Raw genomic sequence first — 57,671 nt, 5'->3', positions numbered from 1 at the left:
ATGCGTGAGCGGATCAAGCTCAAGGCCTACGAGGTCCGTGCGTGCGCTGGCTTGCTGTGGGCCTATCTCGGTCCTAAACCGGCTCCTCAGTTGCCGGATTGGGAACCGTTCCACTGGCGCAACGGCTTCGTGCAGGTTGCGTTCGCAAGCGTGCCCTGCAATTGGCTGCAAACCCAGGAAAATTCGATCGATCCGCTTCATTTCGAGTGGATGCACGCCAACTGGGGACGCCGGCAGCGCGGCGAGCGCGACTATGCGCCGGCGCATCTCAAGATGGCATTCGAGGAGTTCGAGCACGGCTTCATCTACCGGCGCGTGACCGAGGATACCGACGAGTCGCATCCACTCTGGACGGCCGGTCGTGTCTGTCTCTGGCCCAATGGCTTTTTTCTCGGGGACCATTTCGAGTGGCGGGTGCCCATCGACGACGAAAACACGCTCAATGTGACGTGGTCGTACGTACGCGTGCCCCGCGAGTCCGAGCCCTATGTCCAGGAGAGCATTCCAACCTGGCATGCACCGGTCATGGATCCGCAGAGCGGCAAATGGATCAGCTCGCATGTGATCAACCAGGACATCATCGCGTGGTGCGGACAGGGGCGGATAGCAGACCGTACCCGTGAAAACCTGGCTGCCAGCGACGCCGGCATTGTGATGATTCGCCGTCAGTACTTCCGGGACATGGAAGCCGTAGCGCAGGGGCGTGATCCGAAGGGCGTCCTGCGGGAGTCTGCCGGACCTCAGGGCATTCCGCTGCCCTGCGGCGACTGGCGGGATTTCTTCACGAACAGTCTGCCTCGCGGCGAGTATGAGCGTCATCCCAAGTGGAGCAAGCTACTGCATCATTTCCTGTTCCATCCGGGGCAGCCCCAGGCGGTTCGCGAGGCGTGCGAAGCTGCCACCGGCGTGGCCATGAAGGACGTTGGCAGCGCGGCTGTGGCTGTTTGAGGTTGGTCGCGGCTTCCGGTATGCCGGAAGTCGCGAGGCAGATTGAAACGCAACTCAGTGTTCAACGAACGTCACATTGATCGACAGGTTATCGCGATGAGGCTCACGTGAAGATCCGCGGCAATCGGGCCTATCTTTATTGCTCTGTTGCACAGACTCCAGGCCCGCATCCGTTGCTCTGATTTCCATCCCACGCGCGAGACCGCGCACGGTCCGGGTGACCGTGCGCGGCTGCCATCTCCGGCAGCGGCCGTGATGGTTGGTACATGGAGCGCTATCCTTCGGTCTGCCGTGACTCGCGATGGGGAACGCCTCACCGGATTGCACTTCGACACGAACATAGCTGAAGCGCTTGGGCGCCGTGGCTAAACCAGGTGACATGCATCTACGCTCGCGGCTCCATGGCCCAGCCATTGTTCACGAGTACGCGAGACGACTTTCCAGGCGCCGTCGTCGCAACGTGTGCTATCACGCCAGTGTTTCGAGATCGCTTATAAGTTCCGGCACGATGGTGAACAGATCGCCGACGAGGCCGTAATCCGCCACGCTGAAGATCGGCGCTTCTTCGTCCTTGTTGATCGCGACGATGACCTTCGAGTCCTTCATGCCGGCCAGATGCTGGATCGCACCCGAGATGCCGACCGCGACATACAGTTGCGGCGCGACGATCTTGCCGGTCTGGCCGACCTGGTAGTCGTTCGGCACGAAGCCCGCGTCGACCGCTGCGCGCGATGCGCCCAGCGCCGCGCCGAGCTTATCGGCCAACGGCTCGAGCACCTTCGTGTAGTTCTCGCCATTGCCCAGACCCCGGCCACCGGACACGATGATCTTCGCGCTCGTCAGTTCCGGACGATCGAGCTTCGTCACTTCGCGGCTCACGAATTGCGAGATGCCTGCGTCGGCTGCGGCTTCGATCTTTTCGACCGCTGCGCTGCCGCCTTCGGCTGCGACGGCGTCGAAACCGGTCGAGCGCACGGTGATGACCTTGATCGGGTCTTGAGACTGAACCGTTGCGATCGCGTTGCCCGCATAAATAGGACGCTCGAACGTGTCGGCGCTGTCCACCGCGGTGATGTCGCTGATCTGCGCGACGTCGAGCTTTGCGGCGATACGCGGCGCGACGTTCTTGCCGTACGCGGTAGCCGGCGCGAGGATGTGCGTGTAGTTCCTGGCCGCATCTTGCACAAGCGTCAGCACCGTCGCTTCGACGTTTTCCGCGAGACCCGCTTCGAGTTGCGGCGCGTCGGCGAGCAGTACCTTGGCGACGCCGGCGATCTTCGCTGCGGCATCGGCCGCGGCCTGCGCGTTGTGACCCGCGACCAGCACGTGAATCTCACCGCCGATCTTCTGTGCCGCGGCGATCGTGTTCAGCGTCGCGGTCTTGATCGACGCGTTATCGTGTTCTGCTACTACCAGGTTAACCAGATTCGTCATTTCTTGCGTCTCCTCACAGCACCTTGGCTTCGGTCTTCAGCTTCTCGACCAGCGTCTTCACGTCCGGCATCTTCACACCGGCGGAGCGCTTCGGAGGCTCGGCGACCTTCAGCGTCTTCAGACGCGGCGTGACATCGACGCCGAGGTCTTCGGGCTTCACCGTTTCCAGCGGCTTTTTCTTGGCCTTCATGATGTTCGGCAGCGTCACGTAGCGCGGCTCGTTCAGGCGCAGATCGGTCGTGACCACGGCCGGCAGCGTCAGCGACAGCGTTTCCGCGCCGCCATCCACTTCACGCGACACCGTCGCCTTGCCATCCGCCACGACCACCTTCGACGCGAACGTCGCCTGCGGCAGGTTCGCCAGCGCGGCGAGCATCTGGCCGGTCTGGTTCGAATCGTCGTCGATCGCCTGCTTGCCCAGAATGACGAGCGAAGGCTGCTCCTTGTCGACCAGCGCCTTGAGCAGCTTCGCGACTGCGAGCGGCTGCAAGTCTTCGTTCGATTCGATCAGGATCGCGCGATCTGCGCCGATTGCGAGCGCGGTGCGCAGCGTTTCCTGCGACTGCGTCACACCGGCCGACACGGCGATCACTTCGGTCGCGACGCCCGCTTCCTTCAGACGCACGGCTTCTTCAACCGCGATTTCGTCGAACGGATTCATCGACATTTTCACGTTGGCGATGTCGACACTCGTGTTGTCCGACTTCACGCGGACCTTCACGTTGTAATCGACGACGCGTTTCACCGACACCAAAACCTTCATTCGTTTTCCTTTCGAAATCAAATGGACAACCGAAGTTGCCCGAACGCTGGCGTCGGATCTCAGGCCATCAGGCTCAGTCATCACGATGACGGCCTCCAGAACGCAGGTAGAAACATCTGCACCCACCGTAACGGGCACCCTCCCCCAACCACAATGGCGCTACGATGCGACCGGTTCAGACCTCTCAGCCGAGCAGCGCTGAAATCAGGCGACCAGATTGACCGCCGTTGCCGTCGCGAGCAGCTTGTCGTCCTGCCAGAGTTCGCCCTCGACATTGACGACGCGCGAACCTTGACGCACGAGGCTCGCGCGGCCGGTAATCAGGCCGGCCTTGCCCGGGCGCAGAAAAGACACATTCAGGCTCAGCGTCGCGCAATGCTTGTCCTCGCGGAGCGACGCCATGCATAGCAACGCCGTGACGTCGTCGAGCATCGCCGCGAGCATTCCGCCCTGAACCTGCCCGGCAGGATTCGCGAATGCAGGCAAGCCCTGATATTCGCATTCGATGCGGCCCGCCTCGATATCGACCAGCACAATCCTGTTGCCGAGCGTGGTGCTGATCGGCGGTGCCGCCAGTTCGCCGTCCATAATCTTGCGTATGTACGGATGGATCGCCGCAATCATTGCCAGATGAACCCCGAAAAAGATCGGGCGCAACATGCGCCCTCGATAAAAATGCGTTCAGCGCCTCTCAGCCCCCCTTGAATGCGGGCGCGCGCTTTTCCTGCCAGGCCAGCGCACCCTCGCGCAGATCGTCGGAGGCATCGGCGCGGGCCAGATCCTGCGCGTAATCGACAGCATCGAAGCGACCCGCCGCGATGCGCGTCAGATGCTTCTTCATGCCGAGCAGCGCGAGCGGCGCCATGCCACCCAGTTGCGCGCCCAATGCGCCGGTCACCTCTTCCAGACGCGCGGGTTCGACCACCTCGTCGAGGAAGCCGCAATCGCGCATCTGCCCGGCATCGAAGCTCGCGCCCGTGAGCAGCAGACGCTTGGCCACGTTCACGCCAAGACGCGAAACATAGCGGTGCAGTCCGCCCTGATAGAACAGCAGACCGAGCTTCGCGGCCGGCACGAACATCTGCGAATGCGTGACGCCATAGCGAAAATCGCAGGCCAGCGCGAGATCCGTCGCGCCGCCATAGACGCCGCCGTTCACCGCAGCGATCGTCACCGGCCGCGCGGTTTCCAGCTCTCCCGCGAGGGCCTCGAAAGCTTCGCCGATATTGCCGGCGCCGACGCTGTGGATATTGAAGCCCGAGCAGAAATGCCTGCCCTCGGCGCGCAGATGCAGAACGAGCACGTGCTCCATCGCATTCACTTCGCGCAGGTAGCCGCGAATCGTCTCGAGATCGGAGAACTCAAGGCGGTTCGCGACCTGTGGACGGCGCAGCGTGATGACGGCCTCGCGGCCATTGACCACCAATTCCGGCGCCTGGCCCGGTGCCATCTCGCTCATTGCCATCTCTCCTGTATGTTCGATTCAGCGAAAGCCGTAGATCTGCATCGTGGTCTCTCCGGCCTCGATGCGCTTGCAGATTGCCGCTTCATCGATTTCGCGCTGCGCGGCCTTCGCGACCACTTCGGACGCACGGGCACGCGGTACCGCAACCACGCCGTCGCGGTCGCCGACGATCAGGTCGCCGGGCTCGACCGTCGTGTTGCCAAGCAGCACCGGCGCATTGAGCCAGCCGATCGCGCCATAGTCCTTGCCCGTGCCGCGAATCGACAGACCGCGTGAGAACACCGGGAAGCCGATCTGTTCCAGCAGGTCGGCATCGCGCACGCAGCCGTCGATGACGAGGCCCGCAAGACCACGCACCTTGGCCGCCGTGGTCATGACCTCGCCCCAGTAGCCATGATCGTACGCACCGTTCGCGTAGACGACGAGTACGTCGCCCGGCTTCGCCGCGAGGATGGCACGGTGCAGCCAAAGGTTGTCGCCGCCCGGCGAATGCACGGTGAATGCCGTGCCGCAGATCCGGAAGCCCGGCGCGACTGGCTTGATCGAAGTCGGCAGCACGCCGATCTTGCCGCCGGCCTCGTGCAATGCGGCTGCCGGCACGTTACGCGCGGCTTCGACGACCTTCGCGTCGACGCGCTCGAAATCGGTGCGGATCGTCGTCGACGAATCGTGTTCCTTGACGTTGTTCGTGGCTCTCATTACTTCCCCTTGGTCTGCAACTGGTGGTACTTGAACTGCCTGCGTGCCTCGTCGAGACGCATGCCGCCACGGCAGGCCTCGCGGATCGCTTCTTCAGCGTTGTGAATCGTTTCGGCAGCCTCGAGCACAGCGTCCTCATGCTCGCGCGGAATGACGATCACACCGTCGGCGTCGCCGCGCAGCAGGTCTCCCGCCGCGACACGCGCCTCACCGATGTTGACCGGCACGTTCACGGCTTCGACCTGCACGCGGTCCTTGCCGGTGCGCATCCAGTGGTCGCGGCTGAACACCGGGTAGCCGAGCTTCAGGCACAGTGCGACGTCGCGGCACACTCCGTTGATCACGGTGCCGGCAATGCCACGGCGGTGCGCGATCTCGGTCATGATGTCGCCCCACACGGTGGCGTCTTCACGGCCGTTGTTGTCGAGCACGACAATGCTGCCGACCGGCACGTCGTCGATGAAGTCGCCCACGGTGCCCGGCGGGTTCGAAGGCGGACCGTATTTGATCGTGTAGGCGCGGCCGGTGGTGCGAAAATCCGAGCTGCGGGGCTTGATCTTGTAGCACTGGCCCACAATGCCGAGCTTGTCGAGTGCGTCGGAAAGGGTCGCCGTGTCGAGCTTTGCTGCGCGCTCGACGTTCTTGTCCTGAGTCGTCATGGAATGGATTCCTGCGTATTTCGTGAGTTTGTCCGGATGCCGCTTACTTGAGCATATGCTCGTAGCTGCCGCCCATCACCTGCCCGACCGACGTGCCGGCCAGAATCGCCTTGGCCATCGCGGCCTCCTTGTTGACGATCATTTCGGCAACTTCCAACACGGCTTCGATGTCGGCTGCGCGAATGAAAATCGCGGCGCTGTTGTCCGCCACGACGTAGTCGCCGGCTTCCACGCGAACGTCACCGATCTGCACCGGAATATTCGTGCCCTTCTCGACCACGCGGCCGCGCGCGGTGCGAGCCGTCGTCGAGCGGCTGAACACGGGCAGCTCGTACGCCACGGCTTCGTCGATGTCGCGCACCGCGCCGTCCGCGACCACGCCGGCCACGCCGCGGACCTTCGCCGCCAGCGACAGCAGACCGCCCCAGCAACCGGCTTCCACGCCGCTACTCTGCTCAATGACGATCACGTTCTCGCCGTCGGCCTGCTCGACAGCCGTGCAACCAAGGTGCACCGGCGGCCCCGGGGGCGCTTCGCCCGTGCCAAGCTTGACGGTGATCGCGCGGCCCGCGACGCGGCCCGCACCGGCGCGTTGCGGCAAACCGCTCACCACGCCGCTCAGCTTGAGTTTGTCGAGCGCGTCCGAGACGGCGCAGCAATCGAGCCGGCGCAGGCGCTGTACGTTTTGGTCAACCATGATGTGTTGTACTTTCCTGAAAGAAACTTGAAGTGTGATGCGAGCCCCTGTCCTGAACGGACCGGACTGCCGCGTTCAGTCGAGCGTATGCCAAGCCGCGAAAGCGAGGCCCGTGCCGGTCAGGGCCGGCGTGCGGTAACCGGGCACGTAGTTGACCCATTCGAGCTCGAGTGACTTCAGTGCCTCTACGCCGATGATCCAGTTACGGATCTCCGAGCTGCCAGCCTGCAGCTTCTTCGGATCCAGCGCGGCCAGCCATTCACTGTCCTTGCGGCGGATTGCATCGATGATGCCGGTGTCCAGGTCCTCGTCCACGACGAAGTGCGACAGGCCGCCGGAAGCCAGCACCCCCACTCGCAGGTCTTCCGGATAGGCCTCGATCAGCTCGCCCAGCGCACGGCCGAGCTGGATGCAGCGGCGCGGCGTGGGCTGGTTCGGCGGATCGAACGTGTTGATGATCACCGGAATCACTGGCAGGTCGAGACCCTGCAAATAGCGGCGGTGAATGAATGAGAACGCGTGGCCCTCGTACTGGTCGCGCTCGAGACCGTCCATCGCCGCGATGTCGAAATCGCGGTCGCACAGTTCGCGGACCAGCCAGCGCGCCATGTCGGCCTTAACGGGGTAGTGCACGTCGGCATCGGGCTCCTGGCGCATCGTGCGAGCGCGCGCATACCAGTTCGCGTTCGGGCTCACCTCGCGCTTCGCGTTGCGGATCGTCTCGCCATAGTAGATCGCGAATGCGGGGTTGTTCGTCTTGCGAAACAGTTTCGGTCTGGTCGTCGCCGACCACGAGCAACACGTCGAGTTTCGCCGCGCGGATACGATCGCGCACTTCGTCCATGGCGGCTTCGGCCTGATCGTAGCGCTCGCCCATCCTCTCGGCCGACACCATCGCCTCGGAATCCGTCGGGGCGATCTTTAGCAGCGCTTCATACGTCGTGGGGTTGCCGAGGCGATCGAAGTAATGCGGATTCTTCGGATCGACCTGCTTGAAACCATGCTGCCAGTCTTCGCGCTGGCAAACCAGCATGATGCTGTGCGATGAACCGAATCCGGCGACCAGTCGTGCCATTTCGTCTCCCTCTCTTCAATACCTGCCGTGAGCGTGCGTCAGACTACGAAGGCCGAGCGCCACTGCTCTATCTGTTGATCGTTGTAGCCAAGCTCGTTCAGGATCGCCTGGGTATGCTCGCCCTGCTCTGGCGCGAGGCGCGGCGTCTGCGCGCGCGGGTAGCGCGACAGACGGAACGGCGTGCCGACGAACGACACTTCGCCCTTGCCCGGCACATCGGCCGGCCACGCGACGCCCAGATGCTTGACCTGCGGATCGTCGAATACTTCGTTGACCTTGTAGATCGGGCCGCACGGCACGCCGACCTTGATCAGCAGCTCGGTCCACTCCCGCGTGGTGCGCGTGAGGAACACATCGCCGACCGCCTTGTTGACCGCATCGCGGTTCTCCACGCGGGCAGGATCCGATTCGTAGCCAGGCTGGCCGACCAGCTGCTGCAAGCCGAGCGCCTCGCACAGGCGCCCGAACATCGCATTGCCGATCGCGGCCAGGTTCAGGAAGCCATCGCTGGTCGGGAACACGCCGGTCGGCACCGTGAGCGGATGCTCGTTGCCGACCTGCTGCGGCACCTTTTTGTCCACCAGCCACTGCGCGGCCTGGAAGTCGAGCATCGCGATCTGTGCTTCGAGCAGCGAGGTCTGCACCCACTGGCCCTCGCCCGAAGCTTCGCGCTCGAGCAACGCGGTCATGATCGCCTGCGCGCAGAAGTGCCCCGAGCACAGGTCTGCAATCGGGATGCCGACGCGCATCGGACCTTCGCCCGGCTTGCCGGTGAGGCTCATCAAGCCGCCCATGCCCTGTGCGATGGAGTCGAAGCCGGGCCACTTCGCATACGGGCCATCCTGACCGAAGCCCGAAATGCTTGCATAGACGAGGCGCGGATTGATGGCGCGCAGCGTTTCGTAGCCGATGCCGAGGCGATCCTTGACGTCGGGGCGGAAGTTCTCGATGAAGACGTCCGCACGCTTGACCAGCTCGCGAAGAATCCCGAGGCCGGCCGGGTCCTTCATGTTCAGCGTCAGGCTTTCCTTGTTGCGGTGCAGATTCTCGTAGTCGGCGCGGTTATGGTCACGCCCGCCGATCATGTCGTCGCCGCCCGGCGCGCCTCGCGGAATCTCCAGCTTGATCACGCGCGCGCCCATGTCCGCGAACACGCGCATGGCCGTGGGGCCCGCGCGTACGCGCGAGGCGTCGATGACCGTGAAACGCGACAGCGGACCTTTGTTCGGATCGTGGCGGCCGTGCTGTTCCTTGAAATCGGCTGACATGCCGTATCTCCTCTCTGGATTTCGTTCAGGCCGGCGTGAACATCGGCACTGGATATTCGCCTTCGCTCGGCTTGAAGACGAGCTTCACGCGCTGGCCAACCGAGAGCGCCGCGGGATCGCAGTCGACCAGATTGGTCAGCATCGTCACGCCTTCGTCGAGCGTCACGTAGGCGAGCGTGTAGCGCGCCTCGTCCTTGCCCATCGTACTGAACGAATAGACCGCGCCCAGCCCCTTCGTATCGAACCATTCGGTGTTCGAGCTCATGCAGTGCGGGCAGATGTCGCGCGGGTAGTAATGCGTTTCACCGCAGTCCTGGCAGCGCTTGATAAGCAGGCGCCCTTCCTTCGCGGCGACCCAGAACGGCATGGCCTCGGGTAGCACGCGCGGCGCGTGGATGCGGCGCGGGCCAGCGGGCTTCGCGGCGGGTCTGGCAGCAGGCATCGCGCCCTGTCCCGGTGTGCCGGTGGTCGATTGGGTTGTGCTCATGATTACTCCCGTTCCATGATCAGCGTGCCCGCGGTGTGACGCGACGCCAGCGCGCCGCCGATACCGTTCGCGAGCGCGATATCGCAATCTTTGACCTGCACGGCCGGATGAGCCTCGCCGCGCAGTTGGCGCACGGCCTCGATCACCTTCGTGACGCCACCGCGGTTCGCGGGATGGTTGTTGCACAGACCACCGCCATCGGTGTTGAACGGCAGCTTGCCGACGCCCGAAATCAGGTTGCCGTCCATCACGAACTTGCCGCCCTCCCCCTTCTTGCAAAAGCCGAGGTCTTCCAGCTGCATGAGCACCGTGATCGTGAAGCTGTCGTACAGCGATGCGTACTTAATGTCCTCCGGCGCGAGGCCAGCCTCGGCGAACGCAGCCGCGCCCGACCACTTCGCTGCCGACCAGGTCAGGTCGATCTTGCCGCCGGCCGCGTGCTTGGGCGCCTCGCCCGTGCCCCGCACCTTGACGAGCGGACGGTTGAGCTTCTTCGCGATCTCCGGACGCGCGACGATCAACGCACCGCCGCCGTCGCTCATCACGCAGCAGTCCAGACGATGCAGCGGATCGGACACCATCGGCGAATTGACGACGTCCTCGACGGTCACGACATTGCGCAGCATGGCGTTCGGGTTGTGCTGCGCGTGATGCGAGGCCGCCACCTTGATCCATGCGAGTTGTTCGCTCGTGGTGCCGAATTCGTACATGTGACGCTTCGCGACCATGCCGTACAGGTTTTGCGTAGCCGGCCCGAACGGCAGCTCGAACTGCACTTCCGGCGCGTCCGGGTCCGGCGCCTTCAGCGACAGCGCGGCGCCTGCTGCGCGCGGACGGCCCGCTAGCGTGATCAGCGCCACGTTGCAACGGCCGGCCTTGATCGCTTCGGCCGCGTGCGCGACGTGAAGGATCGGCGCAGAGCCGCCGCATTCGGTCGAATCGACGTGGCGAAGCTTGAGGCCGAGGTATTCGGCGACTGTCGTGGTGCCGAGGCCAGGCGCGTCACCGGCGCAGAAGTAGCCGTCAATGTCGTCCTTGGTCAGGCCTGCGTCGTCGAGCGCGCCCTTCGCCACATCGGCGTGCAGGCGCAGCACCGACAGTTCGTCGGCCTTGCGCGTCGGGTGCTCGTAAGCCCCGACGATATAAGCTGCTCCGTTCAGGCTCATGCTTCCCCCTGGGCAAGACGCTGCGACGTGAAGCGCTGCAGATGCCAGCTCGCGTCGCCATAGGTCATGTTGATCGCGAACATGCGCTTCGCGTAGTGGCCGACGCGGCACTCTTCGGTCATGCCCATGCCGCCGTGCAGCTGGATGCCCCATTCGCCCGCTGTTCGGCATGCGTCGCCGACATAGGCCTTCGCCGCCGACACGAAACGGCGGCGCCGGTCAGGATCGTTCCCATCCACGGCCATCGCGGCGGCGCAGGCCATCGACTTGCTCTGTTCGAGCGAGATCAGCATGTCGGCCACCCGGTGTTGAAGCGCCTGGAACTTCGCGAGTGGCGCGCCAAACTGTGTGCGTGTGCTCAGGTGTTCGGACGTGTGTTCGAGCAGTGCTTCGAGCACGCCGACCGACTCCGCCACCAGCGCGGCGTTCGCGCGGTCGAGGGCAGCTTCGATGAGGTCGTGGGCCGCACCGGGCGAACCGATCAGATCAGCCTTGGTCACCGACACATTGGCGAACGTGACGTGCGCGGCTTCACGTGCGTCGATTGTCTCGAAGTTGCGCAGGCTGATGCCGGGCGCCTTCGCGTCCACGAGGAACAGAGTCAGGCCTTGCCTGTCGCCGCGCTGGCCCGAGGTACGCACGGCCACCACGAAGGCACCAGCGATTGCGGCGTCGAACACAATGGTCTTCGTGCCGTTGATCTTCCAGCCGTCGCCAGTTTCGGTTGCTGGCACCGCCAGACGCGCGACGTCGTAACGCGACTCGGCCTCGCTAACGGCGAACGCCAGCACCTCTTCGCCTCTTGCCACGGCTTCGAGCCATGTGACCTTCTGTTCGTCGCTGCCGGCCGAGCCGATCAGCGTGGCAGCCGGCAGCCCGCTCGCTAACCAGCCCGCTCCGCCGAGCGCGCGGCCCAACTGCTGCGCGACCAGCATCGTTTCCACCGCACCGTAACCGCTGCCGCCGTGATCGGCGTCGATCACGAGGCCGGTCACGCCCATCTCGGCCAGCCCACGGCGACGCCTGGCGGCAAGTTCGCGGTCCTCGGCGTTGCCACGCAGATGCGCGGGATATTCGCCATCGCAGAAGCGGCGCACGGCGTCTTGCAGCGTGACGTGATCTTCAGTCAGAGAAAAATCCATGTTCGTATTCCGCCTCAAGCATTGAAGAACGCGCGGCTAATCAGATTGCGCTGCACTTCGTTGGTCCCGCCGTAGATCGACGCTTTGCGAGCGTCGAAGTAGTTCGCCGCGACCGCGATCAGTTCGTCCGGGCTCGGGCCGTCGTAGCCGGGCGCATCGAGCATGGCCTGCTCGTCGAACGGCACTGCAAAAGGACCGGCGATTTCTGTCAGGAGTGCGTAGATGCCCTGGCGCAGCTCCGTGCCGCGAACCTTGAGCATCGGCGCCTCAACCGTAGGCACGCGGCTCGACTGATTCGCGCTCAGCATGCGCAGGCCCGTGAATTCGAGCGCCATCAGCTCGACTTCGAAACGGCTGATGCGCGACTGGAGCAGCGGATCGTCTTCGAGGCCCATCCGCTTCGCGAGATACCTGGCTCGGGCCAGCTGCTGCTTGCACGAGCCGATGCCAGCGATACCGGTGCGCTCATGGCCGAGCAGAAACTTGCCGTAGGTCCATCCCTTGTTCAGTTCGCCGACGAGGTTTTCCTTCGGCACACGCACGTTGTCGAGGTAGACCTCGTTGAGGTCGGTACCGCCTTCGAGCATCTTGATCGGGCGAACCTGGACGCCCGGCGCATGCATGTCGATCAACAGAAACGAGATGCCTTCCTGGGGCTTCGCGCTCGGATCGGTCCGCACGAGCGCGAACATCATGTCGCACCAGTGAGCGTACGAGGTCCAGACCTTGTGGCCGTTGACGATGAAGTGATCGCCTTCATCGTCCGTGGCAAGCACGGCCGTGGTGCGCACCGCCGCGAGGTCCGAGCCCGCGCCCGGCTCTGAGAAACCCTGCGCCCACCAGGTTTCGCTGCGCAGGATCTTCGGGATGTACTTCGCTTTTTGCTCAGGTGTGCCAAATTCGTTGAGCACCGGGCCGAGCATGTTGATGCCGCTCGCCACGATCCGAGGCGCGCCGCCCAGCAGCGTTTCTTCGTCGAAGATGTAGCGCTGCACGTGCGTCCAGCCCGGTCCACCATGTTCTTTCTTCCACGACGGCGCGATCCAGCCCTTCTCGTACAGCAACGTGTACCACTCGACATAATCCTCGCGCTCGATGCGCAGCCCGAGCTCGGCCTTGCGCTTCAGACGCGGGTGAGAGATTGTTCTTCACGAACGCGCGCACTTCGCTGCGAAATGCCTGGTCCTCGGCGGAGAATTCCAGTTTCATTCGATGTGTCTCCTCAGATCCAGGGCTCAGTGATGGGTCGAGGCGCCCTGAGCGCCGCACACGACGAGCGCGTCGAGCGCGAGCACACGGTCCGGGTAGGCCACCAGCGGGTTGACGTCGATTTCTGTGATGTCGGGGTTCGCGCGCATCTGGTCGGCAATCGCCGCCACGGCCTTCGCGACCGCGCGCACGTCGACGCCTGCCGCGCCGCGCACGCCTTCGAGCATTGCGGCACCCTTCAGTCGGCCCAGCTCGACCACGATGTCGTCTTCCGACAGGTCGGCCGGCACGAGGCGCACATCCTTGAGCACTTCAATGAAAATACCGCCGAGGCCCACGAGCACGACCGGCCCCCAGTCCGCGTCGCGTTTCGCACCCACGACCAGTTCCAGACCGCGCGGGCCCATCGCTTCGACCAGCGCGCCGTCGAGCACGAGTTCCGGACGATGCGACTTCACGCTCGCATGCAGCTTGTCCCAGCCGGCGCGCAGCGCGGTGGCATCTGCGAGGCCGACCACCACGCCGCCGACGTCGCTCTTGTGCGGCAGTTCGCTTGCCTGCGCCTTCAGCACGACCGGGTAGCCGATCTCATCGGCGATCTCGAGCGCTTCGTCGAGCGACTTCGCGAGACCTCCCTTCGGCACCGGCAGACCGGCCGCGGCAAGCCAGCCCTTGCCCTGGTATTCGGCGAAGATACCGTTGGGCGGCACGGCGCCCGGCAGCGGGATCACCTTCGGCGCTTCGGTCCTCGCACGCTCGGCGCGCGCTAGCGATTCACCATATGCAGCCACGCGGGCGCAAGCACGCAGCGCACGATCCGGTGAGCGGAAGAACGGTACGCCGCTCGCGGCGATCGCTTTCGTGAAGAATTCTTCAAGCTGGTTGTTATCGCCCATTACCGCCAGCACGGCGGGCTTCGTTGCACGCGCCAGCGCCGGCACGAGGTAATCGGCCTTGTCGCGCTGAGCGATCGACGGACCGCCCATGATCGCGAGCACGAGCGAACCGATGTTCGGATCGCTTAACATCGTGTCGATCAGTTCGCCGATCAGGCCCGGGTTGCGCACGCCAATCGTCGTGTAGTCGAGTGGGTTGTCGGCGACGGCGTAGTCGGGCAGCAGTTCGGTCAGTTTCCTGACGGTCGCGTCGGTCAGGCGTGGCAGCGTCAGGCCGATGTCCTCGGCGAAATCGAGCGTGATGTTCTTGACCGCGCCCGAGGCCGTCATCACGGCCGTACCGGCCGCCGGGGGCACCGGGAAGCGGGCCAGGATCGTCGTCGTATCGAACAGTTCGTCGAGCGAATCGACGACCACTACGCCTTCGCGCTGCAGCAGGACACTCGCCGTCGCGTGATCGCCTGCCAGTGCGCCTGTGTGAGACTGCGCCGCCTCACGGGCGCGGGCGCTCTTGCCCGGCATCAGCATCACGATCGGCTTGCCTGCGGCGCGTGCTTCGCGGGCGAGCAGCAGAAAGGTCTGCGGACGACGGATCTGCTCGGCGTAGACCGCGATTGCGCTCGTCTGCGGATCGGCGATGAACCAGGCCAGGTAGTCTTCGATACCGAGGCTGGCTTCGTTACCGGTCGAAACGGTTGCCGTCATCGGTTGGCCACGGCCCATGAACGCGTCGCGCAGGTTCGCGGCCATCGCGCCGCTTTGCGCCACCACGCCCACGCCACGGCGGCCGCCACTTGGGTACGGCGCCACGGCTTCGAAGGTCACCGGCACGCCGGCCTCGAAGTTCGTGAAACCCATGCAGTTCGGGCCGATCAGCGCCACGCCGCCATCGGCTGCCACACGCGCCAATTCTTCCTGCTTCGCGCGGCCTTCGTCGCCCGCCTCGGCATAACCCGACGCAAAGATCACGGCAGCGCCGGCCTTCAGCGTGCCGAGCGTGCGCACCGTGTCGAGCACGCCCGACTCGGGAATGCACAGCACGGCCAGATCGATACCTTGCGGCAGCGCCTCGACGCTGACACAGGCGCGACCGTTGATTTCCTGGCTGCTGCGCGACACAAGATGGATATCGCCCGCATAGCCGAAGCGCTCGAGGTTCTGCAACACGAAATGACCGAAAGCGCGCGGATCGGCGGATGCACCGACGATCGCGATCGACTTCGGCTTGAGCACACGCTCGACAGGGTGCACGCCTGCGACATCTATAAGGCTCTTGCTCATCTGATCTGACCTGTGATGTTGATTGAATGCGATCTGGCATACCAGAATCGGCTGTGATGTGGTGCATTCTGGCATACCAGAGCTACCTTCTCAATACACCAGACACTCAAAACCCACCTTGGTACTTTCCCTGGGCGGTGGCGCAATGCGTCCACCAGATCGACGCATCCAATTGAAATATAAGGACCTTATGGCCAGCATCCATGATTACCAAGGGACGACTGGGATACGCTGGGGCAAACACCGTGTTGCATACCACAAACTTGTATTGGTATATTTCGGTCCAACTTCCAACATCCCGAGCATGGCAACTCAATGAAACTTGCAGCAGACCCCATTCTTGAGCGTAGCGGCGCGGCGGGCGAAGCGCCCGAGCGGCCCGCCCGCGGTAGGGCCAGTCTCGCGAGCGATATTCGGGCGACCCTGCAGGCCGAAATCGAACAGGGCAAGCTCGCACCGGGCACGTTGGTCGACGAGCGTGCACTCGCGACGCGCTTCAATGTGTCGCGCACGCCGGTTCGCGAGGCGCTGCAGCATCTGGCCGCGCGCGATCTGGTCGTGATCTCGCCGCGCCAGGGCATTACGGTGGCCCGCCTGTCGATTGGCAAGGTGCGCGCCATGCTCGAATACATCGGCGAGCTCGAGACACTGTGCGCGCGTTTCGCCGCGCGCCGTGCGAGTGGCGAACTGCGTGAGCAACTGGATCATGCGCTTCTGGCATGCCAGCAAGCAGCCGTGGAAGACGACGCCGACCAGTACGCGATCGCCAACGCGCAGTTCCACGAGCTGATCTACGAAGGCAGCCGCAACCAGTACCTGGCCGAGCAGATCCGCACGGCGCGCCGCCGCTCGGCGCGCTATCGCATGTCCGACCTGCGCAACCGCGGCCAGATCGCGCGTTCGCTGCAAGAGCACTTCGGCATCGCGCTTGCGATCCAGAGCGGCGACGAAACCAAAGCCGCCGAAGCCATGATGAAACACGTGCCGGCCGGCACCACCGGTTTCTCGGAGTTCCTCGCGGCGGTACCGCGCCATTTCTTCGATTTGGGCGCGGACTGACACGCGCCCTCCAACACGACTAGACACGGAGGAGACATGCCCCAATCCATCGACGTTCCCGGCCTCGCGCACAAGGTGCCGATCCCGCTCGGTGCGCGCGCCGGCAACGTGCTGTGCTCGTCGGCGATTGCGGGCAAGGATCCCGGCACCGGCAAGCTCGCCGAGACGCCGGCCGATCAGGTTCGCCTCGCCTTCGAAAACCTCAAGCGCTTCCTCGACGCGGGCGGCGCCACGCTGGACCAGGTGGTGAAGCTCGCCGTCTACGTCAAGGACGACTCGGTGCGCGCACACATCGACCCGCACTGGTTGGCCTTCTGGCCCGAGGCCGCGCATCGCCCGGCACGCCATGTGACCGTGCACGACCTCCAGCACGGCATGGTCATCCAGCTCGAAACCCTTGCGGTAGTCGCTTGAGCGCTACAAAAGCGCGCCGTACCCAAGTCATCGCAGTCTTTTGCTGAACACTCCGAACCCAACTGAGGCTCATCCATGATCATCGATTCCCACGCCCACGTCGTCATGCCCCCGCAAAGTTTTCGCTACATGGCCGAACTGGTCGGCGGCCGGGCGAACCCGTCGAGCGCGCCGAACATCCCCGACGAAGCCGTGCGCAAGCAGGCCGAGGAACTCGTGCGCAGCATGGATTCGGTCGGCACCGACATCCAGTTCATTTCGCCGCGCCCCTACCTGCAGATGCACTCAATCAAGCCCGCGCGGGTGACGCAGCTGTGGACGCGCCACTGCAACGACCTGATCAAGCGTTTCGTCGACATGTTCCCTGACCGCTTCCGTGGCGTGGCCGGCCTGCCGCAGTCCATGAACGACTCGCCGGCGGAGCATTGCGTGGCCGAACTCAAGCGCTGTGTGAACGAACTCGGCTTCGTCGGCACGCTGCTGAACCCGGACCCGACCGAAGGCCACGGCCCGGCGCCGGCCGGTCTCGGCGATCCGTTCTGGTACCCCCTCTATGACGCGATGACCGAACTCGACGTGCCGGCGCTGATCCACTCCGCAGGCAGCTGCAACCCGCGCGAGTCGTACACGCTGAAGTTCATCAACGAAGAGAACATCGCCGTGATCTCGCTGCTCGAATCGACGGTGTTCGAGAAGTATCCGAACCTGAAGATCATCGTCGCGCACGGCGGCGGCGCAATCCCCTACCAGATGGGCCGCTTCCGTTCGTGGGCCGCGCGCCGCAACAGCCCGCAAACCTTCGACGAGCAGCTCAGGAAGCTCTACTTCGACACCTGCAACTACTCGAAGGATTCGATCGAGCTGCTGCTCAAGGTCGCCGGCACCGACAACGTGATGTTCGGCACCGAAAAACCGGGCACGGGCAGCGCGCGCGATCCGATCTCGGGCCGTGACTACGACGACATGAAGCCGGTGATCGAAAGCATCGAGTGGCTGACCGACGAGCAGCGCAAGAACATCTTCGAATGCAACTGCACGCGCGTCTACACGCGTGCCTTCCGCCACTACAAGGACTGACGCGCAAACCGCGAAGCCCGCAGAGGAGAGATCATGGCAATGACTCGTGAGGACAATGAGCTGCTGACGCGCGTCGAGAACGGCGCGCCGATGGGCGACATGATCCGCCAGCACTACTGGATTCCGGCCGTGCCGTCGGCGAAGCTCGAAGCCGACGGCGCACCGGTGCTGGTGCGCTTGCTCGGCACGAACTACGTGGCGTTCCGCGCGACTGACGGCCATGTCGGCGTGGTGGACGAACTGTGCCCGCATCGCCGCACGTCGCTGATGATGGCTCGCAACGAGGACAACGGCCTGCGCTGCATCTTCCACGGCTGGAAGATCGATGCGACCGGTGCCGTCGTCGAAGCGCCGAACCAGGTCGGGGATCAGGCGCAGTTCTGCAAGCGCGTGAAGACCGGCCAGTACCGCGTTAAAGAGCGAGGCGGCCTCGTGTGGGTGTGGCTCGGCAAGGGCGACACGTCACCGGTGTTCCCCGAGCTGCCGTTCATGGACCTGCCGCCCGAACACCGCTCGGTGACGAGCGTCGAAGTGCCGACCAACTGGGTGCAGGCCGTCGAAGCCTCGATGGATTCGTCGCACGTCGGCGTACTGCACGAATCGACCACGCAGATCACCGCGGGCGGCGGAAACGAACGCATGCTCATGTCGAAGGCGCTCGCGCCGCGCTTCGAGTTCGAAGATCGTCCGTATGGTTATCGCTATGCCGCGCTGCGCGACATGCCTGACGAGAAGGTCTACGCACGCGTGAACAACTTCGTGATGCCGTGGTACGGCATCATCTGCCCGCCTGATGCGAAAGGCCCGACCACGGTGTTTTTCTCGACCCCGGTGGACGACGTGACGCACCGTGCCTGGTTCGTGCAGTACAACCCGCACCGCCCGCTCGGCATGACGATCATGTCGGCCACGCCGGACGTCTGGAATTTCCCGCCACTGCCGCCGGGCACGCGCGAGGAATCGTTCGGCCAGAACCGCGACCTGATGAAGCGCGGCCACGCGACGGGCTTCTATCAGCACCTCGGCACGGAAGACTTCGCGATGTTCCTCGGCCAGGGCGCGATCTACGACCGCACCCAGGAACAGCTGTGCTCGGCCGACGGCGCCGTGCTGCGCGTGCGCGCATTGCTGCTGAAGGCGGCGCGCGAGTTCATCGCCGGCAAGACGCCGACCCTCGCCGAGAGCCCGGAACTCGATTACTCGAAGGCCGTCTCGGTCGGCGGCGTGATTCAGGCCGGCGCCGATTGGCGCTCGCTTGCGGACTCGAAGTAGCACCGCGAAATAAAACCCTGCAGTAAAACCGCGCGGCGTTCCCGCGCGGTTAAACCGATGCAATATCCACGGAAAGACCACCATGCTCGCGCCTACTCTCAAGCTGCGTGTCGCATCAGTCAGCGCGCCGACCTCGCTGATCAAGTCCGTCACGCTCGAAGCTGAGGACGATGCGCTGCTGCCCGGCTACGAGCCGGGCGCACACATTCAGGTTGAGATCCCTGCGGCCGATGGCGGCGTCGCGCAATGGCGCTCGTATTCGCTGATCAACACTGATCCGCAAGTCGATACGCGCGCGGGTGTGCGTGCCTATCGCCTCGGCGTCCGGCGCGATGACGAAGGCCGCGGCGGTTCGCGCTTCATGCACACGCTGCAGGCGGGCGCCACACTCACGGTGCGCGCACCCGTCAACCACTTCCCGCTCGCCGCACCGCCCTCGGTCATCCTGATCGCGGGCGGCATCGGCATCACGCCGATGGCGGCTATGGCGGCGGAACTGAGCAGGCAGAACCGCGACTACTCGCTGCACTTCTCGGGCCGCACGCGCGATGCGCTGCCGTTCGTCGAAGAACTGCGTGCCGTCGCGGGCAAGCGCCTCGTGCTGCACGCCGACGACGACAACGCGACGCGCCTGTCGATCGACGTGCTGCTCGACGGCGCCGAGGTCAACCAGCCGATCTACGTGTGCGGGCCGTCCGGCATGATCGACGCGGTGCTCGCGGCGGCACGCCAGCGCGGTTGGCACGAGTGCGACCTGCATTACGAACTGTTCAGCGAAGTCGCACCGCAGGACGGCGACAGGACGTTTGAAATCGAACTCAAGTCCTCGGGCAAGGTGTTGACCGTGCCCGCCGACAAGTCGGTGCTCGACACCCTGCTCGATAACGGCGTCGACGTCATGTACGACTGCCGTGCCGGTTACTGCGGTCTGTGCTCGACCCCTGTGGCGAGCGGCGACATCGAGCATCGCGACACCTACCTCTCCGATACGGACAAGGCGGGGGGGAAAGTCATGCAGGTGTGCGTGTCGCGCTGCAAGAGCGAACGCCTCGTGCTCGACCTATGACCTGTCGCCCGGTCATCCTGAACATCACCAGACAAACATCCAACGGAGCGCCGCATGAGCGAAACCCAGGTTACCTATGAACTCGACGGCGCCGTTGCGCTGATCGGGCTGAATCGTCCCGAGAAGCGCAACGCGATCAACGAGGAAGTGATTGCGCAACTGCGTGATGCCGTCAACCGCGCCGGCGACGAAGCCATGTGCGGCGTGATCTACGGCCATGGCGGTCACTTCTCCGCTGGTCTCGACCTGCGCGAGGCGCTATCGCGCGCCACCGGCCAGACCGCCCCGCCGAAGAAGCGCCGCCGTCATTCGTGGCACGAAGTGTTCGACCTGATCGCGCGCGGCCCTATTCCGTTCGTCGCGGCGCTGCACGGCGCCGTGGTCGGCGGCGGTCTCGAACTGGCGACGGCGGCACACGTGCGCGTCGGCGACCAGTCATGCTTCTTCGGGCTTCCCGAAGGCCAGCGCGGCATTTTCGTGGGCGGCGGCGGCACGGTGCGCATCCAGCGCGTGGTCGGCTATACCGTCATGGCCGACATGATGCTGACGGGCCGTCTGCTGACCGCCGAGGAAGGCCAGCGCGAGCACATCATCACCTATCTGACGCCGATCGGCGGCGCACTCGACAAAGCCAGGGAAATCGCCGCAAAAATCGCGCAGAACGTCCCCGACACCAACTGGCGCATCACCAACCTGCTGCCGCGCGTGAACGATCTCTCGCATGAGGACGGCCTGTTCCTCGAGTACATGAGCTCGAACATGATGCGTTCTCCCGAAACCGCCGCACGTCTGCAGAGTTTCGTGGACGGAAACGCCAAACTCGTCAAGCCGGAGTAAAGCAACGATGAATGCACCCGCAGAACTCACGCCGCAGGAAGCTGCGGCACTGGCCCATGTGAAGGCCGCCGAAAAGCTCGCCGCGCAAATCCCGGTTGCCGCCGGTGTCAAGCCGCGCGATATCAGGCGCGCAGCCGTGATCGGCGCGGGCACAATGGGCGGCGGTATCGCGATGGCGCTCGTGGCGGCCGGCATCCCGGTCACGCTGATCGACGCGAACGACGAAGGTCTGCAGCGCGGCCTCGCACGCATCAGCGACAACTATCACCAGAGCATCAAGCGCGGCAAGCTGGACGACACCACGCGCGATGCCCGGCTCGCGCTGATCACGGGCTCGACCGCGATCGCCGACGTCAAGGACGCGGACATCGTCATCGAGGCGGTGTTCGAAGATCTCGGCCTCAAGCAAGGCATCTTCCGCGAACTCGATCGCCACGCGAAGACTGGCGCGATCCTCGCCACCAACACGTCGGGCCTCGACATCAACGAGATCGCGGCTGTCACGACGCGCGCGCAGGACGTGGTGGGCGCGCACTTCTTCAGCCCGGCGCACGTGATGCGTCTGCTCGAGGTCGTGCGCGCCGACAACACCTCTGACGAGGCGGTCGTCACGCTGATGGAACTCGGCCGCCGCATGGGCAAGGTGGCGGTGTACTCGCTCGTGTACCCCGGTTTCATCGGCAATGCGCTGTTCCGCAACTACAATCGCGAAGCCCACTTCCTCGTCGAAGACGGCGCGCTGCCGCACGAAGTCGATGCCGCGCTCAAGGATTTTGGCTATGCGATGGGTATTTTCGCGGTGCACGACATGGCCGGCAACGACGTCGGTTACCAGACGCGCAAGGCACAGATGGCCACGCGTCCGAACGATCGCCGCTGGAACGACCTGATCATGAAACTGGTCGAGATGGGCCGCCTCGGGCAGAAGAACGGCAAGGGCTGGTACCGCTATGAAGCGGGCGACCGCACGCCACATCGCGACCCGGAGATCGAGCAGTACATCGTCGAGGAATCGGCACGCCTGGGTATCACGCGCCGTTCGATCCCGAAGGAAGAGATCATCAAGCGCTGCATGTACGGCATGATCAACGAAGGCGCGAAGCTGCTTGAACAGGGTATCGCGCTGCGCGCGAGCGATATGGACGTCGTGTACGTGACAGGCTACGGCTTCCCGGCAAAGCTCGGCGGCCCGATGTACTACGCCGACCAGATCGGCCTCGCCAAGGTCTATCAGGACATCAAGCGCCTGTACGAAGAGTACGGCTACTGGTGGAAGCCTGCGCCGCTGCTCGAAAAGCTCGCGGCCGGTAACGGCAGGTTTGCCGATCTCTGATCTCCGCCATCAACCATGCTGCCCGCTTCACGCGGCAGCATGGCTCGAATAGAAAGGCCAGACCTCATGTGAATGAGTATCTGGCCTTTCTTTCTTGACGAAGCACAACCCAGGTGTTTCGTTGTCGGCGCAAAAGCTCTCCCACACGCACAACGAGGCAACCGGGCGTGATCCGGTCTGCAGGACGAGCAAACGCCACGCATAAGCGTGGCGTCCGAGGCACGGCATGCCGGGAAACCCCATGCATACCTGTACGGCTTGTTCCTGACCGGTCAGAACAGGTGACGAATACCGACTTGCACTGCGAGTTGGTTGGCGGTGCTCGAACGCCCGTTCCCAAAGATTGCATTCGTACCGACGCTGGCGCCGTATGACATCGGCGTCGAGATCAGGAAGTTGTCAGCAAATTGGCGACCAGCAAATGCATGCTGCAGGGTGCCAAAGGCATACACGTCCGTACGCTTGGACAGGCGATAGTCGGCACCGAAGCTATACAGATTGAATTTGCCGAGGTGACGCTGATCCATATAGGTAAAACCAGCACCGAACGTCATAAACGGCGAAGCCTCATAGGTTAGGCCTGCTTCATAGCCGCTTGACACAACGGTGCCAAGCGTCCGGCTATTCGCACTCGTGTACGTGTAGACACCGTTCAAGGCGAAACGATCACCGAGACGCACTTGACCAGCCAACGCTGCCGTGTAAATCGCATCGGCCTGTAGGGCGTATTGCGCCATCGTACCTGCGCCCGGTCCACCAGTTGCACCGACGGCACCGCCTTGCGTGCGGGTAAAGCTTGCGGCCAACGAGTACGGCGCCTTCAACGAACCGGTCGGGCTGTACTTCAGGCCAGCACTGAATACGCTTGCGGCACCGTTGAACGTTCCGCCGAGACGTCCCGGCGTATTGCTGAACCCATACATCACGCCAGCACCGAAGCCATGCCAGACCGGCGTTTCATAGCGCACCATGTTACTGACTGGCTCACCCGCCAGGCGGTCGACGTCATACGAACCGTGGAACGCATACGACGGCGCGAACTGGGCAACGTTCGTGTAGTACGAAATGTAATCGTAGATGAAATCGTAGTCGTAACCGGCAATCAGGGTACCGAACCTGTCGCTCGTCAGACCGACAAAAGCGCGGCGGCCGAACAGCGCGCCGCCGTGACTCGCCGTACCGGTATTCAGCGAGAAACCGTTCTCGAGCGTGAAGATTGCCTTCAGACCGCCGCCCAGGTCTTCGACGCCACGCAGACCCCAGCGCGACGCCTGATTGATGCCGTCGTCGAGCTTGAACTGCGAGCTGCCTTTTACGTTGTTCACGTAGGTCAGGCCATTGTCGATAATGCCGTACAGCGTGACGCTGCTTTGTGCATGCACCCCTACCGAAGCCAGCGCTGCAATCGCGCCTGCCAATAGTTTCTTCCTCATGTCCACGTCTCCACCTATCTCATTTTTTCGGAGCAAACGAAATTTGCTGGTCAGCTTCGCACCGGAACCCGAACCATCCCGGTTCCGGTCACCCAGGCCCGCCCGCTACACTCGCCACCGGCTTTAATATTCCACTAACCGATTCGTGGAATACTAAACAAGATTTTGCTGCATACCTGTTGGCGCGCGCAAGAATACGTTTAGGATATCGACCTATCGTTTTCCCTCACCGGTCATGCGAGCAGACTACGCGGCGCGCAAAGGCTTGCCAGATTGGGGCGTTGGAGGGGATAGCGGGAGTGCAGGCGGGAACTGCAGCATGGGGATGCGTAAATCGCGCGGCTCAGCGATGTATGCGTACAACAGGGTGTGGGTATACCTATTGCGTCTGGCCGTCAGTTCAGTTTGGCAGCCAAAAGAAATGCCCCCTGGGAGCTCAGCTCAAAAAACCAGGGGCAACGAACGGCAGGGGAGCGGGACTCGACCATCCCGGAAGACGCCAATACGGCGCATCAACGATCGTCGTAAGGCGGTTCCGTTGAGGAAGAACCACCGTCACGCCCAGGCGTGGGCGCACTCGCGAAGTACTCTTCCGGCAAAGTGGCGAGGAACTCCGAAAAGCCCGGCGAGTGCTCGGCCATGGCGGCTTCGGCGGCGGCTTCGTCGCCGGAAAGCAACGCCTGAGCGAGCTTCTGGTGATCGTTGATGGCCTTCTCGCGGCGGCTCGGCGCGAGGAACGGCTTGGGCCGGTAACGCGAGATCAGGCGGCGGATGGAACGAATCTGATCAGCCAGATAATCGTTGTGGCAGGCGTTGCAGAGCACTTCGTGGAATGCCACATTGGCCCGGGCGAAACCGCGCGGATCGTTATCCTGCAAGGCGGCCACGCCTTCGTCGATCGCCTTTTGGAGCGCCGCTCGCTGTTGATCGTTCATTCGCCGCGCGGCGAGGCGGGCCGACACTACCTCAAGCTCGCTGAGCAGTTCAAGCACGTCACGTAGTTGCGGCACCGACATCTTGCTCACGAATACGCCCTGCCGCGGCACGATCTGTACATACCGCTGTGCGGCGAGCTGCTGAAGCGCCTCGCGGATTGGCGTGCGCGAGACATTAAAGCGCGTCGCCAGTGCTCGCTCGTCCAACGTTGCGCCCGGGACCAGCTCGCCTCGCTCAATTTCCCCTTCGAGAAGGGCCTTGATTTCAACCGACCGGCTTATTTTTGGGATCTGGCTCATCGAACGAGAATGACAGACATAAAAGGTTTAGCAGAAAACATGAATTCCTATGATACCGCATAGGTATACCAGATACGCATTTCCCGACTAGCGATATAGGAAACGGCGCCGTATTTGCATACGGCGCCGTCGGGACAATGCTCGCCAAACAGGTCTTACGAATTCTTCTTCAGATGACGCGTCGCACGGAGGTAATGGAAGGCGGACCAGATCAGCACCACGCTCGCCGTCAGCATCGCGTAGCGCACACCATTGGCCGAGGCGTCATGACATGCCGATGCAAATGGACCCTGCAACACGGCCGCGGCACCATGCGGCCCTTTCGGCACGGTACACACCGCGTGGAAATCACCTTGCGTGAACAGGTGCGATGCGAAACGATCACTGAGAAAACCCACCGTCGGCGTACCGAGGCCCTGACCGATCAGGTTCATCAGCAGGAACACAATGGCCGACGCGGTAGCACGCATGCGCGGCTCGACGATGCTCTGCACCACCGCGAAGGTCGGGCCGTTCCACACGTTAAGCAAGATCGTGCCCATAAACAGCAGCGCGACGCTCAGCTGCCACTGATCTGCGATGAAGGCTAGTGCCAGCAGCGGGAAACCAAGTCCAGTACCCAGCGCCGGGATTCGCGCATACCAGCGGCGATCGTTGACGCCGACCCGGTCCGCACACACGCCGCCGAGCGTAGTGCCGATGATGCCGCCGACGCCGAGCACCAGACCGAAAATCACACCGGCCTGGGCAAAGCTCATGCTGTAGACGCGGATGAAATACATCGGGATGAACAGGTTGATACCGTACTGGCCAAACGCACCGATCACCGTGCCGAGCAGCATCTGCACGAAGGCGCGGCTCGAGGTCAGCCGCTTGAACACCACGCTCAGGGGCGGAGCACTGGCGCCGGTGCCGGTTGCGACGCCATCGGCGCCGCCGCGCTTGGGCTCACGCAGTGTCAGCCATGCCAGCAGGCCAAACACGAGCCCCGGCAGGCCCACCACCAAGAACACTGGACGCCAGCCCAGATGCTCCACGAGCCAGCCGCCTCCGAACGCGCCGGCCAGCACGCCGATCGGCGGTCCCAGCGCATAGACGGCGAGCGCGCTCGCCCGGCGGCGCGGACCGAACTCGTCGGCGATCAGCGAGTGTGAGGTCGGCGTGCTGCCGGCTTCGCCGATACCCACGCCGAGGCGATACAGCATCAGTTGCCAGAAGCTGCCTGCCGTGCCGCAAAGCGCGGTCATCGCCGACCAGGCGACGATCGAGACCGAGATCAGCACGACACGGTTGAATTTGTCAGCCAAACGCGCAATCGGTAGACCAAGCACCGAATAGAAAATCGAAAACGCGAGGCCGCCTAGCAGCCCGACCTGATAATCACTGAGGCCCATGTCCATCTTCACGGCCTGACCAACAACCGCGACGATGATGCGATCGACGAAGCTCGACGCATAGATCAGCACCAGGATCAGCAAAAACCATCCGCGATACCAGCTGCTGCTCGATCTCGTGCCCACATTCTGGGCGGTCAGTTCTTCCATCTTGCGCGTCTCCACTCATTCGGGGCTCGGGCGGCCAGGCAAGTCAACTCACCCACCCTATATCGAAACCTTCTTGTATGCCACGGTATGCATCGTGGAATTTCAATTCGATTTTGATGCATAACTGGTGGTCGCGCAATCGGAACCTGACCTTGAAGCGTCATCGTTTTCACCTAGCCCACCTTGCGAACGCGTTCCCTTTGGGCAGCCGTCACAACGGACCGCGCGCTACAGATTGTTTGCTGGTATGGAGCGCCCTCACCGACAGCAGTCGCGCAGTCGAACATCGGGAGCGTCGCCAGGGAGCCGGCACCCGGGCCACGCTCACGCTGATTCAGGCCTGAGGCCAAAAACTCACGCGTCGGGCTCTGCTACGAATTGGCCGGCTCCGCGGACGGCACCAAGCCGCTTTCCATTCCATAACGCACCAGGTCCGCGTCTCGCTCGATACTCAGTTTGAGCATTGCCGAGCTCTTTTGCGTACTGATAGTTTTTTTACTGCGACGCAAAAGCTCGCCAATTTCCGTCACAGTCATCCCGGAAACAAACAGGCGTACGACCTCCAGTTCACATCGCGTCAATGGGGCTCCGGCCGTGTTGCCGCGCGCACCCGGGTTGATCGTGTCTGAGATCGCCGCCACGCGCGGCGACAGATAGCGACCATTCGCGTAGGCGGCATGTACCGCGATCGTCAGGCTACTGATCGGATCAGCTTTGCTGAAAATACAGCAGTGGCCTCCCTGCATCAGCAACCGCACAACCGCCGGATTTTCCATCATGCTCAGCACAACCACCCGCACGTTCGGAGAGTGCTGGCGAATGGCAGCGAAAAGCGCCAGTCCGTCGCCATAACGTCCGCCGGGCATCACGTAGTCCGAGACAACCACGTCGCAAGGCGAGTTGGCCAGCGCGGCCATCAGTTCGGTCGAATTTTTCGCCGTGCCAACAACCGAGATCGTGCTGCCTCTTTCGAGTTCGTATCGCACGCCTTCGAGAATCACTGGATGATCGTCTGCGAGTATTACGCGAATTCTTGATGTGGTCATAGTCGACTTCCGTCGCAATGTAATTTGAGGCGTTAGAGACGCCATTAAAAGTGAGGGGCGGAATTCTCGTGTCGTGTCCTATTGACAACGAACGGGCAAGACTTTATCTACGCCGCATCGGATCAGTAATAGGCTTAGTCTTATAAGTGAGGAATATCAGAAAATAGGACAGGCGTACGTTCCCGGTCTTGAGCAGTCTGCGTGCGGTCGCGACCACGTTCCGCGCAGTGACGGTGACTCAATCCAGATGTTTCGTGCAATGCGTAGTTGTTCGTCCCCGATGGCGTCTGTAACGCGTGACGAGGGACGCGCCTATGCCACTTCGAGAGCCAGGATCCCGGACCTGCACTTGCCACGTGTGCGTTCTTCAGTGCGACTATCCGGTCAACGACGGAATGCAAATCCGTAAGAATGCAAGCATCCCGTCACGGATTTACCTTCTCAATGTTATTTGCAAGGGCGAATCGCTTCCTGCATTTATTCTGTGGAGGAAGAACCGTCCGGCATCTTCTGCGATGAAGTCACCAGTCCATTTTCCATCGCATACCGAAACAGATCGACTTCGCGTTCAATGCCGAGTTTTTCCATCGCCTTCGATTTCTGTGTGCTGATGGTTTTCTTGCTGCGACTCAATTTCTCGGCAATCTCGTTCACAGTCAGCCCGGATGCAAAAAGACGCACAACTTCGGACTCGCGCTGACTCAGCACGTCCGATGAGCCCCTGCCCCGACGGTTCCAGTCGATCGACTGGACGATCTGATTGATCGTTGGCGAATAGTATTTGCCGCCGCTATGGACGGCATGAACGGCGGGGATAAGGTGGGCGCCAGCATCGGATTTGCTGACGATGCACGTTACACCTTGTGTAACGAGCGCACGAATCACCGCCGGGTTGTCGAGCATGGTTAGAACGACGATCTTGATCTCGGGATAGCGACGTTTGATGAGAGAGAACAGCGCGATTCCGTCACCGTAGTCGCCCGCAGGCATTGCGTAATCGGATACGAGAACGTCGCACTGTGTGCTCGTTAGAAGCGCGATCAGCTCAGTCGAATTCCTCGCTGTCCCTACCAGCTGGATTGTCTTCACCTCTGCGAGCTCATGCGAAATACCGCTGAGCATGACGGGGTGGTCATCGGCAAGGACGACCCGAATGGCGAACGCATCCATATTGTCAATATCGTCGAGATAGGACATTTGTATGATAGTCAGCGGCGGGATGTTTGCTCTGCGGGTTTACCTTCACGTTTTGCGATCGTTGGTTTCTTCGCAGCCAAACACCTGAGGCGTTTAATTTATTGCGTGGAAGGTCGCCGCAGTTCATCCTCGTCATCGTTCACTCCCGTATTCGAGTCTAAATCTCCAGGGAGCGCGCTTCCCGGCGCCTCAACCAGCGACCTGCCGCGGTCGCCAGGCAGCGCTTGCTGAACATGATCTCTCTGCCTTGCAAAGTTGGCTTCGGCGATCGTTCGATCACCTACTCTCTTTAGCGAGTGGCCGCTCCCGTCCCGTCGACGGGCCGTGTAAAGGCTTGTGACCCGAGCCGGATGCCCGCGCGCGGCAATCGAACTCGCGAAACGCCCGCCGCGCTCATTGCGGCACACGAAGTAGTATTCTCCAGTGCACACGTTCGACCGATCATCTGACTCGAGGAGCCGAGCCCATGGAAAGCACACTTGTCGTGGCGGCATTCGCTTTTGTCGGTAGCCACTTTCTCCTGTCCCATCCGCTGCGGGCCGGTATGGTCCGGGCAATCGGCGAACGGGCCGCCATGGGCGTCTATTCGCTGATCGCGATACTGACGTTCGGCTGGATGGTCATGGCTTACGACCGGACGCCAGTCTCCGAGCCGCTATGGCCGGCAGGCAACGTGCTGTGGGCGATTGTGACCGGGGTCATGCTGATCGCATCGATCCTTCTGATGGGCTCGCTGATCCGCAACCCGGCGTTGCCCACCGTTGGCCGGCCCGCCGCTCTTCCCGACGCGGCGCACGGCGTGTACGCGGTGACACGTCACCCGATGATGTGGTCGTTCGCGCTTTGGGGGCTGTGCCATATCGCCGTGCTCCCGGTCACCCGGAACATCGTGCTTGCCGGGGCGATCATCATTCTCGCGCTGGTCGGTGCCGCGTTGCAGGACCGCAAAAAGCGGCGCCTGCAACCGGATCTGTGGCCCGCATGGGAGTCGCAAACGAGCTATCTGCCGTTCGCGGCGATCGCCGCCGGCCGCGCGCGGCTGGGCGGGTTCGGCATGCACGCGCTGATTGGCGGCGTGGTGTTCTGGCTCGTGGCGACCTGGGCGCATATCCCGCTCTCCGGCTGGCCCGCGGGCATCTGGCGCTGGCTCTAGCCGGCCGATTCCACGAGACTTGTTCTCGTGGCGCAAGACTCTTTGTCCACGGTGTGTGTTCGAATTCGCGGCGGATGCGCCTACAGTGCGCTGCATCGGGTCCATCGATTCGAACGGCCAGCAGGCCGAATCGATCACACTGTGAGACAAACCACCATGTCAGTCCAGCAGAAACTCGCCGAACTCGGTCTCGAACTGCCTACTCCGCCGCAACCGCTGGGCAGCTATACGGCTGTCAGCGAAGCCGGCAATCTGCTCTTCATCTCCGGGCAGGTGCCGCTGTCCGCCGGAAAAATGATCTACATGGGCCGCGTCGGCGAGACCCTGACGCTCGAAGAGGGCCGCAAGGCGGCCCAACTCGCCGCGCTCAACGCGCTCGCGCAGATCTCGCGGCATCTCGGCGGCTTCGAGCGCCTGCATCACATCGTTCGCGTCGAGGGGCACGTCAGTTCCGCGGATGGCTTCTACGATCAGCCCGCCGTGGTCGACGGAGCTTCGGATCTGTTCGCTGCCGTGCTGGGTGACAAGGCGGGACATGCGCGCTCGGCGTTCTCGCATAGCCAGGGGCCCGCCAACGCCGCTGTCGTGATCGTCGTCATTGCTGAGATCCTGCCCGCCTGACCAACGCGTGCGACGCGCGACGCATGCGCTGCCCGCCGACCACATCGGCGCGAGCGTTGTTCATGTCACCACTCCTTGATGGCCACGTCGTAGTCCTCGTCGTAGAACGCGACCAGAAACTCTTCGGGCATCAGCCACGAGTCGACGCTCACGCTTTGCGTGCCAACGTCGACCGCGACTTTCGCGTCGGGGTCCACCGACTTCATTGCATGCTCGATCGTCGAAACATCGTCTGCGCGGATTTCGGTTTTCATCGAGAACTTCACGTTTCCCCTCCCCAGTCAGCAACGTTGGATACCGAACGGGACGATGCCCGTCCAGCATGGCGTGTCATCAACCAGCCGCTGACCTCGCACCGATCGCACCGTCGAATGACGATGCCGATACTAGCGCCGCCTGCCGTTTCCTGCTCTGTCGCGGCAAGCTCGCCCTGAATCGGATCAACCCGCGTTCGCGTTGCGCTGATGCGTCGCCACGCGCTGCGATTGCGATTGCGATTGCGATTGCGATTGCGATTGCGGTTGAGGTTGCGCCGCCATCGCGCGCGAGACCATTTCGTTTTGCTTGATGATCCTGTCGATCTCGGCGTCGGCCTGCGCATCGTACTGCGCGAAAACATCGGTGCTGTAGCGCGTGTTCCGCGCCGCGCCCAGCTGCGAACCGGACTCGTCCCGCGTGTCGGCATCGACCGTCATCGACAGGCCGATACGCAGCGGATGCGCGGCCAGCTCGGCCGGGTCGAGCGCGATGCGCACCGGCAGCCGCTGCACGATCTTGATCCAGTTGCCGGTGGCGTTCTGCGCCGGCAGCGTCGCGAACGCGCTGCCCGTGCCTGCTGAGAAGCCCTCGATACGACCGTGATACCTCGCGCCTCTGCCGTAGACGTCCGAGCTCAGCGTGACCTGCTGGCCTACCCGCATGTGCTTGAGCTGCACTTCCTTGAAGTTCGCGTCGACCCACACGCCGTCGAGCGGCACGATCGCCATCAGCGGCGTGCCCGGCGCGACGCGCTGGCCGACCTGAACCCGGCGTTGCGCGACGTAGCCGGTCACCGGCGCCGGCAAGGTATCGCGCGCATAGGCGAGCCACGCGGTCCGCACTTTGGCGGCGGCGGCCTGCACGTCCGGATGCTGCTCGACCGTGGTGCGGTCGGTCAGCGCGTGGTTGGCTTCGCCCTGCTGGCGCGCGGCGTCGAGCGCGGCCTGCGCGACGCTGACCGCGTCGCGGGCGTGCGCGATGTCTTCGGCGGACACGGCGCCCGTGTCCGCCACGGCCTCGCGCCGGCGCAGGTCGTCGCGGGCTCGGGCCAGATCGGCTTCGCGCTGCGCGACGTTCGCCGCGTAGAAGTCGTTGTTCACATACAGGCCGGAGACGCGCCGCACGGTCTGGCCCAGCTGCGCTTCGGCATCGGCGAGCGCGAGCTTTGCATCGGCCGGATCGAGCGTGACGACGGGGTCGCCTTGCTTGACGATCTGCGTGTCGTCGGTGTTGACCGCGATCACCGTGCCGGTGACCTGCGGCGTCAGTTGCACGAGATTGCCGCTGACGTACGCGTCGTCGGTTTCCTGATGATAGCGGCCCTCGGTGTAGTAGTAACCGCCGTAGGCCGCGCCCGCGAGCACGACCGCGGCACCGAGCAGCGCGATCAGGCGCTTGCGGCTCGACGGGGGCGTCGCCTTGTTGTCGCCTTCGGGCGTGGCGGGCGCTTGCGCGCCGCTCTTGTGTTCGTCTTCCTGATCCGCCAGTTCGCGGTCGGTCGTGATCGAATCGCTCATTGCAGTTCTCCTGATAGGTTTCCGACGCGCCGTTCAACGCGCGGCGACCGCGGATTTGACTTGACTGGCGGGTGCGGCAGCGACATCCGCGTGATGATCGGTTTGTGCCGACGTATCGACATAGCCGCCGCCCAACGCCGACGCGAGCTGGATCTGCTGGTCGCGACGGTTCATCTTCAGATTGGCGATCGCCTCGTCGGCGTTCAGTGCGGTGACGTCGGCATTGAGCACGGTCAACTGGTTGGTCAGGCCAGCCTTGTATTGCGTGGTCGCGAGGCGATCGGCATCGCTCGCGGCCTGCTGCGCGGCCTGCGCATCGCCGAGCTGCGCGTCGCTCGAACGAATCTGCGCGAGCTCCGTGGCCACGCCGCTGAGCGCGCCGATCAAGGTCTGGTTGTAGGTCGCCACCGCGTAGTCGAACTCGGCGTAGCGGCCCTTCAACTGCGCGCGCAGCTCGCCCGCATCGAAGATCGGCAAGTGGATCGCCGGGCCCACCGACGCGGTGCGGCTCGCGGCGCTCAGGAAGCGGCCGAAGCCGAACGCGTCGAGACCGATCGCTGCGCTCAGGTTGATGTCGGGATAGAACTCGGCCTTCGCTTCCTTCACTTCGTGCGTGATCGCGTCGACGCGCCAGCGCGCCGCGACGATGTCGGGCCGCCGGCCCAGCAGATCGGCCGGCAGGTTGTCCGGCAGACGCACGTCGTCGCCGACGCCGAGCGTCGGCCGCGTGATCGCGAGTCCGCGGTCGGGACCCTTGCCAAGCAGCGCCGCCAGTTGATAGCGGGTGCTCAGGATGCTGCCGTCGAGCGCGCTGACGCGGGCACGGCTCGTCGACAGATTCGCGTCGGCGGTCTTGCGCTCCACTTCGGTATCAAGTCCGTTTGCGATGCGGCCGGCGGTGATGCGCTCGATCTGCTCGCGTCGCGCGACTTCCTGCTGCGCGATGTCGCGCAATGCGTAGAGCCGCGCCAGCTCGTTGTAAGTGCGGGCAATCGAGGTGTCGAGCGTGAGCCGGACGACTTCCGCGTCGGCCTCGCTCGCGGACGCCTCCGAGACAGCCGCGCGCAGCGCCTCGCGGTTCTTGCCCCAGAGGTCGAGATCGTAGGAAGCGGTGAGCAGCCCCTTGTTCTCGGTCTGCCAGGAGCCGGCGTACGGCGGCGGAATCAACGCGGTACTGCTGAATTGCTGGCGCGTCAGCGTGTACGACGCGTCGACGCGCGGCAGCGTGCCCGCCTTCGCCGTTTCGCTATAGGCTTGCGCCTGCGCGACTCGGGCGCGCGCCTGCTCGAGCGTCGGGCTGCCTTGCAGCGCCTCGGCGATCAAAGCCTTCAGTTGCGCGTCGCCGAACTGGTCGACCCAGTCGGCCGACGGCCAGTGCCCCCGCTCTTGCGGGAGGCTCCGCGACGTTTCCAGCTGTTGGGGTTGATCGATCTGCTTGTCGCTGTGGATGCCCGCATAGTTTGCACAGGCTGCCAGCACTGCGAATGAGATCACCGAAACACCGAGCTTCAGCGTACGGGCGACGGTGTTTGCTCTAGAAGTCTGCGTGTTCATTTTCTGACAAATCAGATTAATGGGTGAAAAAAAGCGCGGCCCACGGCCGCGCCGCTCACTCGCCTGTGAACTTGCGAAGCAGGCGGTCCAGCTCGGCAAACTCGGCCTTCGTGAATTTGCGCAAGCGCGCGTTCAACACATGCGGTGCGACTTCCGGAATTCGCGCGGCGGTTTTCTGCCCTTCCGCGGTCAACGTCAGATTGACCACGCGGCGATCTTGCGGGTCGCGCGAACGTTCCAGCAGCCCCTTCGATTCCAGCTTGTCCAGCATCCGCGTCATCAGGCCGGTGTCGATTCCGAGCAGCTTCGACAGCTCGAAAGGCGTAGTTGCCACACCCTGCTTCAGCGAAAGCAGGATGCCCATCTGCTGCCCGTTGATGTCGAGGTCCTTGAGCGCCGCGTCCATTTCCGCGACGACGACGTTGCGGGCCTTGACGAGCCTGAAGCCGATACTCTCTGTAAGCATGAAGTTCTTCGTCGTGTAGTGGTCCATCGCGGCGTCCTCCTTGTTGATTTTCACAATATCTGCATTATCAGATAATGTCAAGAAGAGGATTGTGTGTTCCATTTTCCGTCCGAACCGGGTTGCCCAATCGGAATCAATGTCCGCCGGCGGCTGCCGCGCCCGCGGCACCACCTTTGGTCGGCTTCGTCACCCAGATCAGCGGGATGATGACCACAAAGATCACCGCCGAGATCCAGAAGATGTCGTTCAGGCCCAGCATCGTCGCCTGCGCGTTCAGCGAGGCTTCGTAAAACGCCGTGGCCTTGGGAATGCCCGCGTCCAGCGCCGCCTGCAGATGCGCGATCGCGCCGGAAAAACCAGGGTCCTCCACGCTGCTTTGCTCGGCAAGTCGCGCATGGTGCAGGATCGTACGGTCGGTCCACGCGTTGCTCATCAGCGACGTGCCCACCGCGCCCGCAAAAATGCGCACGAAGTTTGACAGCCCTGCGGCCCCGGGAATCTCCTGCGGCTTCAGACCCGACAGGATGATCGCGGTCAGCGGCGTAAAGAACAACGCGGTCGGGATAACTTGCAGCAGCGTCGGCAGCACGAGGGTCCACGCGTCTACGCCGGTCGTATAGTTCGAGCGCATGAAGAACACCGCAGCGAATCCGGCGAATGCAAGCGTGGCCAGCACCCGCATGTCCGATCGCGGCATGATCTTGCCCATCACCGGGGCGAGGATCACGGCAAAAATGCCGAGCGGCGCAGTCACGAGCCCCGCGTCTACCGCCCGGTAACCGAGAAAGCCCTGAATCCATTGCGGCAGGATCACGAGATTGGCGAAGAAGATCGCATAGGCGACCGAAATCGCGATGGTGCCGCCGAGGAAGTTGCGTCTCGCGAAAAGCCGCAGCTTGACGATCGGTTTTTCCTCGGTCAATTCCCAGATCAGGAAGAACAGGAAGCTGACCACGGCGACGATCGTCAGCGCCCAGATCACCGGCGAGCTGAACCAGTCGAGGTCGCGGCCCTTGTCGAGCATGATCTGCAGCGGTGCGACCCATGCGATCAGCGAGATCAGGCCGACCTTGTCGATCGGGAGTTTGCGGGCCGGCGTCTCGCGATCGCGGTAAATCGCCCAGATCGCGCCCGCGGCAAACAGGCCGACCGGCACGTTGATGTAGAAGATCCACGACCAGCTGTAGCTGTCGGTGATCCAGCCGCCGAGCGCCGGACCCGCGATCGGCCCGACCGTCGCGGTCATCGCCCACAACGCCAGCGCGTTCGAACTTCTTTCCTTCGGAAACGACGCGAGCAGCATGGCCTGCGACAACGGCACCAGCGGCCCCGCCACCGCGCCCTGCACGACGCGGGCGACGAGCAGTACCAGCAGGTTAGGAGCGAGTCCGCACGCCGCCGATGACAGCACGAACAGCAGGATCGCCCAGACGAACAGCTTGACCTGGCCGATGCGCTGCGTGAGCCACCCCGTCAGCGGAATCGACACCGCGTTGGCCGCGGCAAACAGCGTAATGACCCATGTGCCTTCGTCGATCGACACGCCGAGGTTGCCCGACAGCGTCGGAATCGCGACGTTGGCGATCGACGAATCGAGCACGTTCATGAAGGTGGCGAGCGCTACGGCAAACGTGCCGAGTGCGAACTTTGCGCCAGTCAGCTGGGCCGGCGCGCCCGGGTTGGTCGGTGGATTCATGTCCTCGTCTCGGTTCGGAGCGCCCTTCAGTGCGGGGCGATTATCTGCATTGTCAGATAAGTGGTTGAAAAAATGCCGCCTTAGCGGTCGAGCAGTCTTGAAAGAAGCAGGCTCAACGCGTCGAAGTCCGACTTCGAGAAGTGCGAAAGCCGCTCGCTCCATGCTCCTTGGACAACCCGTGTGTGGCGCGCGGCGATGGCCCGCCCTTTCTGCGTCAATGAAACATTGACGAGTCGACGATCCCTGCCGTTGCGGGCGCGCTCGATCAATCCGCTGTCTTCGAGTCGGTCCAGCACGCGGGTCATCCGGGTCTGGTGGACGCCAGCCAATTTCGACAGGGCGGCCGGTGTTTTCGCGCTCCCGCGCGCCAGCGTGAGCAGAACGCCGCGCTGCTGCAGATTGAGTCCTGCATCCGCGAGCCCTGCCCTGAGTTCGCTTGCAATCAGCTGACGCGCCTGACCCAGCACGGACACCAGCTTCTGCGTCCGCTCGAAGTCTTCGTTGATTGAATCGTCCATCGATCGCCTCTTCGGTATCTGACTTCAATATATTTGACTATGCAGATTTCTGCAAGCGCATTTCCTCGCCGTTTGCGCTACGTGGTGCAAAACTGAATTGATCTACCGGCGACAATCGCGACCGCCACCGGCAGGACCACTGCCGACACGTGTCATCACTCACCGCTTGTTCCTGCGGCTCACAACTGTTTGTCCGCGCCTTGTGTGCAAAAGCGCAGCACGACTGCATAAATTAGTAGCCATCGGAGCCAACAGTCCGATCACAGATTGCTGATCCAACCAACTTCGAGGTTCACTATGAGTCAGTCTCCCAAAGTCATCGTGGTCACCGGTGCATCGCAAGGCATCGGCGCCGAAACCGTCAAGGCATTTCGCAAGCTCGGCCATAACGTGGTCGCGACATCGCGCAGCATCAAGCCGTCCGACGATCCCAACCTCGTCACGGTGGCTGGCGACATCGCCGATCCGGCCACCGCCCGACGCGTGATCGACACGGCGGTGGCACGTTTCGGTCGTGTCGATACGCTCGTGAACAATGCGGGCATTTTCGTGGCCAAGCCGTTCACGCAGTACACGGCCGAAGATTACGCGACCATCACCGGCATCAATCTCGCGGGCTTCTTCCACATCACGCAGTTGGCGATCGCCGAGATGGAGAGGCATGAGCGCGGCCATGTGGTCAGCATCACGACGACCCTCGTCGATCACGCGATCGACGGTGTGCCGTCCGTGCTGGCCTCGCTGACCAAGGGCGGCCTCGCCGCCGCGACCCGCTCGCTCGCGATCGAGTATGCGAAGCGCGGCATTCGCGCCAATGCAGTTTCGCCCGGCATCATCAAGTCACCGATGCATGCGCCCGAAACCCATGCGGCGCTCGGCGCATTGCATCCGGTGGGTCATATGGGCGAGATGAGCGACATCGTGAATGCGATCCTCTATCTCGAGTCGGCGCCGTTCGTGACCGGCGAGATCCTGCATGTGGACGGCGGCCAGAGCGCGGGCCACTGAGCGGGCCATGCGATGAAGACGCGCGCGCGGCTCAGTGCGCGCGCGTGCGTGGCGCGGGCACTGGGAGTGTCGTGGGCGTGGCCAACTGCTCGATCAGAAATTCGACAAAAACCCGCACGCGCGAAGTCAGATAGCGCGCGTGCGGATAAAGCAGGATGAATGGCCGCATGCGCCCGCCCGCTTCGCGCAGCACTTCCACGAGCCGACCTTCGCGGAGGTCGTCGGCCACGACGAAGCGATAAGTCTGAAAGAGACCCGCGCCGGCACGCGCGAGCGTCACGCCGGCGAGCGCGTCGCCCGAGGTTCCATAGCTTCCCCGGGTCAGCACGTCGCCATTTTCAGCCGAGCCCTCGAAGGTCCACGCGAGATGACGCCCGCTGCTCGGCATTTCGAACTGGATGCATTCGTGGGTCCGCAGGTCCTCGACGGTGTTCGGCACCCCCGCGCGTTTCAGGTAGGCGGGCGTCGCCACCACGACCATTTCCGCATCTTCCAGCTTGCGCGCGACGAGGTTTGAATCGGCCGGTGCGCGTCCGCGTATCGCCAGATCGAAACCTTCGTCCGCGAAGTCGATGTTGCGGTTGCTCAGGTGCGTCTCGACCTGGACTTGCGGATAGCGCTCGCGAAACGCCGGCAGCAGCGGCAACACGCGATAGTGCCCATACGGCGTCGGCATGCTGATGCGCAGCAAGCCTGCCGGTGTGGTCTGCTCGCCCGTCACTTCGCGCTCGGCGTCCATCAGTTGCGACAACGCTTGACGGCACTGCTCGAAGTAGCGCCGCCCCGCGTCGGTCAGACGGATCTGGCGCGTCGTGCGCACGAACAGGCGCACGCCGAGCCGTTCCTCGAGCCGCGCCACCGAGCGGCTCACCGCCGCCGGCGTGACACTCGCGGCGTTGGCCGCGAGCGTAAAGCTTCCGAGCTCCGCCGCGAAACAGAAGAGCTCGATGCTGCCCAGCAGCAGATCGTCGAATTTGCGTTGCATGCCTGTCTCCCTTTGTTTTTTTGTTTCGAGGATGCGTGCCGATGTTTTCGATCGATGCGAGGCATGAAAATCAGACTGCTCAGTTCCACACCGATTGCAGCCGCTCGATACTTTCACGCGTTTCGCGTTCGAGTTGCGCGATCAGTTCGCCGGCGGGCATCGAACGCGCAAGCGGCGCGGCCTGCCCCGCCCATTGCGCGCCGTAGCCGAACTCACCCTTGGCTTTGGCGGCAGCATTGAGCGCCTTGCCGGCGTCGTAAGTGATCGGATAGGAAGGCGTTTGCGGGGCCTGCGGGTCCTCGCCGAGCGCCGTGAAGCGATTGACGATGCTGCGCGCGAGGCGCCCCGAAATGGCCGAAGTGAATGTCGTCGAGCGCGCCGCATCGCTGAGCAACGCGCTGCGATAGGCGTCGTCGATCGAGGTTTCCGGGCATGCGACGAAGGCCGTGCCCATTTGCGCCCGCCTGCGCGCCCAGCGCAAGCGCGGCCGCGATGCCGGCGCCGTCCATGATGCCGCCCGCCGCGATCACGGGCAGGTCGAACTCGCTCGCCAGCAGACGCGTCAATGCGAACGTGCCGAGGCGCTCGTCGCGCGAGGTCGTGTCGAATATGCCGCGATGACCGCCCGCCTCGATGCCCTGCGCGACGATCGCATCGACGCCTGCTTCGACGGCCGCCGCCGCTTCGTCGAGATTGGTCGCGCTCGCGAGCAAACGGATGCCCGCGTGCTTCAGTTGCGCGATCACCGCATCGGGCGGCAAGCCGAAATGGAAGCTGACGACGGCCGGCTTCTCCGCGAGCAGCATCGCCTGCATCGCGGTGTCGACGACGAAGCTCGTGTAGATCTCCGAGAGCGCTTGCGGCGGCGTCGCGCCGTACTGCCGGAACACCGGTTCGAGCCAGGCGAGCCATGCACGCTCGACGGCGGCATCGGGCGTCGCCGGACGATGACAGAACACATTGACGTTGAACGGCCGCGTGGTCAGCTCGCGGGTCTGGTGGATCGCGCGGCGCGCGTTCTCCGCGTTCATCGCGGCAACGCCGAGCGAGCCCAGACCGCCCGCGTTCGACACCGCGGCCGCGAGCGCCGGCGTGGTGACGCCGGCCATCGGCGCCTGAATGATCGGCTTGTGGATGCCGAGCGTGCGCAGTAACGCGCGATTGTCCGCTTGAGTGCTCATGTTCCCTTCCCACCGGATGCGTTAAAAGGTTCAATGTACCTGCCGGCTTGCCTGCCTGTCAGGCTCCAGCGCGGCCGTGCGCCCAGCGCGCGAGGCCACCGCAGGCGATCAGCCGCGCGCCGGTCACGAAGAATACACGGTGATGATCGGCTCGATCGACAGGTTGGCGAGTAGATGCATAGCCGCCTACCAGACCGGCGATCAGACGCAGCGCGATCAGTTCGTCAACATTGTGCGCCACGCCGATCAACGGCAGCGCCAGGGCCATACCGATCGCCGGTACAGACGAAACCGTCGCATTCATTTCGCGCTGCGCGCGGCAAACGGATCGACGGCGAGTGCGAGAAGGAGCGCCACCGCGCCAATCGCGCAGAGCACCGGATAATTGCCGCCGGTCACGCGGAGAACCTGAAGAACCCGCTGTGCAGCAGCACGGGCTTCGCGCCGACCTCCTCGAGCAGCTGTTTGGCGGCCTGCTCGATCTGATAGCGGTGCGCGAGGAACGCCTGGACCAGATCGTCTTCGCGCAGCGAGCGCGCGCCGAAGTGATCTTCGAGCGCCTCGGCGGTAATCGCGCACTGCACGGACCGATCGTCGACGTGCGCCGGAAACGCCAGCACCAGATCGCGGGCGCAGTATTCGGGCATGCAGGATGGAAAGGAAATATGCATGGTGACGCCCCCAAGCGCATGAAGTGCCGCGACGTCTCCAGCTTAATCACGCAATCCACCGCGGATTTGACGTACGTCAAGGCGGCGTTCCGCGTCATCAGCGGCGGCGTCGCGTCGTGGTGCGGCAAACGCACCGAAGCCGCGTGATCGTCCGTGCGCGATTGGCGCTGTCAGAGCGGGTGCCACACCGTTTGAGCAACGCCTGCCGCCACACACAGCACGACGACTGCAAGCGGCGGCACTTTCCAGCGCAGCAACAGCAAAAAGCCGATACACGCGACCGCGAAATCCGTCGCCGACAACACCGCGCTCGTCCACACCGGCGAATAAAGCGCGGCGGCCAGCAGGCCGACCACCGCGGCATTGACGCCGGCAAGCGCCGCCGCCATCGCCGCACGCGCGCGCAGCGCCTGCCACCACGGCAATGCGGCGAGCACGAGCAGCAGTCCCGGCAGAAAGATGCCCACTGTCGCCAGCAGTGCGCCGCTCCAGTGTCTGGGTGGCAGCGCCATCATCCAGCCGAGAAACGCCGCGAACGTGAATAGAGGTCCGGGTACGGCCTGGGCCGCGCCATAGCCGGCCAAAAAGTCGTTGGGCGAGACCCATCCGGTCGCGACGGTTTCACGCTGCAAAAGCGGCAGCACCACGTGCCCGCCGCCGAACACGAGCGCGCCCGAGCGATAGAACGCGTCGAACACGCGCAGGCCTTGCGAGGGCCCGCTTGCCGCCCATAGCGGCAACCCGAACAGCAATGCGCAAAACACCACTAGCGCGACGATGCCCGCCGTGCGCGACACCTGAAAATCGCCGGCCCGCACAGGAGTGGCGCGTGGCGCTTGCGCCGCCGTGGTCCGGCACAGCGTGACACCGAGCACGGCGCCGGCGCCGATCACGATCAGTTGGGCGTAGACGGTGCCAAGCACACTCAGCAATGCGAGCGATGCGAGCGCGATCGCCGCGCGGCGGCGATCCGGACAAAGACGCCGCGCCATGTCCCAGACCGCCTGCGCGACGACGGCCACCGCGACGAGTTTCAGGCCGTGGATCACACCCGTGCCGAGCGCTCCGCCGAGGTCCGGCGCGATCGCGGCAAAGGCCAGCATTACGAGTACCGACGGCAGCGTGAAGCCGCACCACGCGGCAAGGCCCCCAGCCCACCCGGCGCGCAGCAACCCGATCGAAAATCCCGCCTGGCTGCTCGCGGGGCCCGGCAGAAACTGGCACAGGCCGACCAGGTCGGTGAAGGCTTCGTCGTCGAGCCAGCGGCGCTGCTCGACGAACTCGCGCCGGAAGTAACCGATGTGAGCGATCGGGCCACCGAAACTGGTCAGCCCGAGTTTGAGAAATGCGCTGAACACCTCGATAACGCGCGTGAGCCGTGAGCGGCGCGGCGACGACAAATCAGTATCCATGGATGGGCGGGGCGAGCAATGCCGATTTCGCGAGGTGGCGGAACCACGGGCCATCGACGGGCCTGGTGTTTTGACGACGCACAGTATAGATGTCCGCCGCGCGACCATGCGCCGCATCCGCGATCTGGGCCAATCGTGCGCTTTCGAATGGAGGTGCAGCCAGGTCGCTATTCGCGGCGCGGCGCGCGCGTGCCACGCGCCACCGCTCCGGCTCGCCGCGCCCCGCCTAAGACGCTTCGATCAACACCTTCAGCGCGCGCGTGCTCGACGCGCTGGAGAACGTCTCGTAAGCCGAAAGAATATCGTCGAGCCGGAACCGATGCGTGATCAGACGCGTCGGATCGATCCGCCCCGCCTTGACCGTCTTCATCAGCATCGGGGTACTGACGGTATCGACGAGACGCGTCGTAATCGCGATGTTGCGATCCCACAGCTGTTCCAGATGCAGATCGCACTTCACGCCGTGCACGCCGATGTTCGCGATCGTTCCGCCAGGCGCGACCAGTTGCTGGCAAAGCTCGAACGTCGGCGGAATGCCGACCGCTTCGATCACGCAGTCGGCGCCGACCGATTCCGTCAGCTTCAGCACTTGCGCGACCGCATCGGTATGCGCGTTGTCGACGCACGCAGTCGCGCCGAAGCGGTGCGCGACTTCGAGCCGGTTGACATCGGGATCGATCATGATGATCTGCGCCGGCGAGTAGAACTGCGCGGTCAACAGGGCCGCGAGCCCGATCGGTCCGGCGCCGACGATCGCCACCGTAGAACCCGGCTGCACCTTGCCGTTGAGCACGCCACATTCGAAGCCGGTCGGCAGAATGTCGGACAGCATCACGAGCGCCTCTTCGTCGAGGCCGGCCGGAATCCGGTACAGACTGCTCTGCGCATGCGGAATGCGCACGTATTCGGCCTGGGTGCCGTCGATCCGGTTACCGAGGATCCAGCCGCCCGTAGTGCAATGCGAATACATCCCGCGCCTGCAGTAGTCGCAGCGGCCGCACGAGGTAATGCACGAGATCAGCACGTGATCGCCGGCCGCGAGCCCGCTCACCGCGTCGCCGACCTGATGCACGACACCGACGCCTTCGTGGCCGAGAATGCGGCCCGGCTCGCAGCTCGGCACGTCGCCTTTGAGAATGTGCAGATCGGTGCCGCAGATCGTCGTGCGAGTGACTTTGACGATTGCATCGGTGGGCGCCGCGAGTTCGGGGATCGGCCGTTCGTCGAGCGACTTTTTGCCCGGACCGTGATAAACGAGTGCTTTCATGACGGACTTCTCCTGTGGCCGGAATGAAACACGATGCTCCTATTGCGTCACGCGCTTACATCATGCGCCCCGGCATGGCGGGCGGCTTGATCTGGGTCAAGCATGTGGGTTCAACTGATTGCGGGCCGCGGCGTCCGAGTTACGAAAACAACGCCGACGCGTCGATGTCGGTCATTTTCTCGAGTTCGTCGCGGCGCGTATCGCACGCTCGCCTGATCGTCGCGCCTTGGGCGATCCACACGGCCAGCGAAATGAACGCGAGGCTACCGAGCGCGATGAATGCCGTCGGGTAGCCGAAGCGGCTGGCGAGCCATCCGCCGAGCAGCGGACTCAGGCAACCGCCGGCGGCTTCCACACTTTGCACCGCGCCCTGACCGAGGTTCACCCGCCCGCTGCCATGCAACAGGTGCACGACGAGAGCCGGGATCGCGACGCTTTGCAGCCCGGAGCCCAGACCGTCGAAGATTTGCACCGGCACGATCCCCCACTCGGCCGTGATCCATGCCGCGGTCAAGCCGCGCAGCGGCAGCGTGATCAGCGTCGCGAGGATGACCCACCAGAAACCCCAGCGGCGGATCGCGCGGCTCGCGTAGACAGCGGCGCACAGCATCACGAGCTGGGAAATGATGATATTGGCCGCCGTGATCGCGCTGGCGTCGCGGTGGTGCGCCGCCGCTTGCGCAAGGCTGTAAAGCGGCAGCAGCGTGGAATTGCCGAGGCTGAAGGCGGCCAGCGCAAGCGCGAGCAACAGCAACGGGCGGCAGCGGATCAGCGCGCGCACGCTGTCCGCGCGCACCTGCGAGCGATCCTTGTCGTCCTCGTGCGCGAGGCCGCGCGCATAGTGCCGATGCACCGCGCGCGCGGGAATCAGCAACACGGAGACAATGCACGCGATGCCGAACGCCGCCCCGAGCGCGAACACCCAGACGATGCCGAGCCACCAGCCGATCGCGCCGGACAAAGCGGCCGCCACGATGTTGCCGGCGTGGTTCGCCACCTGATTGCGGCCGTATTGCCGGTCGAAGTTTCTGCGGCCGGTCATGCCGAGCGTCAATCCCATCAGCGCGGTGCCCATGACCGAGCCCGCCACTGCCGTGGCGATCTGCGAGAACGCGATCGGCCAGTAGCCGCGCGAGAGCCAGATCACGCACGCGGCGACGACCGTCAGCGCGCTTGCGGCAACCACCACCGCGCGCCGATGGTAAATGGCATCGACCAGCGCGCCAGCCGGGGCCGTCACGAGCACGCTGACAATGGCCCCCAACGTCAGCACGGTGCCGATCATGTCGGGGCTCCATCCATGCGCTTGCAGATAGATGCCGAGAAAGGGTCCCGCGCCTGCCTGCACATCGGCTGCGAAGAAGCTGACTGCCAGTAAGGGGGTGGTCGGTTTCGTGTTGTGTTCTTCCAGTTTTTGGCGGGCGCGAGCGATGGGCTTCCGTCGAACAGGCGTCCGTCGGGACATTGCGCAAGGCGATCAGCGCATATCTCGCCCGAGCATCGAGCGTGCCTGGCACTGCGTCGACGCTCAACGCGTTGCCGCACCAGGATGCGTGGGATCGCTCAGGCTGTTCGGCTCGGATGCTCGCCCAAAAACCGAGAGCGCTGCCATGTCACGGCGTACGGTTTGCCGATAACGGAGGTTGCGGCAATGCATGCTTCGCAAGCAGTTGCTGATGGCGTGCTTCGGTGGCCTCGTCGGCGGGAAACATGGATTCGATGCGCAGTTCCTGCGCGGCCACGTTTTGCGGTGTACCCACGGTCGTGACCATCGAGAAATAGCGCAGCAGCACGCCTTCGCTGATGAAGCCGAGTGGAATCATCGGCAGCGTCGCGGGCGTCGTGGAAGAGCCATGATGCGTCTTCCAGTCGCGTGGCACATCGGGATACGCAAGCAGTTCATCGAGTAGACGCTTCGTGTGGGCACCGATGACATGACCCACCGATTCACGATACACGCGTTGCAGCAGGCTTCGCGCGACCTCATCCCAATCGGCCACGAACGGACGCATGCCGAGCGGATCGAAGATCAGATGCAGCATGTTGCGCGGGCCTTCGCGCGCAGCCATGTCGATGAAGCAGTTGAAAAAGCGCGGCGCCGCGTCGTTGCTCATCAGCACGTTCCAGTCGCGGTCCATCACGAGCGCCGGAAACGGCTCATGCTGACGCACGACCCGTTCGAGCGCGCGAACCACGCCGTTCATCTCTTGCGCATTCCACGGCGCTTCCGAATAGACCGGTGCGTAACCGGCGGCTAGCAGCAGCGCATTACGCTCGCGCAGCGGCACGTCGAGAGTCTGCGCAAGCGTCAGCAGCGTGTCGCGGCCCGGCACGCTGCGCCCGCTTTCGATGAAGCTGATCTGCCGCTGCGAGAAGCCAGCCTCGAGCGACAGATCGAGCTGACTCACGCCGCGCACGTCACGCCAATAGCGCAACAGACTACCAAGATCGCCCGGCTGCACTTTCGGATCGTGACTCGTGACGTTCATCGCATTGCCCTCCTTTTTATCGGCTGAAAACAACTGCTGCGCGCCATCCAATTGGCGGCGCAATAGCCGAAGATTAGCGGCGCCCGCGCGGCGCGCCAATTACATCGGATGTCATCGTCATCGGCCAATCGACGGCGGCTTCTTTCTGGCGACCCGCCTGGGCGCGGACTATGATGTTTGAGTTTGTTCCCCTCTTGTCCCGTTCACCACTGGAAAGGAAGAACATCATGCCCACGATGAAAGCAGTCGAAGTGAAGCAGGCCGGCGGCCCGCTCGAACTGGTCGAACGTGAAGTGCCCGAGGCGGGCGCGGGTCACGTGCGTATCAGGATTCAGGCTTGCGGCATCTGTCATAGCGATGTGATGACCAAGGACGGGCTGTGGCCGGGCCTCGCCTATCCGCGCGTGCCCGGTCATGAGATCGCGGGCGTGATCGATTCGCTCGGTGCGGGTGTCGAGGGCTGGCAGCTCGGGCAGCGTGTCGGGGTCGGCTGGCACGGCGGGCACTGCGGCAAATGCGAACACTGCCGCCGGGGCGACTTCGTGCTGTGCAAGTTTGCGCTGATCCCCGGCATCAGCTACGACGGCGGCTACGCCGAATACATGGTGGCCCCGGTCGAAGCGCTGGCGCGCATTCCCGACGATCTGTCCGATGTCGATGCCGCGCCGCTGCTGTGCGCGGGCATCACGACCTTCAACGCGATACGCAATAGCGGCGCGCGCGCCGGCGACGTGGTCGCGATTCTCGGCATCGGCGGCCTCGGTCATCTAGGCGTGCAGTTCGCGCGCAAGATGGGTTTTCGCACGGTGGCGATCGCGCGCGGTCAGGACAAGGCCCCGCTCGCGCAGCAACTGGGCGCGCATCACTACATCGACAGCAAAACGGAAAACGTCGCCGAGAAGCTCCAGGCACTGGGCGGCGCGAAGCTGATCCTTGCCACGGTGACGAGCGGCAAGGCGATGACGGCCACGCTCGGCGGTCTCGGCCTGAACGGCAAGCTCGTGATGGTCGGCGTTTCCGAAGAGCCGATCGAAGTGCCGATCGTGCAGTTCATCATGGGACGCAACTCGGTGCAAGGCTGGCCCTCCGGCACCTCGGCCGATTCGCAGGACACGCTCGCGTTCAGCGCGCTCACCGGCGTCAAGCCGATGATCGAGGAGTATCCGCTCGCCGAGGCGGCGCAGGCCTACGATCGGATGCTGAGCGGTCACGCGCGTTTCAGGGTGGTGTTGAAGATGATCTGAGTGGATGCCTGGGAAGGAGACGAAAAAAACGCGATTGCCGGGATCCCGGCAATCGCGCTCGATGACGACTCAAAGCTACCTTCGAACACAGCGTCGGCGTGGCAAGGAACCACGCGCGCCGCGGTAGCTGGATCAAGCCAGATCGAAACGATCCAGATTCATCACCTTGACCCACGCGGCAATGAAGTCGCGCACGAACTTCTCCTTACCGTCCTCGCTCGCGTAGACCTCGCTCAGGGCGCGCAGCACCGAGTTCGAGCCGAACACCAGATCGACACGGGTACCCGTCCACTTGACCTCGCCGGTCTTCGCGTCGGCGCCTTCGAACGTTTCCGCGGCCTCCGACACCGGCGTCCATTCCGTGCCCATATCGAGCAGGTTACGGAAGAAGTCGTTGGTCAGCGTTTCCGGTTTGTCCGTCAGCACGCCTTCCTTGCCACCGCCCACCTTCAGCACGCGCAGGCCGCCGATCAGCGCCGTCATCTCGGGCGCCGTCAACGTCAGCAGTTGCGCCTTGTCGATCAGCAGCTTCTCCGCCTCCACCGGGAACTTGCCGCCCAGATAGTTTCGGAAGCCGTCGTGGACCGGCTCGAGCGCGCCGACCGATTGGACGTCGGTCTGATCCTGCGACGCATCCATGCGACCCGGCGAGAACGGCACCGTCACCTGCTGCCCGGCGTTCTTCGCAGCCTGCTCGATGCCGGCACTCCCCGCCAGCACGATCAGGTCGGCGAGCGAAATCTTCTTGCCGCCGGACTGCGCACCGTTGAACTCGCTCTGGATGCCTTCGAGCACCTTCAGCACCTTCGCGAGCTCGGCAGGCTGGTTGACGGCCCAGTCCTTCTGCGGCGCGAGCCGGATGCGCGCGCCGTTGGCGCCGCCGCGCTTGTCCGAGCCGCGGAACGTCGAGGCCGATGCCCACGCGGTCGTGACCAGTTGCGACACCGACAGTCCGGACGCGAGGATCTTCTGCTTCAGCGCCGCGACGTCCTTGTCGTCGACGAGCGGGTGATCGACGGCCGGAATCGGGTCCTGCCACAGCAGTTCTTCCGCCGGCACTTCCGGGCCCAAATAGCGGGCGCGCGGACCCATGTCGCGGTGCGTGAGCTTAAACCACGCGCGCGCGAACGCGTCGGCGAACTCGTCCGGGTTGTCCATGAAGCGCCGCGAGATCTTTTCGTAGATCGGGTCGAGGCGTAGCGACAGGTCGGTCGTCAGCATCGTCGGCAGCAGTTTTTTCGACGGGTCGTGTGCATGCGGGATCGTGGGCTCCGCGCCCTTCGCAACCCACTGATTCGCGCCGGCCGGGCTCTTGGTCAGCTCCCACTCGTGGCCGAACAGGTTGTGGAAATAGCCCATGCCCCACTGCGTCGGCGTCGAGGTCCACGTGACTTCGATACCGCTCGTGATCGTGTCGCCACCCTTGCCGGTGCCGAAGCTGTTGCGCCAGCCGAGCCCCATCTCCTCGAGACCGGCACCTTCCGGTTCCGGACCGACGTTCTCGGCGGGCCCCGCGCCGTGCGTCTTGCCGAATGTGTGGCCACCGGCGATCAGCGCGACCGTTTCCTCGTCGTTCATCGCCATGCGGGCGAACGTTTCGCGGATGTCGACCGCCGCGGCGAGCGGATCGGGATTGCCGTCCGGGCCTTCCGGGTTCACGTAGATCAGGCCCATCTGCACCGCGCCGAGCGGGTTTTCGAGGTTGCGTCCGGGCGGATCGGTGCGGCTCTTTTCGGTGCCGTGCAGTTCCTCGTCGGCGACCAGCACGCCTTCGTCGTCTTCCCTGCCGGCCGCGCCCTTGCCATAGCGCACGTCGCCGCCAAGCCAGGTCTTTTCATTGCCCCAATAAACGTCCTGATCCGGTTCCCACGTGTCCTCGCGCCCGCCGCCGAAACCAAATGTCTTGAAACCCATCGTTTCGAGCGCGACGTTGCCGGTCAGGATCAGCAGATCGGCCCACGAAATTTTCTGGCCGTATTTCTGCTTGATCGGCCATAGCAGCCGGCGCGCCTTGTCGAGGCTCACGTTGTCCGGCCAGCTGTTGATCGGCGCGAAACGCTGCTGGCCGCGCCCTGCGCCGCCGCGACCGTCGCCGATGCGGTAGGTGCCGGCGCTGTGCCATGCCATACGGATAAACAGCGGTCCGTAGTGGCCAAAGTCAGCGGGCCACCAGGGCTGCGAATCGGTCATCAGCGCGGCGAGGTCTTTCTTGATCGCGTCGTAGTCGAGGCTCTTGAATGCCTCGGCATAGTTGAAGTCCTTGTCTAGCGGATTGGAGCGGTTGGAATGCTGGTTCAGCAGATCGACGCGCAATTGCTTCGGCCACCAGTCTCGAATGGTCGTCCCGCCGCCGGCGGTGTGGATGAACGGGCACTTTGCTTCGTTTGACATGCGTTCTCTCCTTTGGAGGATGTCTCCGTTGTCGATCGGAGTCGGTGCGAAGCACTTTCTCCAATCCCATGCAAGGTACTTGTTATGCGTTTGTCATCCTGTCAGGCGTCCGTGGCAATTTGACGATCGAGGAACCCGACAGTCGGCCGAATGATTCGGCAGTGCACTCATGAAATCCAGGGTTGAAGGAAACGCAGCCGGAGTCTCTAACAGATGGCTCCGGCCGACGCGCCCCTCCTATTCGAATATAGGCGAGGGCAAAGTTCAATAGAATTCGAATCCGGCAATGCCGGTAATAGATGGCGACTATAGCGGGCAACAATCGCGCGGCGCGCTCCATCACTGTATGCCGATCGATCGTCGCTGCGTCGAAGCTTGAGTGCGCCCCGCTGTTTTGCGCCAGGCGCGGCCTACTGTGTGATAGGGTTTCGCGTTTCGTCCGCAACAGAATGGGCGCTGCTTTCTTTTCAGGCAAACGCTTCGGACAACGCCTGAGCGGAGCAGAATGACGCCAACCGGCGTGCGCCCGAGGAGTGTCCCGAACCGTGTCCAAAGCCGTGCCGAAAGCTGCCCCGAATGCTGAGCTCGCCACCGTCCAGCCCGTCGAATCGCTCGTCGTGCCGGAACTGCTTGATGGCCGCGACGGCACCAATCGCGGCGGGGCGGAAAACTCCCAGCTATCGGCGCGCAACGACCTCGACGCCGTGCGCGCGTGGCTCTCCAATTACGCCGACACCAAGACCACCTTCGACAACTACCGCAAGGAAGCCGAGCGGCTGCTGCTGTGGGCCGTCGTGCAGCTCGGCAAGCCGCTGTCGTCGCTGACGCACGAGGATCTGCTGCTGTTCAAGGCGTTCATCGCCGATCCGCAGCCGGCCGCGCGCTGGGTGTCGGCAAACGGCGGCAAGTACGCGCGCGGCGATGCGCGCTGGCGGCCGTTCAACGGGCCGCTGTCGCCGGCCAGCCAGCGCCAGGCGCTGATCATCCTGAACGCGATGTTCACGTGGCTCGTCAACGCGGGCTATCTGCGCGGCAATCCGATGGCGCTGCTGCGACAGCGCGCGAAGCGCTCGGCGCCGCGCGTCACGCGCTATCTGTCGACGTCGCTGTGGGACGAAGTGAAACTGTTCGTCGAGCAACTCCCGCAAGATACCGATGCGCAGCGCGCGTACTACGCGCGCTGCCGCTGGCTGACCACGCTGTTCTATCTGCAGGGCATGCGCATTTCCGAGGTCGCCGGCGGCCAGATGGGCCAGTTCTTCCGAAGGCTCGGCGCCGACGGTCAGGACCAGTGGTGGCTCGAAACGCTCGGCAAGGGCGACAAGGAGCGGATCGTGCCGGTGTCGGCCGAACTGGTTCAGGAACTGCGCAGCTACCGGACGCTGAATGGCCTCGCCGCGCTGCCGACCCGCGCCGAGGAAACCCCGCTCGTGCTGCCCTTCAAGGGTCGCAACCGCTGCCTGTCGCGCTCGGCGATTCACGACGCGATCAAAGGCATCTTCGCGGGCGCGGCGATGTGGCTGCGCGCGCGCGGCCCCGAATTCGCCGATCGCGCCGACGAACTCGAGCGCGCGTCGGCGCACTGGCTGCGGCATACGGCCGGTTCGCATCAGGCGGACGGCGGCGTCGATCTTCGTACGATCCGCGACAATCTCGGCCACGTGTCGCTGAATACGACCAGCCTTTATCTGCACACCGAGGACGACGCGCGCCATACCGAGACCGTCAATCGGCACCGGATGAACTGGCACGACGCGAAGTCTGAAGAAGGCAATCCGGGCGGCAATTAAGCGCGGATCGGAGCCCCGGCTGCGCACGCGCAATGGCGCATGCGTTTTCGCCTGCGCGGTTTTCGCGTGCGCATTCATCAACTCATTTTCCCGATCGGCGATTCGTATCTCAAGAACGCAAAACGCGTGGCCGTTAAAAGGGCGTCGCTCGACAAATAAACAAGACAAACCGGGGAATGAAGTTGAAAAAGATCACCAAGGCGCTGTTGGCGTCGGCTGCGTGCGCGAGCTTTCTCGCGGGCTGCGTGACCAGTGGGCAAGGCCAGCTCGTCAGCGCCCCGAACCGCCCTACCGAAGTGACCGTGACCGCGTATCAGCCGTTGCCCACCGACGTGTACGTCGCGAATGTGGTCGACCGCGACGTGGTGTTCGTCGGCGGCGATACGTATATCTGGGTCGTCGGCCGGGACGGCGTCCGGCAGCGCCAGTTCTATGCGCATGGCGATCGTCGCGCGGAGGTTTTCCATCGCCGTGAGGAGTTGCGTCGCGTGATGGCGAGCCATGACGGTCACCTGCCGGGGTATCCGGGTGACGCGCGTGCGCCGCTCGCGCGCCCAGCCGGTCCCTCGCCGGCGATGGCCGCGCACGGAGAGCCGCCGCGCGCTCACAGGCACGCCACCGGGCCGCTCAGGCCTGCGCGCATGACAGCCGCGCACGGGCAACCGCGCCTTGCCAACATGCACGCCGCCGGGTCGGTCAGGCCTGGACGCTCGATGGCCGCACACAGACAACCGCACAGCGCCGACATGAAAGTCGCCGGGCCGGTCAGGCCCGCGCCGGCACCATCGGGCAAGCGGGTACCGAAAGAGCCGAGCAAGTCGTAACGTCGCCGACATGCGCATCATCGCGTAAGCGGCAAGACTGCGCGGGGAGCGGCTGGCGAGCGGCCGGCCTCTCGCGCCGGTCCCGCCAGCAGCAAGCCGAAACCAGCTCCCAAAGCACCTGCGCACACCGCGCCCTTCCCCCCAACTCCCCGCCAATCCCACCCCATTGCCCGCTAGAATTGCCGGCTTTGCCCGCGTCGGGCGCGCCGCAAGGCAAAATACGGGTTTTGCGCGCGCCGCACGCGCGGCCGAGCCGGTGGCGAAGCGTCCCGGACAGTCTGGCGGCCCGGCGGTTGCATGATCATCGCCCAAGGCTCGCGCCCCCGGCCGCGCGCCGACCCGCAACATCACAGCCCCGCCCGGCCCGTCGGCTTCGGCGCACGTGGCGCGGCGAGGACCGCTCGTCCCTAACAGAGCAGATCAGGAGCCTTTATGAGCGATTCGAACCCATCCTTCCTCGGCCGGATTTCGCTGGCCGTGGGCACGTTTTTCCGCATTCTCGGCAATGGCGAGTTCGCCGCCGACGTGCTGCGCCTGCGCAACGGCGAAAAGTTCGGCGCGGCCCCCGCGCCCGCCACCGCCGCCGCGGCAACCCCGGCACCCGCCCCGCAACCGAAGCCGCAACCCGCGCCGGTGCTGAAGGAGGCCACCCCCGACGCCGCGCTGCAACTGCTCGGCCTGCTGCAGCGCGACGCGCGCTTCATCGATTTCGTCGAGGAAGACATCAAGGCCTATAGCGACGCCGACATCGGCGCGGCCGCGCGCCTCGTGCACGAAGGCTGCCGCGCGACGCTGCGCGAGCACTTCACGATCCGCCCGGTGCGCGACGAAGCCGAAGGCAGCCGCGTGACGCTGCCCGCGGGCTTCGACGCGAGTTCGGTACGTCTGACGGGCAACGTGGTCGGCAGCGCGCCGTTTAGCGGCAGCATCAGCCATCGCGGCTGGCGCGTCGACGAGGTGCGTCTGCCGAAGCTCGCGGACGGTCATAACGCGAAGGTCATCGCTCCGGCGGAGGTGGAGCTATGAGCGACGCACGCTATTCCATCGGCATCGACCTCGGCACCACGCACTGCGCGCTGTCCTACGTGGACACGCACGCGAGCGACGGCGAGAAAACCACCCAGGAGGTGCTGTCGATCGCGCAGCTGACAGGCCCCGGCGCAATCGACACTCTGCCGCTCTTGCCCTCGTTCCTGTACCTGCCGCATCCCGACGAACTGGCCTCCGGCGACCTGTACCTGCCGTGGACCGGCCAGCGCGAATTCGCGGTCGGCGAATTCGCGCGCAATCGCGGCGCCGGCACGCCGATCCGGCTCGTGTCGAGCGCGAAAAGCTGGCTGTGCCATCCGGGCGTCGACCGTCGCGCGGGCATTCTGCCGAACGACGCGCCGCCCGAAGTCACACGCGTGTCGCCGCTCGAAAGCTCGGTGCGCTATCTGACGCACCTGCGCGAGGCGTGGGACCACGCGCATCCGGACGCGCCGTTCGGCGAGCAGGACGTCACCGTGACGATCCCCGCGTCGTTCGACCCGGCCGCGCGCGAACTGACCGCGGAAGCAGCCGAGGCCGCCGGCTTCACGCGCATGACGCTGCTCGAAGAGCCGCAGGCGGCGCTCTATAGCTGGATCCAGAAGAGCGGTGGCCAGTGGCGCAAGCAGGTCAAGGTCGGCGACATCATCCTCGTCGTCGACGTCGGCGGCGGCACGACCGACCTGTCGCTGATCGCGGTGATCGAGCGCGACGGCAATCTCGAACTGCATCGCGTCGCGGTCGGCGATCACATCCTGCTCGGCGGCGACAACATGGACCTCGCGCTCGCGCACGTGGTCGCGCGCAAGCTCGCCGCGCAGGGCACCCAAGCCGACGCGTGGCAGCTGCGCGCGCTGACCTACGCTTGCCGCGCGGCGAAGGAAACACTGCTCAGCGACCCGGCGACCGACACCGTGCCGCTCGTCGTGCCGAGCCGCGGCTCGAAGCTGATCGGCGGCTCGATCCGCACCGAGCTGACGCGCGCCGAGCTCACGCAGACGATCCTCGACGGCTTCTTCCCGCAGGTCGACAGCGCCGCGCGTCCGGTGAGCCGCGCGCGGGTGGGTCTGACGCAGCTCGGTCTGCCCTATGCGCAGGACGCGGGTATCACGCGGCATCTGGCGGCGTTCCTCGGCCGTCAGGTCGGCGCGCTCGCCGAACTCGAAGGGCTCGGTGAAGCTGCGGCCAATGCCGCCGCGCAAAACGCGAGCTTTCTGCATCCGACCGCGGTGCTGTTCAACGGCGGCGTGTTCAAGTCGACGCTGCTGGTCGAGCGCATCATGAGCACGCTGAACGGTTGGCTCGCGGCCGAAGGCGCGGCGAGCGCGCGTCTGCTCGAAGGCGCGGACCTCGATCTGGCGGTCGCGCGCGGCGCGGCCTACTACGGCTACGTGCGACGCGGCCGCGGCGTGCGGATTCGCGGCGGCACCGCGCGCGCGTACTACATCGCGATCGAATCGGCGATGCCGGCCGTGCCCGGCCTCGAGCCGCCGGTGCAGGCGCTGTGCGTCGCGCCGTTCGGCATGGAAGAAGGCACCGACGCCGAGTTGCCCGCGCAGGAGTTCGGGCTGGTCGTCGGCGAGCCCGTGCATTTCCGCTTCTTCGGCTCGTCGGTGCGTCGTCAGGATCAGGTCGGCACGCTGCTCGAATACTGGGGCCCCGATGAGTTGCAGGAACTCGAGGAAATTCAAGCGACGCTGCCGGCGGCCGGCCGCACCGCCGGTGAAGTCGTGCCGGTGAAGCTGCACGCGCGCGTGACCGAAGCGGGCACGCTCGAACTGGAGGCGATCCCGCGCGGCTCCGACGAGCGCTGGAAAGTCGAATTCGACGTGCGCGGCAACCCGAATGCGTGAGTGACATGAAGCGGTACAGCGTCGGCATCGATCTCGGCACCAGCAACACGGTGCTCGCGTACGCGGAAGCAGGATCGCAGCAGATCCGCGTGTTCGAGATCGAGCAGCTGGTGAGCCCCGGCGAGGTCGCCGCGCGGCCGCTGTTGCCGTCGGTGCGCTATCAGGCCGCCGACGGCGAGCTGAGCGCGGCCGATCTGCAGTTGCCGTGGTCCGCTGAGCGCGCGGCGTCCGGCCAGGGCAAACACGCCGGGCAGCCGGTCGTGGTCGGCCGCCTCGCGCGGCTGCTCGGCGCGCAGGTGCCCGGGCGGCTCGTCGCGAGCGCGAAAAGCTGGCTGTCGCACGCGTCGGTCGATCGCGTCGCGCCGATCCTGCCGTGGGGCGCGCCCGACGACGTGCGCAAGATTTCTCCGCTCGACGCGAGCGCGAGCTACCTCGCGCACGTGCGGGCCGCGTGGAACCAGCACTTTCCGAAGGCGCCGCTCGAACAGCAGGACGTCGTGCTGACGGTGCCCGCGTCGTTCGACGAAGGCGCGCGTGCGTTGACCGTCGAAGCGGCGCGGCTTGCGGGGCTGCCGTCGCTGCGGCTGCTCGAAGAGCCGCAGGCCGCGTTCTATGACTGGCTGTTCCGGCATCGCGACACGCTTGCCGACGAGTTGGCCCACACCCGGCTCGTGCTGATTTGCGACGTCGGCGGCGGCACCACCGATCTGACGTTGATCGAAGTCGGCCTGACCGACGGCGGCGAGCCGCGCCTGACGCGGGTCGGTGTCGGCAATCACCTGATGCTCGGCGGCGACAACATGGACCTCGCGCTCGCGCATCTGGTCGAGGCGCGCCTGTTGGGTGGTGCCGGTGGCGCTGGGCAGGCGCCGCAGCGGCTGTCGGCGGCGAGCCTGTCGCAGCTGGTCGAGCGATGCCGCGTCGCGAAGGAGCAGTTGCTCGGCGCGCAGGCGCCCGAGGCGGCGCCGGTCACGCTGCTCGGCGCCGGCTCGAAGCTGATCGGCGGTGCGCGCACCGCCCTGGTCACGCGCGACGAGGTCGAGAAAATCATCGTCGATGGATTCTTTCCGCGCGTCGCCGCAGATCAACGACCGGGCCGGCCGCGCGGCGCGATCGTCGAATTCGGCCTGCCTTACGCGACCGATGCGGCGGTCACGCGGCATATCGCGGCCTTTCTCGAACGATTCGCCGCGCAGTCGCGCAAGGCCCTAGGCGCAGATTCCGGCGCGCCGGACGCATCCGGCACGGCCGCCCTGCCCGTTCCCGACACGCTGCTGCTCAACGGCGGCGTGTTCCGTGCCGACGCGCTATCGCGGCGTCTCGCCGACACGCTCGGCGGCTGGCGCGGCGCGTCGCTCCATGTGCTGCACAACGACAACCCCGACGTCGCGGTCGCGCGCGGCGCGGTCGCTTATACGCTCGCGCGCGCCGGCTTCGCGCCGAAAATCGGCGGCGGTTCGCCGCGCAGCTATTTTCTGGTGCTCGACGAAACGCCTGCCGGCAAAGACGTTGCCGAGCCGGACGCAGCGCCCGCGCAACGCGGCATCTGCCTGCTGCCGCGCGGCACCGAGGAAGCTCACGAGATTCTGATCGAGGATCGCACGTTCGCACTGCGGCTCGGACATCCGGTGCGCTTTCACCTGGTGTCGTCGAGCGCGGACACCGCATATCAGCCTGGCGAGCTGGTCGATCTCGCGGGCGGCGACTTCGTGCGCCTGCCGCCGATCGCGACGATCGTGCAGCCACGCGACGGCCAGCGCGCCCGCGAAACCGCGGTTTGCATCGCGACGTCGCTGACCGAGGTCGGCACGCTCGACGTCCATTGCATCGAGCTCGACGATCCATCGCAACGCTGGCTGCTCGAATTCCAGCTGCGCCGCGGCGACGCGCAAGTAGACCTATCCGCCGATGGCGCGCCGCAACGCCACCCGGCGCTCGATCGCGCGATCGAACTGATCGACCGTTGCTTCGGCGCCCGCGCGCACAACGTCGACCCGAAGGAAATCAAACGCCTGCGCTCGCAGCTAGAACATCTGCTCGGCCCGCGCGATGGCTGGGGTAGCGCATTGCTGCGCGAGCTGTTCGGCGCGCTGTGGGAACGCGCGCGGCGCCGGCGCCGCTCCGCCGATCACGAGCGGTTGTGGCTGAATCTGGCCGGCTATTGCGTGCGGCCCGGCTTCGGCTATCCGCTCGACGAATGGCGCGTCGAGCAACTGTGGACGCTGTTCGACGACGGCATTCAATACGTGACCGACAGCCAGGTGTGGTCCGAATGGTGGACGCTGTGGCGCCGCGCGGCCGGCGGTCTCGGCGAGGACGCACAGTTGCGCGTGCTCGACGCGATGGACTATCTGCAGAAGGCCGCGCAATCGCGTCACAAGCTGCCGTTCGATGTCGCGAAGACCGGCTTCGCCGATATGGTGCGCCTGTCCGCATCGCTCGAACGGATTCCGGCGGAACGCAAGATCGAACTCGGCGAGGCGGTGCTCACGCGCTTGAAAAAGCCCGCGGAAAACCATCAAAGCTGGTGGGCAGTCGGACGGATCGGCGCGCGCCAGCCGTTCTACGGCAGCGCGCACAGCGTCGTGCCACCCGAGGTCGCCGCGCAATGGCTCGACGCGATCCTTGCGCTCGACTGGAAGAAGATCGACCCGGCCGCGTTCGCCGCGGTGCAGATCGCCCGCATGACCGGCGATCGCTCCCGCGATCTGCCCGACGAACTGCGCGCGAGCGTCGTGCGACGCCTCGAAGCGGCGAGCGCGCCGCGCGCCTGGATCACGATGGTCAGCGAAGTCGTCGCGCTCGATAACGCCGACGAAGGCCGCGTGTTCGGCGAATCGCTGCCGGTGGGGTTGAAGCTGATCGGCGGCTAGAGCGTTCGGCGCGGCGCGAAGCTCAGCACCGCTCGCGCCGCGTCCGGATTGTCACGGTCCTCCAGGCTTTCCGCGAGCAGAGCGCGAAAGACCGGCAACTTGTCCTTGCCGTATTGGAGCCCAAATTCGCACAGCACTTCGGCGATCGCCGCTTGCCGGCTGTCGGCGC

Annotated in this window: 52 protein-coding genes and 2 pseudogenes (2 of these 54 only partly in view); 18 read left to right on the top strand and 36 right to left on the bottom strand. The window is 64.5% G+C overall.

The features are described from left to right. Positions 1-948: the 3' portion of a Rieske 2Fe-2S domain-containing protein gene (locus tag QFZ91_RS23500; protein ID WP_429568592.1), read on the top strand. Its footprint begins 342 nt before the window's first position; the window shows 948 of its 1,290 coding nt (coding positions 343-1,290); its start codon lies beyond the left edge, outside the window; the stop codon is at positions 946-948. 468 nt (positions 949-1,416) lie between these two features. Here QFZ91_RS23500 and QFZ91_RS23495 read toward each other — a convergent pair whose 3' ends face one another. From QFZ91_RS23495 to QFZ91_RS23425, 15 genes and pseudogenes are all read right to left on the bottom strand, one after another. Next, on the bottom strand, positions 1,417-2,373 hold the full coding sequence (locus QFZ91_RS23495; RefSeq protein ID WP_429568683.1) for an electron transfer flavoprotein subunit alpha/FixB family protein: 957 nt from the start codon (positions 2,371-2,373) through the stop codon (positions 1,417-1,419). 22 nt (positions 2,374-2,395) lie between these two features. Beyond that, complete coding sequence (locus QFZ91_RS23490) at positions 2,396-3,145, bottom strand: electron transfer flavoprotein subunit beta/FixA family protein (RefSeq protein WP_429568591.1); 750 nt, start codon at positions 3,143-3,145, stop codon at positions 2,396-2,398. Positions 3,146-3,349: 204 nt separating this feature from the next. Continuing rightward, positions 3,350-3,805: a PaaI family thioesterase gene (locus QFZ91_RS23485; RefSeq protein ID WP_176126008.1), complete on the bottom strand. Its 456-nt coding sequence runs from the start codon at positions 3,803-3,805 to the stop codon at positions 3,350-3,352. A gap of 31 nt (positions 3,806-3,836) precedes the next feature. Next, positions 3,837-4,604, bottom strand: a complete 768-nt coding sequence (locus QFZ91_RS23480; protein WP_429568590.1) for an enoyl-CoA hydratase/isomerase family protein — start codon at positions 4,602-4,604, stop codon at positions 3,837-3,839. Positions 4,605-4,628: 24 nt separating this feature from the next. Continuing rightward, positions 4,629-5,309, bottom strand: coding sequence for a 4-carboxy-4-hydroxy-2-oxoadipate aldolase/oxaloacetate decarboxylase (locus tag QFZ91_RS23475; protein ID WP_429568589.1), 681 nt, complete (start codon positions 5,307-5,309; stop codon positions 4,629-4,631). Continuing rightward, entirely contained in the window at positions 5,309-5,968 is a 660-nt protein-coding gene (locus QFZ91_RS23470) for an RraA family protein (RefSeq protein WP_176126011.1), read from the bottom strand. The genes QFZ91_RS23475 and QFZ91_RS23470 overlap by 1 nt, the downstream gene beginning before the upstream one ends. A 43-nt stretch (positions 5,969-6,011) precedes the next feature. After that, positions 6,012-6,665, bottom strand: coding sequence for an RraA family protein (locus QFZ91_RS23465; protein WP_429568588.1), 654 nt, complete (start codon positions 6,663-6,665; stop codon positions 6,012-6,014). 75 nt (positions 6,666-6,740) lie between these two features. After that, positions 6,741-7,361 (bottom strand): hypothetical protein, encoded by a 621-nt coding sequence (locus QFZ91_RS23460; RefSeq protein ID WP_429568587.1) that lies wholly within the window; start codon positions 7,359-7,361, stop codon positions 6,741-6,743. Beyond that, positions 7,282-7,740 carry a hypothetical protein gene (locus QFZ91_RS23455; RefSeq protein ID WP_429568586.1) on the bottom strand — a complete coding sequence of 153 codons (459 nt, stop codon included), beginning with the start codon at positions 7,738-7,740 and terminating at the stop codon, positions 7,282-7,284. The genes QFZ91_RS23460 and QFZ91_RS23455 overlap by 80 nt, the downstream gene beginning before the upstream one ends. 38 nt (positions 7,741-7,778) lie before the next feature. After that, the gene (locus tag QFZ91_RS23450) at positions 7,779-9,008 is read right to left on the bottom strand and encodes a CaiB/BaiF CoA transferase family protein (protein ID WP_429568585.1); all 1,230 of its coding nucleotides are present in this window, start codon (positions 9,006-9,008) and stop codon (positions 7,779-7,781) included. Positions 9,009-9,033: 25 nt separating this feature from the next. Beyond that, a complete protein-coding gene (locus tag QFZ91_RS23445; protein ID WP_429568584.1) occupies positions 9,034-9,495 on the bottom strand; it encodes a Zn-ribbon domain-containing OB-fold protein in 462 nt (153 codons plus the stop codon). A 2-nt stretch (positions 9,496-9,497) separates the two neighbouring features. After that, complete coding sequence (locus QFZ91_RS23440) at positions 9,498-10,661, bottom strand: thiolase domain-containing protein (RefSeq protein WP_429568583.1); 1,164 nt, start codon at positions 10,659-10,661, stop codon at positions 9,498-9,500. Further along, complete coding sequence (locus QFZ91_RS23435; RefSeq protein WP_429568582.1) at positions 10,658-11,803, bottom strand: acyl-CoA dehydrogenase family protein; 1,146 nt, start codon at positions 11,801-11,803, stop codon at positions 10,658-10,660. Before QFZ91_RS23435 ends, QFZ91_RS23440 begins: the two co-directional genes overlap by 4 nt. 14 nt (positions 11,804-11,817) lie before the next feature. After that, positions 11,818-13,012, bottom strand: a pseudogene (locus QFZ91_RS23430) (acyl-CoA dehydrogenase family protein). Positions 13,013-13,038: 26 nt separating this feature from the next. Beyond that, positions 13,039-15,189, bottom strand: a complete 2,151-nt coding sequence (locus tag QFZ91_RS23425) for an acetate--CoA ligase family protein (protein WP_429568581.1) — start codon at positions 15,187-15,189, stop codon at positions 13,039-13,041. A gap of 315 nt (positions 15,190-15,504) precedes the next feature. Here QFZ91_RS23425 and QFZ91_RS23420 point away from each other — a divergent pair, with 315 nt between their 5' ends. The 7 genes from QFZ91_RS23420 (at position 15,505) to QFZ91_RS23390 (ending at position 22,247) form a co-directional block, all read left to right on the top strand. Continuing rightward, a complete protein-coding gene (locus tag QFZ91_RS23420; RefSeq protein WP_429568580.1) occupies positions 15,505-16,248 on the top strand; it encodes a GntR family transcriptional regulator in 744 nt (247 codons plus the stop codon). Between the two features lie 36 nt (positions 16,249-16,284). Continuing rightward, positions 16,285-16,662, top strand: a complete 378-nt coding sequence (locus QFZ91_RS23415) for a RidA family protein (RefSeq protein ID WP_429568579.1) — start codon at positions 16,285-16,287, stop codon at positions 16,660-16,662. Between the two features lie 75 nt (positions 16,663-16,737). Continuing rightward, complete coding sequence (locus QFZ91_RS23410; protein WP_176108464.1) at positions 16,738-17,739, top strand: amidohydrolase family protein; 1,002 nt, start codon at positions 16,738-16,740, stop codon at positions 17,737-17,739. A gap of 33 nt (positions 17,740-17,772) precedes the next feature. Then, positions 17,773-19,011: a Rieske 2Fe-2S domain-containing protein gene (locus tag QFZ91_RS23405; RefSeq protein WP_429568578.1), complete on the top strand. Its 1,239-nt coding sequence runs from the start codon at positions 17,773-17,775 to the stop codon at positions 19,009-19,011. 82 nt (positions 19,012-19,093) lie between these two features. Then, a complete protein-coding gene (locus QFZ91_RS23400; RefSeq protein ID WP_429568577.1) occupies positions 19,094-20,077 on the top strand; it encodes a PDR/VanB family oxidoreductase in 984 nt (327 codons plus the stop codon). A 54-nt stretch (positions 20,078-20,131) separates the two neighbouring features. Next, the gene (locus QFZ91_RS23395) at positions 20,132-20,914 is read left to right on the top strand and encodes a crotonase/enoyl-CoA hydratase family protein (RefSeq protein ID WP_429568576.1); all 783 of its coding nucleotides are present in this window, start codon (positions 20,132-20,134) and stop codon (positions 20,912-20,914) included. A gap of 7 nt (positions 20,915-20,921) precedes the next feature. Beyond that, positions 20,922-22,247: a 3-hydroxyacyl-CoA dehydrogenase NAD-binding domain-containing protein gene (locus QFZ91_RS23390; protein WP_429568575.1), complete on the top strand. Its 1,326-nt coding sequence runs from the start codon at positions 20,922-20,924 to the stop codon at positions 22,245-22,247. A gap of 272 nt (positions 22,248-22,519) precedes the next feature. Here QFZ91_RS23390 and QFZ91_RS23385 read toward each other — a convergent pair whose 3' ends face one another. The 5 genes from QFZ91_RS23385 to QFZ91_RS23365 all read right to left on the bottom strand — a co-directional run bounded on the left by QFZ91_RS23385 (position 22,520) and on the right by QFZ91_RS23365 (position 28,702). Beyond that, entirely contained in the window at positions 22,520-23,665 is a 1,146-nt protein-coding gene (locus QFZ91_RS23385) for a porin (RefSeq protein ID WP_429568574.1), read from the bottom strand. Between the two features lie 527 nt (positions 23,666-24,192). Continuing rightward, the gene (locus tag QFZ91_RS23380) at positions 24,193-24,915 is read right to left on the bottom strand and encodes a GntR family transcriptional regulator (RefSeq protein WP_429568573.1); all 723 of its coding nucleotides are present in this window, start codon (positions 24,913-24,915) and stop codon (positions 24,193-24,195) included. Positions 24,916-25,070: 155 nt separating this feature from the next. Beyond that, positions 25,071-26,459, bottom strand: a complete 1,389-nt coding sequence (locus QFZ91_RS23375; RefSeq protein WP_429568572.1) for a spinster family MFS transporter — start codon at positions 26,457-26,459, stop codon at positions 25,071-25,073. Positions 26,460-26,830: 371 nt separating this feature from the next. Further along, a complete protein-coding gene (locus QFZ91_RS23370; protein WP_429568571.1) occupies positions 26,831-27,505 on the bottom strand; it encodes a response regulator in 675 nt (224 codons plus the stop codon). Between the two features lie 477 nt (positions 27,506-27,982). Next, positions 27,983-28,702, bottom strand: a complete 720-nt coding sequence (locus QFZ91_RS23365) for a response regulator (RefSeq protein ID WP_368620676.1) — start codon at positions 28,700-28,702, stop codon at positions 27,983-27,985. Between the two features lie 466 nt (positions 28,703-29,168). Here QFZ91_RS23365 and QFZ91_RS23360 point away from each other — a divergent pair, with 466 nt between their 5' ends. Next, complete coding sequence (locus tag QFZ91_RS23360) at positions 29,169-29,855, top strand: NnrU family protein (RefSeq protein ID WP_429568570.1); 687 nt, start codon at positions 29,169-29,171, stop codon at positions 29,853-29,855. Between the two features lie 156 nt (positions 29,856-30,011). Then, positions 30,012-30,476, top strand: a complete 465-nt coding sequence (locus QFZ91_RS23355; RefSeq protein ID WP_176377681.1) for a RidA family protein — start codon at positions 30,012-30,014, stop codon at positions 30,474-30,476. A gap of 65 nt (positions 30,477-30,541) precedes the next feature. On the opposite strand, the gene QFZ91_RS23350 is transcribed toward QFZ91_RS23355, so the two are convergent. The 6 genes from QFZ91_RS23350 to QFZ91_RS23325 all read right to left on the bottom strand — a co-directional run bounded on the left by QFZ91_RS23350 (position 30,542) and on the right by QFZ91_RS23325 (position 36,440). After that, positions 30,542-30,730 carry a copper chaperone gene (locus QFZ91_RS23350; protein WP_429568569.1) on the bottom strand — a complete coding sequence of 63 codons (189 nt, stop codon included), beginning with the start codon at positions 30,728-30,730 and terminating at the stop codon, positions 30,542-30,544. A gap of 186 nt (positions 30,731-30,916) precedes the next feature. Continuing rightward, on the bottom strand, positions 30,917-32,251 hold the full coding sequence (locus tag QFZ91_RS23345; RefSeq protein ID WP_429568568.1) for an HlyD family efflux transporter periplasmic adaptor subunit: 1,335 nt from the start codon (positions 32,249-32,251) through the stop codon (positions 30,917-30,919). 33 nt (positions 32,252-32,284) lie between these two features. Beyond that, on the bottom strand, positions 32,285-33,805 hold the full coding sequence (locus QFZ91_RS23340) for an efflux transporter outer membrane subunit (protein WP_429568567.1): 1,521 nt from the start codon (positions 33,803-33,805) through the stop codon (positions 32,285-32,287). A 55-nt stretch (positions 33,806-33,860) separates the two neighbouring features. Next, positions 33,861-34,298 carry a MarR family winged helix-turn-helix transcriptional regulator gene (locus QFZ91_RS23335; RefSeq protein WP_176126033.1) on the bottom strand — a complete coding sequence of 146 codons (438 nt, stop codon included), beginning with the start codon at positions 34,296-34,298 and terminating at the stop codon, positions 33,861-33,863. A 106-nt stretch (positions 34,299-34,404) separates the two neighbouring features. After that, positions 34,405-35,967, bottom strand: a complete 1,563-nt coding sequence (locus QFZ91_RS23330) for a DHA2 family efflux MFS transporter permease subunit (RefSeq protein ID WP_429568566.1) — start codon at positions 35,965-35,967, stop codon at positions 34,405-34,407. An 80-nt stretch (positions 35,968-36,047) separates the two neighbouring features. Then, positions 36,048-36,440, bottom strand: a complete 393-nt coding sequence (locus tag QFZ91_RS23325; protein WP_429568565.1) for a MarR family winged helix-turn-helix transcriptional regulator — start codon at positions 36,438-36,440, stop codon at positions 36,048-36,050. Positions 36,441-36,782: 342 nt separating this feature from the next. Here QFZ91_RS23325 and QFZ91_RS23320 point away from each other — a divergent pair, with 342 nt between their 5' ends. Further along, complete coding sequence (locus tag QFZ91_RS23320; protein ID WP_429568564.1) at positions 36,783-37,493, top strand: SDR family NAD(P)-dependent oxidoreductase; 711 nt, start codon at positions 36,783-36,785, stop codon at positions 37,491-37,493. 31 nt (positions 37,494-37,524) lie between these two features. On the opposite strand, the gene QFZ91_RS23315 is transcribed toward QFZ91_RS23320, so the two are convergent. From QFZ91_RS23315 to QFZ91_RS23300, 4 genes and pseudogenes are all read right to left on the bottom strand, one after another. Continuing rightward, entirely contained in the window at positions 37,525-38,478 is a 954-nt protein-coding gene (locus tag QFZ91_RS23315; RefSeq protein ID WP_429568563.1) for a LysR substrate-binding domain-containing protein, read from the bottom strand. Between the two features lie 79 nt (positions 38,479-38,557). Next, positions 38,558-39,659, bottom strand: a pseudogene (locus QFZ91_RS23310) (NAD(P)H-dependent flavin oxidoreductase). 58 nt (positions 39,660-39,717) lie between these two features. Then, on the bottom strand, positions 39,718-39,963 hold the full coding sequence (locus tag QFZ91_RS23305; protein ID WP_429568562.1) for a hypothetical protein: 246 nt from the start codon (positions 39,961-39,963) through the stop codon (positions 39,718-39,720). A gap of 91 nt (positions 39,964-40,054) precedes the next feature. Continuing rightward, a complete protein-coding gene (locus tag QFZ91_RS23300) occupies positions 40,055-40,330 on the bottom strand; it encodes a DUF1488 domain-containing protein (protein ID WP_176108444.1) in 276 nt (91 codons plus the stop codon). Between QFZ91_RS23300 and QFZ91_RS23295 the strand changes: the two genes are divergently transcribed. Continuing rightward, on the top strand, positions 40,325-40,477 hold the full coding sequence (locus QFZ91_RS23295; protein ID WP_176108443.1) for a hypothetical protein: 153 nt from the start codon (positions 40,325-40,327) through the stop codon (positions 40,475-40,477). The two genes, QFZ91_RS23300 and QFZ91_RS23295, sit on opposite strands and share 6 nt — an antisense overlap. A gap of 23 nt (positions 40,478-40,500) precedes the next feature. Here the strand turns inward: QFZ91_RS23295 and chrA are convergent, their stop codons facing one another. The 4 genes from chrA to QFZ91_RS23275 form a co-directional block, all read right to left on the bottom strand. Further along, the gene (gene chrA / locus QFZ91_RS23290) at positions 40,501-41,742 is read right to left on the bottom strand and encodes a chromate efflux transporter (RefSeq protein ID WP_429568561.1); all 1,242 of its coding nucleotides are present in this window, start codon (positions 41,740-41,742) and stop codon (positions 40,501-40,503) included. Positions 41,743-41,968: 226 nt separating this feature from the next. Next, positions 41,969-43,009, bottom strand: coding sequence for a zinc-dependent alcohol dehydrogenase family protein (locus tag QFZ91_RS23285; protein WP_368610766.1), 1,041 nt, complete (start codon positions 43,007-43,009; stop codon positions 41,969-41,971). A 139-nt stretch (positions 43,010-43,148) separates the two neighbouring features. Beyond that, a complete protein-coding gene (locus QFZ91_RS23280) occupies positions 43,149-44,420 on the bottom strand; it encodes an MFS transporter (protein WP_176369333.1) in 1,272 nt (423 codons plus the stop codon). A gap of 202 nt (positions 44,421-44,622) precedes the next feature. Beyond that, a complete protein-coding gene (locus tag QFZ91_RS23275; RefSeq protein ID WP_429568560.1) occupies positions 44,623-45,498 on the bottom strand; it encodes a helix-turn-helix domain-containing protein in 876 nt (291 codons plus the stop codon). Positions 45,499-45,725: 227 nt separating this feature from the next. Here QFZ91_RS23275 and QFZ91_RS23270 point away from each other — a divergent pair, with 227 nt between their 5' ends. Further along, entirely contained in the window at positions 45,726-46,742 is a 1,017-nt protein-coding gene (locus QFZ91_RS23270; RefSeq protein WP_429548492.1) for an alcohol dehydrogenase, read from the top strand. A 132-nt stretch (positions 46,743-46,874) separates the two neighbouring features. Here the strand turns inward: QFZ91_RS23270 and katG are convergent, their stop codons facing one another. After that, positions 46,875-49,133, bottom strand: a complete 2,259-nt coding sequence (gene katG, locus QFZ91_RS23265) for a catalase/peroxidase HPI (RefSeq protein WP_368718979.1) — start codon at positions 49,131-49,133, stop codon at positions 46,875-46,877. Positions 49,134-49,678: 545 nt separating this feature from the next. On the opposite strand from katG, the gene QFZ91_RS23260 reads away from it, so the two are divergent. The 5 genes from QFZ91_RS23260 (at position 49,679) to QFZ91_RS23240 (ending at position 57,502) form a co-directional block, all read left to right on the top strand. After that, positions 49,679-50,923: a tyrosine-type recombinase/integrase gene (locus tag QFZ91_RS23260; protein ID WP_429568559.1), complete on the top strand. Its 1,245-nt coding sequence runs from the start codon at positions 49,679-49,681 to the stop codon at positions 50,921-50,923. Between the two features lie 176 nt (positions 50,924-51,099). Further along, positions 51,100-51,747, top strand: a complete 648-nt coding sequence (locus tag QFZ91_RS23255) for a hypothetical protein (RefSeq protein WP_429568558.1) — start codon at positions 51,100-51,102, stop codon at positions 51,745-51,747. A 432-nt stretch (positions 51,748-52,179) separates the two neighbouring features. Further along, positions 52,180-52,773, top strand: a complete 594-nt coding sequence (locus QFZ91_RS23250; RefSeq protein ID WP_429568557.1) for a DUF2760 domain-containing protein — start codon at positions 52,180-52,182, stop codon at positions 52,771-52,773. Then, positions 52,770-54,629, top strand: coding sequence for an Hsp70 family protein (locus QFZ91_RS23245; protein ID WP_429568556.1), 1,860 nt, complete (start codon positions 52,770-52,772; stop codon positions 54,627-54,629). Before QFZ91_RS23250 ends, QFZ91_RS23245 begins: the two co-directional genes overlap by 4 nt. Further along, entirely contained in the window at positions 54,626-57,502 is a 2,877-nt protein-coding gene (locus QFZ91_RS23240; protein WP_429568555.1) for an Hsp70 family protein, read from the top strand. The genes QFZ91_RS23245 and QFZ91_RS23240 overlap by 4 nt, the downstream gene beginning before the upstream one ends. On the opposite strand, the gene QFZ91_RS23235 is transcribed toward QFZ91_RS23240, so the two are convergent. Next, positions 57,499-57,671: the 3' portion of a hypothetical protein gene (locus tag QFZ91_RS23235; protein WP_429568554.1), read on the bottom strand. The gene runs 106 nt beyond the window's last position; the window shows 173 of its 279 coding nt (coding positions 107-279); its start codon lies off the right edge, out of view — the gene reads right to left on this strand; the stop codon is at positions 57,499-57,501. The two genes, QFZ91_RS23240 and QFZ91_RS23235, sit on opposite strands and share 4 nt — an antisense overlap.

Origin of the sequence: Paraburkholderia sp. JPY419 (assembly GCF_050435705.1) — a bacterium.
GTDB classification, from domain to species: domain Bacteria; phylum Pseudomonadota; class Gammaproteobacteria; order Burkholderiales; family Burkholderiaceae; genus Paraburkholderia; species Paraburkholderia youngii.
The sequence above is the reverse complement of the archived record's forward strand: the minus strand, read 5'-3'. Positions and strand labels throughout refer to the sequence as shown.

Coding starts and splice junctions, on each gene's coding strand:
- QFZ91_RS23475 (WP_429568589.1), bottom strand. CDS start 5,309: ATGAGAGCCACGAACAACGTCAAGGAACACGATTCGTCGACGACGATC.
- QFZ91_RS23335 (WP_176126033.1), bottom strand. CDS start 34,298: ATGGACCACTACACGACGAAGAACTTCATGCTTACAGAGAGTATCGGC.
- QFZ91_RS23255 (WP_429568558.1), top strand. CDS start 51,100: ATGAAGTTGAAAAAGATCACCAAGGCGCTGTTGGCGTCGGCTGCGTGC.
- QFZ91_RS23440 (WP_429568583.1), bottom strand. CDS start 10,661: ATGAGCCTGAACGGAGCAGCTTATATCGTCGGGGCTTACGAGCACCCG.
- QFZ91_RS23360 (WP_429568570.1), top strand. CDS start 29,169: ATGGAAAGCACACTTGTCGTGGCGGCATTCGCTTTTGTCGGTAGCCAC.
- QFZ91_RS23490 (WP_429568591.1), bottom strand. CDS start 3,145: ATGAAGGTTTTGGTGTCGGTGAAACGCGTCGTCGATTACAACGTGAAG.
- QFZ91_RS23415 (WP_429568579.1), top strand. CDS start 16,285: ATGCCCCAATCCATCGACGTTCCCGGCCTCGCGCACAAGGTGCCGATC.
- katG (WP_368718979.1), bottom strand. CDS start 49,133: ATGTCAAACGAAGCAAAGTGCCCGTTCATCCACACCGCCGGCGGCGGG.
- QFZ91_RS23450 (WP_429568585.1), bottom strand. CDS start 9,008: ATGTCAGCCGATTTCAAGGAACAGCACGGCCGCCACGATCCGAACAAA.
- QFZ91_RS23270 (WP_429548492.1), top strand. CDS start 45,726: ATGCCCACGATGAAAGCAGTCGAAGTGAAGCAGGCCGGCGGCCCGCTC.
- QFZ91_RS23390 (WP_429568575.1), top strand. CDS start 20,922: ATGAATGCACCCGCAGAACTCACGCCGCAGGAAGCTGCGGCACTGGCC.
- QFZ91_RS23455 (WP_429568586.1), bottom strand. CDS start 7,740: ATGGCACGACTGGTCGCCGGATTCGGTTCATCGCACAGCATCATGCTG.
- QFZ91_RS23370 (WP_429568571.1), bottom strand. CDS start 27,505: ATGACCACATCAAGAATTCGCGTAATACTCGCAGACGATCATCCAGTG.
- QFZ91_RS23295 (WP_176108443.1), top strand. CDS start 40,325: ATGCATGGTGACGCCCCCAAGCGCATGAAGTGCCGCGACGTCTCCAGC.
- QFZ91_RS23395 (WP_429568576.1), top strand. CDS start 20,132: ATGAGCGAAACCCAGGTTACCTATGAACTCGACGGCGCCGTTGCGCTG.
- QFZ91_RS23480 (WP_429568590.1), bottom strand. CDS start 4,604: ATGAGCGAGATGGCACCGGGCCAGGCGCCGGAATTGGTGGTCAATGGC.
- QFZ91_RS23285 (WP_368610766.1), bottom strand. CDS start 43,009: ATGAAAGCACTCGTTTATCACGGTCCGGGCAAAAAGTCGCTCGACGAA.
- QFZ91_RS23275 (WP_429568560.1), bottom strand. CDS start 45,498: ATGAACGTCACGAGTCACGATCCGAAAGTGCAGCCGGGCGATCTTGGT.
- chrA (WP_429568561.1), bottom strand. CDS start 41,742: ATGGATACTGATTTGTCGTCGCCGCGCCGCTCACGGCTCACGCGCGTT.
- QFZ91_RS23250 (WP_429568557.1), top strand. CDS start 52,180: ATGAGCGATTCGAACCCATCCTTCCTCGGCCGGATTTCGCTGGCCGTG.
- QFZ91_RS23470 (WP_176126011.1), bottom strand. CDS start 5,968: ATGACGACTCAGGACAAGAACGTCGAGCGCGCAGCAAAGCTCGACACG.
- QFZ91_RS23405 (WP_429568578.1), top strand. CDS start 17,773: ATGGCAATGACTCGTGAGGACAATGAGCTGCTGACGCGCGTCGAGAAC.
- QFZ91_RS23340 (WP_429568567.1), bottom strand. CDS start 33,805: ATGAACACGCAGACTTCTAGAGCAAACACCGTCGCCCGTACGCTGAAG.
- QFZ91_RS23485 (WP_176126008.1), bottom strand. CDS start 3,805: ATGTTGCGCCCGATCTTTTTCGGGGTTCATCTGGCAATGATTGCGGCG.
- QFZ91_RS23410 (WP_176108464.1), top strand. CDS start 16,738: ATGATCATCGATTCCCACGCCCACGTCGTCATGCCCCCGCAAAGTTTT.
- QFZ91_RS23305 (WP_429568562.1), bottom strand. CDS start 39,963: ATGAATGCGACGGTTTCGTCTGTACCGGCGATCGGTATGGCCCTGGCG.
- QFZ91_RS23420 (WP_429568580.1), top strand. CDS start 15,505: ATGAAACTTGCAGCAGACCCCATTCTTGAGCGTAGCGGCGCGGCGGGC.
- QFZ91_RS23365 (WP_368620676.1), bottom strand. CDS start 28,702: ATGTCCTATCTCGACGATATTGACAATATGGATGCGTTCGCCATTCGG.
- QFZ91_RS23435 (WP_429568582.1), bottom strand. CDS start 11,803: ATGGATTTTTCTCTGACTGAAGATCACGTCACGCTGCAAGACGCCGTG.
- QFZ91_RS23245 (WP_429568556.1), top strand. CDS start 52,770: ATGAGCGACGCACGCTATTCCATCGGCATCGACCTCGGCACCACGCAC.
- QFZ91_RS23300 (WP_176108444.1), bottom strand. CDS start 40,330: ATGCATATTTCCTTTCCATCCTGCATGCCCGAATACTGCGCCCGCGAT.
- QFZ91_RS23380 (WP_429568573.1), bottom strand. CDS start 24,915: ATGAGCCAGATCCCAAAAATAAGCCGGTCGGTTGAAATCAAGGCCCTT.
- QFZ91_RS23425 (WP_429568581.1), bottom strand. CDS start 15,189: ATGAGCAAGAGCCTTATAGATGTCGCAGGCGTGCACCCTGTCGAGCGT.
- QFZ91_RS23355 (WP_176377681.1), top strand. CDS start 30,012: ATGTCAGTCCAGCAGAAACTCGCCGAACTCGGTCTCGAACTGCCTACT.
- QFZ91_RS23465 (WP_429568588.1), bottom strand. CDS start 6,665: ATGGTTGACCAAAACGTACAGCGCCTGCGCCGGCTCGATTGCTGCGCC.
- QFZ91_RS23375 (WP_429568572.1), bottom strand. CDS start 26,459: ATGGAAGAACTGACCGCCCAGAATGTGGGCACGAGATCGAGCAGCAGC.
- QFZ91_RS23350 (WP_429568569.1), bottom strand. CDS start 30,730: ATGAAAACCGAAATCCGCGCAGACGATGTTTCGACGATCGAGCATGCA.
- QFZ91_RS23345 (WP_429568568.1), bottom strand. CDS start 32,251: ATGAGCGATTCGATCACGACCGACCGCGAACTGGCGGATCAGGAAGAC.
- QFZ91_RS23445 (WP_429568584.1), bottom strand. CDS start 9,495: ATGAGCACAACCCAATCGACCACCGGCACACCGGGACAGGGCGCGATG.
- QFZ91_RS23315 (WP_429568563.1), bottom strand. CDS start 38,478: ATGCAACGCAAATTCGACGATCTGCTGCTGGGCAGCATCGAGCTCTTC.
- QFZ91_RS23330 (WP_429568566.1), bottom strand. CDS start 35,967: ATGAATCCACCGACCAACCCGGGCGCGCCGGCCCAGCTGACTGGCGCA.
- QFZ91_RS23400 (WP_429568577.1), top strand. CDS start 19,094: ATGCTCGCGCCTACTCTCAAGCTGCGTGTCGCATCAGTCAGCGCGCCG.
- QFZ91_RS23320 (WP_429568564.1), top strand. CDS start 36,783: ATGAGTCAGTCTCCCAAAGTCATCGTGGTCACCGGTGCATCGCAAGGC.